The organism is Pseudomonas sp. DWP3-1-3b3, from assembly GCF_049896305.1.
GTDB lineage: Bacteria > Pseudomonadota > Gammaproteobacteria > Pseudomonadales > Pseudomonadaceae > Aquipseudomonas > Aquipseudomonas azotoformans_A.
In genome coordinates this window covers 1-57282 of sequence record NZ_JAFCUA010000004.1, presented here as the reverse complement: position 1 = coordinate 57282, position 57282 = coordinate 1, and the positions used below count along the sequence as shown (strand labels likewise).

The window sequence follows — 57282 nt, the reverse complement described above, 5'->3', positions numbered from 1 at the left end:
GAGATGGCTGAATTGATCCTCGAAAACCATCGCCATCAGGCACAGGCGCCAACTATGTTCCGCTGTGCTTTCGGTGCGCCCTGAGGTGGTGTGGGCGCTGCGGAGTACGTCCTTGAGTTTTTCCGCCTCGCGAATGAAGGCGAGGCGCGCTTTGATCTCTTCGGTGTCCATGGTGTTCTCTGGCTCGGTCGACTGACAGGCTGCGCGACTGCACAGGCGGCCAGACTAGGTCCAGGGCTATCCGGCGTCCACGCATAAGATATGCGTGCGCCCGTGTCAGAGTGTCTCGACCAGGCGCGCGGCCGTTCCGTCCGAGAGGGGGATACGGGTCCAGCGGCACACACCCTGCGTGATGGGCACGAGCAGCGAGTCATTGGCGCCCGTGGAAAACTCTACGGCAGGCGGTGCCAGGGTTTCGCGCCATCCGGATGCGTTGAGTGCCAGCTCCTTGCGCATGATCTCGGGGGTGGCGAAACGCCAAAGAGAGCAGCCCATCAACTCACTGATCGGGCGCGTGAACTCTGCCGCTCGGCTTGGAGAGCACGCCAGCAGACGGTGGGTCAGGTCGCAGACAAGGTGCATGGGCCGTGGGCTCTCGCTGACCAGCCGGGCCAGAACGTGATCGGCGGCGGCGTCGAGGCGAGCGGCCAGCAGTTGCTCAAGCTGTTTGTGCGCCACCGGGTCCATGGCCTGCACGCCGCTTTCCCAGCGGGAAATGGTCGATTGGGTCACACCGAACACCTGCGCGGCATGGGATTGCTTGACGCGGTGCAGCAGGCGCCAGCGCCTCAGCGCAACGCCAGGCAAGGCCAGCGGTAACAATGTGTCAGACATGTCGAGATCCTCGAGAGGCGACGGGGGGTCAGTTTGATGGATGTGCGCCCACGCCTGCAAATCAACTCTCGGGATTGACCCCGCTTTTGCGCGGCACACCGGCCTCGTCCGTGCCCACTCGCAACCCTGCGACCTGCTCCTGCACCGCCCGTCCCTCTGCCCGATTGCGGATGAACCCAGCGCGGGTAAATCGCTCCAGAAACGGCACCGGCACGGTCTTGTCCGGTGTCACTGCCGGCTGCTCGGCCATATCTGCGAACAATGTATACGCGGCACTTGGCAAGTGCCGGGTATTGAGGTCACTGGTCAGCCGTCCTTCCTGCAACACAATCGCGCGGTTGGTGACCCGTTGCAGGTCGGACAAGCGCTGGGAAATGTAGAGGATCGCCACACCCCGTGCGCGCTGGCTGTCGATCAGGCCAAGCAGGCGTTCGGCGTCGGTTTCCGACAGGGCGGCAGTGGGTTCGTCGAGGATCAGGAATCGGGGTTGCTGGGCAAAGGCGCGGGCCAGCACCAGCAGTTGGCGGTCCGCCTGGCCGAGGCGTTCGACCGGGTGTTGCAGCGGCAGGTCCAGGCCCAGCCCGGCGGCGATGGCTTCGGCGCGTTGCAGCAGGTTTTTACGGTTGAGCAAGAAGTCGGCGTCGGGTTGGCCCAGCTCATCGAGCAACAAGTTCTCGGCCACACTCAGGCCGGGGGCGATCCCATCGTCGGGGCGTTGGTGCACAGCCACGATGCCGACCCGGCGCGCCGACAACGGTGAGGTGAAACGTTGGCGCTGACCATCGACCCACAGCTCACCCGCGTCCGGCGCCAGGCTGCCGCTGAGGATCTTTACCAAAGTCGATTTGCCCGCCCCCGTGGAGCCGAGCAACGCCACGCCCTCGCCCGGATAAATATCCAGGCTGACCTGATCCAGCGCCCGTTGGGCATCAAAGGTTTTGCACAGGTCAATCAAGCGAATCAGGGGCGCGGGGGCAACGAGGTTGCTCATGGCTCATCTCTAAGGCGGAACGGTGACTCATTACAACGCTTTACGGCGCTGATTTATTCCGAACAACAATGAGTTAGGTCCCGAATTAAATGCATTACCTCATTAACAATCCAATAGCTGAATCGCATAGCCGAATTTTTTTGAGTTATAAGGCGATTGTCGGCAGTTTGATGAAAGCATTCAGCTTGGCATCCGGCAATGCTCAGCGAAGGTACAAACCGGGGACATCGTTTACCTATCTGACCGCGCTGTCTGGTTTTGGGTCTGCTGCGCAGCCCAACGCGGGCGGTGCGACGATTCGACAAGCCCGCTCGCCACACGAAATCGCGTACCCACGATGCAAAGCGAGTCGCTCTTGCTCTTGATTTTGATCTCAGGCGCCCCGTTAAACACGCTGGCCGAACGCAGGCTTGAATCCGTGGGTAACCCGGCAGGACGCCGGGTTAGCCGCGCTGGGCCAAGGATGGCCCATCGCGGCGGCCCACGGATTCAAGCCGGAGTGAGGGCACACCGAGCCTAAGCGAGGTGCCGAGTGTTGGGGCAAGAGCGCTTTGTTACTTTCGCGCTTTTCGAAAGTGACCCGCCGTAAGGGCGGAACCAATACCCGCCATCACCCAAATAACGGATATGTACTCCGTCTGATCCAACATCCAGGTCGGCTGTCAGGCCGCCTTCGCAGGCAAGCCAGCTCCCACACTATCCGCATTACCAACCTTAGATCCTGCGCCGCCGGTTAAGTTGAGGAATGGCCGCCTGAGGAACCTCCACCCGCTCCACCTGCGTCGCCGTCTGCGCCGCCAATTGCGCCAACGTCGGATGACTGAACAACGTCCGCGCATCCACCTCCAACCCCGCCTTGCGCATCCGCGCCACCAGGTTCACCGCCAGCAACGAATGCCCACCCAATTCAAAGAAATGGTCATGCCGCCCCACCCGCTCAAGCTTCAACACCTCGGCCCAAATCCCAGCCATCAAGGTCTCCACTTCCCCCAACGGCGCTTCATAAGCCCGACTCACCACCGACTCCAACCCCGGCTCCGGCAACGCCTTGCGGTCAAGCTTACCGGCAGGGTTGAGCGGTAACTCATCCAACTGCACAAACGCCGCCGGCACCATGTACTCCGGCAACTGCTCCAGCACATGCACGCGCAAGGCTTCCAGGATCGGTGCCTCCCCACGCATAGTGAAATAGGCGACCAACCGCTCATCCCGAATCAAAACCGCCACTTCGCGCAACGCCGGATGCGCCATCAGCCGTGATTCAATTTCCCCCAACTCCAAGCGCACACCACGCAGTTTGACCTGGAAGTCATTGCGCCCCAGGAACTCAAGGTTGCCGTCCGGCAGGTAACGCACCAGGTCGCCCGTGCGGTACAGCCGGTCGCCGTCAACAAACGGGCTGTCGATAAACCGTTCGGCGGTCATCTGCTCCAGCCCCAGGTAACCACGGGCCACGCCGACCCCGCCGATATGCAACTGCCCACTAACCCCCATCGGCACCGGCGCATCGTGCTCATCCAATACATAGAGGCGTGTGTTGTTGATCGCCCGGCCAATCGGCAATTGCAGCGCAGGCACCGGCGCGCCGGGTTCCAGGGTCCAGGCGCTGCTGTCCACCGTGGCCTCGGTGGGCCCGTAGACGTTATGCAAACGCACCTTGGGCAAGCGCGCCTGCACGCCACGGGCCAGGGCTTCGGTGAGTTCGCCGCCGCCACACAGCACGTCGGTCAGGCTGGTGCACAGAGCAGACTCTTCCAGTTCCAGAAACTGCTGGAGCATGACCGGCACGAACTTGATCACGCTGATCTGTTGCTCGCGAATCACCTGCGCCAGGTACGCAGGCTCACGATGCCCATCAGGCCGGGCGAGCACCAACCGCATGCCGTTGGTGAGCGGCCAGAACAGCTCCCACACCGAGCCGTCGAAACTGAAAGGCGCCCGTTGCAACAGCGCGCCGCCCTCGGCGTTGGGGCACAACTGCGAGCCCCAGTGCATCAGGTTACCGAGGCCACGGTGCTCGATCATCACGCCCTTGGGTGTGCCGGTGGAGCCCGAGGTGTACATCACGTAGGCCAGGTTGGCGATGCTCAAGCCCGGCACCAACGGGTTGCCGATGGGGGCCTGGCTCCAGGCGCAGTGGTCGAAGTCGATCACCGGAATCGACACCTCACCGGGCAAGTCGCGGGTCGCCCCGTGCACCAACAGTGCAACCGGTTGGCTGTCGTGGAGCATGTAGGCCAGGCGCTCGCGCGGGTAGCCTGGGTCCAGCGGCACATAGGCGCCGCCGGCCTTGAGGATCGCCAGCAAGCCCACCACCAGGTCCAGCCCGCGCTCGACGCACAGCGCTACGCGGGAATCCGGTTGCACCCCGCGCTCGCGCAGGTGGAAGGCCAGTTGATTGGCGCGCTCGTTGAGCTCGCGGTAGGTCAGTTGCACCTCGCCGGCCTGCACCGCCACCGCATGGGGGATGTGCCGCGCGTGGGCTTCGAACAGGGCCTGCACGGTGAGGGTTTCGGGGTATGCGGTTTCAGTGGCGTTGAAGTCCACCAGCAAGGTGTTCAACTCGCTGGCGGGCAGAACCTGAACTTCACGCAGTGGCGTTTGCGGTGCCTGCTCCAGCGTGTCCGTCAGGTTGACCAGCACGGTTTCAAGGTAATCCAACAAGCGTTCGGCGCCGACCTGACGTGGGGCCTTAGCCTTGATCTGGAAACCACTGGCGGTGTCATCCACGGTCAACATCAGCGGGTAGCTGAGAATGTCTTCACTGCTGAGTAAGGCGATGCCCGGCACCAACGTAAGGTCGCGTTCGGCGTCGGTGTGGCGGTAGTTGAGCAGGCTGTTGAAAAGTGGTGATGCACTGCTGCAACGCTGGGCCAACGCCAGCGAGGCCTGCTCATGGGCGAGCAACGCGCTGAGCTGGGCGTGGGTATCGCGCAGGGCATCGGCGACGGTTTTCCCGGCCAGGCGCACCCGCAGCGGCAAGGTGTTGATGAACATGCCCAGGGCCCGGTCAGCGCCCTCGCCCGCTTGCAAACGGCCGAGCAACACGGTGCCGAATACCACGTCATCGCGCCCGGCGACGCGGCTGAGCACTTGGGCCCAGGCCAAGTGGAACAGGCTCGCGGCACTCACGCCCAACCCTCGCGCCTGGGCACGCAGGCGCTGATGGAGGCGGTCGCTCAGCACGCGTTCGGCTTCATCCGTGCGCGCCCGGTCCGCCTGGCGTTCCTGTAGACCGAAGGCCAGCGTCGGCTCGTCGACATCGCCCAGTTGCTCACGAAAGAACGCCTCATGCCCAGCCTGCCGTGCCGGCGAACGGGCTTGCGTCACCACAGTGCGATACGGCACCGGCACCGGCAGTTGCGCCTGCTGGCCGAGCAAATGGGCGCGGAGTTCCTGCATCAGGATCGTGGTGGACGTAGCGTCGTTGACCAGGTGATGAAAGCGCAGGCGTGCAACCCAGCGCTGGTGCTGCGGTTCTTCGGCATAGTCCAGGGCCATCAGCGGAGCCTGGCGCAAATCCAGCGGTTCACACGCCTCGCGCAAGGGTTCAACGCGCAACAGCGCCTCACGCCACACCACTTGCATCGGCTGCTCAAGCGCATCCCACACCAGGCTGGTGCGCAGGATGTCGTGGCGGTCGATCACCTGTTGCAGGGCCTGGGCAAACGCGTCCACCTGCTCACGCCGGGCAAAACTGAACAGCGCCTGTTGCTGGTATGGATCGCGCTCGTCGGTGATGTGGTGGTAGAGCAAGCCTTCCTGCAACGGCGCCAGTGGGTAGACGTCCTGCACGTTGGCCGCGCCGCCGGGAATGCTCGCGACGATGCGCGCCAGGTTCTCAGGATCCAGGGCGGCCAGATCAGGTTCGTCCACCTCAGCGTACTCACTCGCCGCCGCCAAGGCCGCCAGGGTCGGCTGGCCGAACAGCACCTGCACATCGGCACGCAGCCCGACCTGGCGCATGCGTTGCACCAATTGCACGGCCAGCAACGAATGCCCGCCGAGTTCGAAAAAGTGGTCGTGACGCCCGATCTGTTGCACCTGCAACAGCTCGGCCCAGAGTTGCGCCAACAGGGACTCCACCCCGGCGTGCGGGGCTTCGTACAGGCGTGTGACAAAGGCGTCCTGGGTCGGCGCGGGCAATGCCTTGCGGTCGAGCTTGCCGTTGGCGGTCAGGGGCAGCGCGTCCAGTTGCGTGTAGGCGGCGGGCAGCATGTAGTCGGGCAGCGAGGCCTGCAGGTGGGTACGCAAGGCTTCGATCTGCAGCGCTTCGCGGGGGACAAACCAGGCGAGCAATTGCCCATCGCGTGACTGCACCACTGCTTCCTGCACCTGCGGATGGGCGGCAAGTGCGGATTCGATTTCGCCCAGTTCGATGCGCATGCCACGGATTTTCACCTGATCGTCATTGCGCCCCAGGTATTCCAGGTTGCCCTCCGGCAGCCAGCGCGCGAGGTCGCCGGTGCGGTACATGCGGCCTTCGATAAATGGGTCGTCGAGGAAACGTTCGGCGCTCAGCTCGGGGCGATTGAGGTAGCCCCGCGCGACGCCTTTGCCGCCGACGTACAGTTCCCCCGCGATACCGATGGGCACCGGGCGTTGATGTTCATCCAGCAAATACACCGTGGCATTGGCGATGGGCGCGCCGATGTGCAACGGCTGGCCCACTTCCATGCGGCCGGAGGTGGCGACCACCGTGGCTTCGGTAGGGCCGTAGTTGTTGATCACCGCAAAGGACTGCGCCTGGGTAAAGGACCGCAGCCGGTCGCCGCCGATCAGCAGGGTGCGCAGGGTCGGGTGTTGCAGGCTTTGGCTGAAGGCGTACTCGGCCACGGGCGTTGGCAGGAAGCACACCTGCAGCGGCTGCGCCTGCCACCAACGGAGCAGCGCGTCGATATCTTCGGCGCCGTCATGCGCCGGCGGCAGGTGCACGGTGGCGCCCACGCACAACGCAGGCCAGATTTCCCAGGCCATCGCGTCAAACCCGAAGCCGGCGACGCTGGCGGTGTGGCTGCCGGCGTGCAGGTCGAAGGCCTGGCAATGCCAGTCCACCAGGTTCGCGACGGTGTGATGCTCGACCATCACGCCCTTGGGCAGGCCGGTGGAGCCTGAGGTGTAGATCACATAGGCGAGGTTGGCGGCGCTGACCGGCACGCGGGGGTTGGTGCCCAGGTGGAAGGTCGGGCGATCCAACTGGATCACCGGCACCTCCAGCGCAGGCAAACGCGACAGCAGATCGTGCTGGGTGAGCACCACCACCGGGTCGCTGTCTTGCAGTAAATAGTTCAGGCGCTCGGCCGGATGGGCCGGGTCGACCGGCACGTAGCAGGCGCCGGATTTGAGGATCGCCAGCAACCCCACCAGCGTCTCCAACCCGCGCCGCGCCAGGATCACCACGCGATCGTCCGGCTGTACACCACGCTCCAGCAGTTGATGGGCCAGGGCATTGGCCTGCTGGTTGAGTTGGGCGTAACTCAGTTGCCGACCTTGGTACACCGCCGCCACGGCGTCTGGCGTACGGGCGGCCTGGGCTTCGATGCGGCCGTGCAGGGTTTGCAGCGGTGCGTTGGGCTGGGCGGTGGCGTTCCAGTGTTGCAGCTGCGCCTGTTCGGCGGGCGTCACCAGGGAAAAGTCACTGATCTTCAGCGCCACGTCTTCCAAGCCTTGTTCCAGCAGCCAGGTAAAGCGCTGCGCCAGGGCGAGCACGTCGTCGTGCTGGAAGTACGCTTCGTTGTAGACGCAATGCAGGCACGCGGTGTCCTGGTAACGGTTGCTGCGCAGGTGGATCGCCAGCGGCAACGGCTCATGGTGGTTGGACACCTTGACCGCGCGGGCCTCGGTGGTGCCGTAGCGCAGTTCGTGGTCGTCCTGCTCGAAGGACACCGACAGGTCGAACAACTGACCGCGATCGGTGCGGCGCAAGCCCAGCTCACGGTTCATCTCGCTGAGGGGGAAACGCTGGTGGCGGAAGTCCTGCTTGAGCTGGTCACGAACCCCACGCACCACGGCGCTGAACGGCAACTGCTCATCGAACTGCAAACGGACCGCGCTGACCTGGGTGAACAGCCCGACGGTGGAACGAAAACGCGCATTGGAACGGTTGAGAATCGGCAGCCCCACCACCCAGTCCGTGCGCTGGGCGGTGCGAGTGAAATACACATACATCGCCGCCAGCAGTACATGAAATGCCGAAGCCTGGTAACGGTTCGCCACTTGCTCCATGCGGTTGAGCAGCGCCACCGGAAACGCTTGGGCCAGGGTATTGCTGGACGCCTTGGCGGTATGCCGGGGCGTCAGTAAGGGCTCCGGCAACACGCGGTATTTGCCCAGCCAATACCCACGGTCGCGGGCATAGCGGGCCGAGGCGTGGTAGCGCTCATCCGCGTCGATGAAGTCGATATAGGACGGCGCCAACGGCTCCGGCTGCCGGCCTTGTTGCAGGTCGGTGTACAGCCGGGCCAGGGATTGCAGCATCTGGCCAAAACCCCAGCCATCGAGGATCAGGTGGTGGGCCTGGGTGCCAAGGCGGTAGTGATCGTCGTCGAGCTTGACCAGAAAAAATCGAAACAAAGGCGCGCCCTGCAGGGTGAATGGCAAGGCCATTTGCGCCTGCATCAACGCCTGACTGGCAGCCTGAGGATCAGCCTCCCCGGCAACATCATGCAGGGCCAGGTCGACGGGCAACGTGGCGGCGAAGGTCTGCCGGGGTAAACCGTTGGCGTCGGTGTGCAGCTGCGTGCGCAACGCATCGTGCTTGATCACCAATAACTCGATGGCGCGCAGCATCAGGTCTGGCGCGATGGGACCGGCGAAATCCACATAGCCGCCGATGTTGTACAGCGGTGAATCGCCTACGCGCAGTTGGTCGAGCCAGATGTCCTGTTGGGCGGCAGTAAGGGGGAAGCTGGAGGATTGCTTCATAAGATCCTTCTCATGGGGTTCAGGCACTGGCCGCGCAGGGAGGCCCATTACGACGAATAGGCAGGATTGGAGCATGGGCATAGGGGAGTGTCTGTCACCCTAAACCCGGACATCCAAATGGATAGATTGAGCTTGGCTGATGGTTCACTGCTGAAACGATTAAAGCTGTGTAGGAAATTGGCTATACCTGCCCGCTGTCAGTATTCATTGACTGTTTTTAAAATTAACTATTCTTATTATTTATCAAATAGTTAATTAACTCTAAAAGCCTCTTCTGATTTTTATCGACCGGAATTACCTCTCAGAAACGTCGAATTAATGACGTGGTTTTTATGGCACGTTGTGTCCCTCGTTTCTGCTACATACGTAGGACAAATCCCCTGGCTAAATACACTCTCGACTACCGACTCTGGTGTGTGAGCAACGGATCGCCCCCGCAGAGGCCCAGAGAGTCTGTTGACGGTTTTCGACATCAAGGATGAGATGGCTATGAGTTTGACCAGCAGTATTGCCAACGCGCAGAGCCCGAATTTCTATGCCGAAATGGGCGAGTTGATTGCCAACAGTGGCCACGCGGATTTCGCCGCACACATGCTGCACCTGGTGGACAAGTGGGTGCCGATCCACCTGGTGGACCTCAGCGAATGGACCCTCGACGAGCTGCGCGACCGTGTGCTCGATATCAAGCTGCTCGGCAGCGCCGGCCAGACCCAGGACCTGCCGCCCCTGGCCCTGAACTCGATGGACGACCACCCGTTGCTGCGGGAAATGCTCGGCATGCAGGACCCGCTGCTGATCCAGCTAAAGGCCAAGGCCAAGAGCGCGTTCCCGCGCGGCACCTCGCACCAGTGCAACCTGGTGTCGCGCCAGGGCAACCGGCGCTGTGTGATTTCGTTTTATCGCCCGCCCAACCATCGTGGGTTTTCACTGGCCGAATTGTCGTTTCTCAAGTGCCTGTCGGACACCCTGCTGCCATTGATCGAGTGTCACGCCCAGAGCCTGCGCCAGGCGCCCCACCCCGAGGCCGAACCGGCCCACACTTTGCTGGAGCAATCCCAATTGCAGCGTGAGTTCTACAAGCGCCTGTCCCTCGGTGAAATCACCCTGTCGGCCCGCGAACAAGAGGTGTGCCTGGGCCTGCTGACCGGCGGCACCGTGCCGCAGATGGCGGAAAAGCTCAGCGTGAAGAACAGCTCCATCGAAACCTACCTCAAGCGCGCCGCCGCCAAGTTGGGCGTGAGCGGTCGGCATGGCCTGGCCAAATGGATGGTTGGCGCCTGATGAATAAATTGAGTGCATTCGCACTGGCAGGGCTGCTCGGCGGCTGCTCGCTGATCCCCGATTACCATCGGCCGGAGGCGCCCGTGCCGGCGCAGTATCCTCAGCAAGGGGTGTACACGCTGGCACAGTCCGGCACGTCGGACTGGCAGCAGTTGTTTCATGAGCCGGCGTTGCAACGGTTGATTGGCGAAGCCCTGCTCAACAACCGCGACCTGCGGGTGGCGGCGCTGAACGTCGAGGCGTTCCAGGCGCAGTACCGCATCCAGCGGGCGGATCTGTTCCCGGCCGTCTCTGCCACCGGCGCCGGTCAGCGTCGGCGTTTGCCGGGGGATGTGACCGGCACCGGCAAGCCTGCCATTACCTCAAGCTATTCCGCGACCCTGGGCATCAGTGCCTATGAATTGGATTTATTCGGCCGCATCCGCAGTCTCAGCGAACAGGCGATGCTCACCTACCTCGGCACCGAAGAGGCGCGGCGCAGCGCGCAGTTGAGCCTGGTGGCCAACGTCGCCAATGCCTACCTGACCTGGCGTGCCGACCAGGAGCTGCTGGCCCTGGCCCGCCAAACCCTGGTGGCCAACGAACACAGCCTGCGCCTCACCCGCGGCAGCAAAACCGCCGGCAAGGCCTCGGCACTGGACGTGGTGCAAGCCAGTACCAGCGTCGAAAGCACCCGCGCCAGCGTGGCCCGTTATGAGCGCCAGGTCGCCCAGGACCTCAACAGCCTCGCCCTGCTGGTGGGTGGTCCGGTGGATGAACACTTGCCGTCGCGCCCACTGGCGGATGACTGGGTAGCGCGGGTGCCGGCCGGCCTGCCTTCGGACCTGCTGCAACGTCGCCCGGACATCCTCCAGGCCGAGTACCAACTGCGCGCCGCCAATGCCAATATTGGCGCCGCACGCGCGGCGTTTTTCCCTTCCGTGAGCCTCACTGCCAACGCCGGCAGCGCCAGTACGGAACTGTCGGGGCTGTTCAAGGGCGGCTCCGGCAGTTGGACGTTCCAGCCGCAGATCAACTTGCCGATCTTCAACGCCGGCAGCCTGCGCGCCAGCCTCGACTACGCCAAGCTGCAAAAGGACATCACGGTGGCGCAGTACGAAAAATCCATCCAGACCGCCTTCCAGGAAGTCGCCGATGGTCTCGCGGCGCGGCAGACCTACACCGATCAACTGGAGGCGCAACGGGATTTCGTCGCGGCCAACCAGCAGTATTACAACCTGGCCGAACACCGCTACCGCAGCGGCGTGGACAGCAACCTCACCTTCCTCGATGCGCAACGTGCGCTGTTCAGCTCACAACAGGCGTTGATCATCGACCGCTTGGCGCAGTTGGTGGCCGAGGTGAAGTTGTACACCGCACTGGGCGGCGCGTGGCAGGTCAACGCAAGCCCGACTGCCGCAGCCGATACTCCCCCGGCGTCACCTGCGCATAACGAAGGAAAAACCGGCTGAAATACGCCGGGTCCTTGAAGCCCAGCTGGTAGCAGATTTCGTTGGCGGAGCTGCCGGTGAACAACAGCAGGCGCTTGGCTTCCTGCATCACCCGTTCCAGGATCAGGCGCTTGGACGGCAGGTCGGCCAGGCGCCGGCACACCTCATTCAGGCGTGCTTCGGTCACGCCAATCCCCTCGGCATAACGCGCCAGCGGCCAGTGTTCCCGGTAGTGCGCCTCGATCAACTCGTTGAAGCGATGGAAGATGCGCAGGTCTTCATGGCGGGTCGGGCGCGCCGGTAAGGAGTGCGCGCACAGCCGCAGCAGGCGAATCATGATCAGCCGCGTCAGGCTGTCCAGGGCCGCCGCACGCCCTGCCCGCTCAGCGTTGATCTCGTCGTTCAACTCTTCGAACAATCGATCCAGGCCCTGGTCACCCGCCGTCAACGCCACACAGGCGGCGCCGGAGGCCAAGCTGGGATCGGCGTCGATCAAGCCCCACACCAACTGCTGGCGCACGGTCAGCACATGCCCGTCGGCATCCGCCTCGGTGACAAAGGCGTGGGGCACCGTGGGCGGCGTGAGGAAAAACATCGGCCCGGACTCCACATACTGGCGGTCATCCAGGTACACCCGCACCGCGCCACTTTTTACGTAATGCACCTGAAAAAACCGGTCATGTCGGTGCACGGGCATGTTGCGCCCGAAAAAACCCGCCAGGTTACCGAGCTGGTCGTAATGCACCTCGGCATCACTGTAACGCTGGTCGTAGACCTGCCCGATATTGATGTTGGGAATCGGCTGCACGCTGCCCCCTTGTTGTTATTTGAATGCCACAGGATTTTGCCACGCTTGACGGTAGTTAACATATTAATTATAACGTTAACAACTTAACGAACTGCCTATGCAGCAGTCGCCACCGCCAGGAGAAACGCATGAGCCGTACCCTGCATGATGTTGCCAGCGGCACCCTGTTTGGCGTTGCGCTGAACTACCAGGGCCTGCTGGACCAGCATCTCGCCGCCTTCCAGCAGGCGCCCTATCAGAAGCCGCCGACCCAGCCGGTGCTGTTTATCAAGACCCCGAACACGCGCAACCAGCACGACGCGGTGGTGCTGCATCCCCAGGGTGAACGCCTGCAACCCGGCCCTGCGTTAGGCGTGGTGATCGGCCAGCGCGCCAGCCGCGTCAGCCTGGACAATGCCATGGCCCATGTGGCCGGTTATGTGGTGGTCAACGAATTCAGCCTGCCGGAAGACAGCTACTACCGCCCCGCCGTCAAAGCCAAATGCCGCGATGGGTTCTGCGCGCTGGGGCCGGCGTTGGTGCCACGGGATCAGGTGTCTAACCCTAATCAACTGAGCCTAAAGCTGTGGGTCAATGGTGAACTGCGCCAGGAAAACTCCACCGCGAACTGGGTGCGGGACATCCCGCAATTGATCGCCGAGATCAGCGAGTTCATGACCCTGCACCCCGGCGACGTGCTGATCACCGGCACGCCCGAAGGCCGTGTCGATGTGCTGCCCGGCGACAAGGTTGAGGTCGAAATCAGCGGCGTGGGCCGCCTGGTCAGTCATATTCAAGCGGAGACCCCGGCATGAAACGCGCGCGCATTCGTTTTGAAAATGAAATCCACGCGGTGCAGGTCGAAGCCGACAATGCCGTGCGCCTGAACGACGGTCGCCTGCTCGCCGAAGATCAGGTCGAATGGCTGCCCCCAGCCACCGGCAACATGTTCGCCCTCGGCTTGAACTACGCCGATCACGCCGCCGAATTGGCCTTCACGCCACCGACCGAGCCGCTGGCCTTCATCAAGTCCGTCGGCACCTACACCGGCCACCGCCAGGTCACCTGGCGCCCGGACAACGTCGCCTACATGCACTACGAGTGCGAGCTGGTGGCGGTGATCGGCAAGGCCGCGCGCAACGTCAAGCGTGCCGATGCACTCGACTACCTGGCCGGCTACACGGTGTGCAACGACTACGCGATCCGCGACTACCTGGAAAACTACTACCGCCCCAACCTGCGCGTGAAAAACCGCGACGCCACCACTCCGGTCGGCCCGTGGATCGTCGATGTGGCCGACGTGCCCGACCCCGGCAACCTGACCCTGCGCACCTGGATCAACGGCGAACTGCGACAGGAGGGCAGCACCCGCGACATGATTTTCGACATCCCCTACCTCATCGAATACCTGTCCAGCTTCATGACCCTGCAACCCGGCGACATGATCGCCACCGGCACGCCCGAAGGCCTGGCCGATGTGGTGCCCGGCGATGAAGTGGTGGTGGAAGTCGAAGGCGTGGGCCGCCTGGTCAACCGAATTGTCAGCGAGGCGGAGTTCTTCTCTGCCCGGAAAGAGGCGTAAGCAGCATGATCAAACACTGGATCAACGGCCGCGAGGTCGAAAGCAAAGACACCTTCATCAACTACAATCCGGCCACCGGCGAAGCGATTGGTGAGGTTGCCAGCGGCGGTGCGCAAGAAGTCGCCCAAGCCGTGGCAGCCGCCAAAGAGGCCTTCCCCAAATGGGCCAACACCCCGGCCAAGGAGCGCGCACGCCTGATGCGCAAGCTCGGTGAATTGATCGAACAGAACGTGCCGCACCTGGCCGAGCTGGAAACCCTCGACACCGGCCTGCCGATCCACCAGACCAAGAACGTGTTGATCCCAAGGGCTTCGCACAACTTCGACTTCTTCGCCGAAGTCTGCACACGCATGGACGGCCACAGCTACCCGGTGGACGACCAGATGCTCAACTACACGCTCTACCAACCGGTGGGAGTGTGCGGGTTGGTGTCGCCGTGGAACGTGCCGTTCATGACCGCCACCTGGAAGACCGCGCCATGCCTGGCCCTGGGCAACACGGCGGTGTTGAAGATGTCGGAACTGTCGCCGCTGACCGCCAATGAACTGGGGCGCCTGGCGGTGGAGGCCGGCATCCCCAACGGCGTGCTCAACGTGATCCAGGGCTATGGCGCCACGGCCGGCGACGCGCTGGTGCGCCATCCGGACGTGCGGGCGATTTCCTTTACCGGCGGCACCGCCACCGGCAAGAAGATCATGCAGACCGCCGGCCTGAAAAAGTACTCCATGGAGCTGGGCGGCAAGTCGCCGGTGCTGATCTTTGAAGACGCCGACCTGGAGCGCGCCCTCGACGCGGCGCTGTTCACCATCTTCTCCCTGAACGGTGAGCGCTGCACCGCTGGCAGCCGCATCTTTATCCAGGAAAGCGTGTACCCGCAGTTCATCGCAGAGTTCGCGGCGCGCGCCAAACGCCTGATCGTCGGTGACCCGCAGGATCCAAAGACCCAAGTCGGTTCGATGATCACCCAGGCGCATTACGACAAGGTCACCGGCTACATCAGGATTGGTCTCGAGGAAGGCGCCACCCTGCTTGCCGGCGGCCTGGAACGCCCGGCCAACCTGCCGGCGCATTTGAGCAAAGGCCAGTTCATCCAGCCGACCGTATTTGCCGATGTGAACAACAAAATGCGCATCGCCCAGGAAGAAATCTTCGGCCCGGTGGTGTGCCTGATCCCGTTCAAGGACGAAGCCGAGGCCCTGCAACTGGCCAATGACACCGAGTACGGCCTGGCCTCCTACATCTGGACCCAGGACATCGGCAAGGCCCATCGCCTGGCGCGCGGGATTGAAGCGGGCATGGTATTTATCAACAGCCAGAACGTACGCGACCTGCGCCAGCCGTTCGGCGGGGTCAAGGGCTCCGGCACCGGGCGTGAAGGCGGCCAGTACAGCTTCGAAGTGTTTGCCGAGATCAAGAACGTGTGTATTTCCATGGGCAGCCATCACATCCCGCGTTGGGGTGTGTAACACCGGGTCATGCACTCCAACAAAAATAATGAATCTGGAGAATCATCATGGGCGAAGTGGTCCTGGCGGCGAAGATCTGCCACGTACCGTCGATGTACCTGTCGGAACTGCCCGGCAAGCATCACGGCTGTCGCGAAGCGGCAATTGCCGGGCACAAGGAAATCGGCCGTCGCGCCCGCGAACTGGGCGCCGACACGGCGGTGGTGTTCGACGTGCACTGGCTGGTCAACAGTGGTTACCACGTCAACTGCGGCGAGCAGTTCCAGGGCACCTACACCAGTAACGAGCTGCCGCACTTCATCAAGAACATGGACTACGCCTACCCCGGCTGCCCCGCGCTGGGCGAGTTGATCGCCGCCGAGGCCAATGCGGCCGGCGTGCGCAGCATGGCCCATAACATCCCGAGCCTGGAGCTGGAATACGGCACGCTGGTGCCCATGCGCTACATGCACATGGGGGTGCCGGAGGATGAGAAATTCAAAGTCATTTCCATCGCCGCCTGGTGCGCGTGGCATCGCCTGGAAGACAGCTTTGCATTCGGTGCCGCTGTGCGCCGGGCCATCGAAAAGAGCGACCGCAAGGTGCTGGTGCTGGCCTCCGGCTCGCTGTCCCACCGTTTTTCGGATGACCGCCAAGCCGAAGCGAATATCCACAACTGGACCCGCGAGTTCGACAAGCAGGTAGACCTGCATGTGGTGGAGATGTGGCAGCAAGGCCGCTTCAAGGAGTTCTGCGCGATGCTGCCGGACTACGCCGAACACTGCTTCGGCGAAGGCAAGATGCACGACACCGCCATGCTTTTGGGGCTGCTTGGTGGGCCGGACTATGCAAAGCCGGCGGAGATCATCACGCCGCCGTTCGGCAGTTCGGGTACCGGTCAGATCAACGCGATTTTCCCGCTGTAAACCTGGGAGAAACCCATGCCGCACTTTATCGCCGAGTACACCGACAACATCGAACAACAGGCCGACCTGGCCGGCCTGTTTGAACAGGTCCACCGCGTGCTGGGAGACAGTGGCGTGTTCCCCCTCGGCGGTATCCGCAGCCGTGGCGTGCGCCTGGACACCTGGCGCATGGCCGATGGCAAGCACGACTATGCCTTTGTGCACATGACCCTCAAGGTCGGCCACGGTCGCGACCTGGCCACGCGCCAGGCCGTGGCCGAGGCGTTGTTTGCGGTGATCACCACGCACTTCGCCGAGCTGCAGGCGCAACGTTTGCTGGCGCTGTCGTTCGAGATGCTCGAGCTGCACCCGCAGCTGAATTTCAAGCAGAACAATGTGCATGCGTTCCTGAACAACCCGACGGGCTAGATCCCGTCGCTCCCCTCACGGCCTCTCAGACAAAAAGTACAACATCATGAGCACAGCCCAATCGACTGCCAGCCGCGTGCTGGCCGAGCACGACCGCACCCATCGTTCAGTGACCTGGCGCCTGATGCCGCTGTTGCTGGTGTGTTACCTGTTCGCCCACCTGGACCGCATCAACATCGGCTTCGCCAAGATGCAGATGAGCAGCGACCTGCACTTCAGCGACACGGTGTACGGCTTCGGCGCCGGGTTGTTCTTTATCGCCTACGCGTTGTTTGGTGTGCCGAGCAACCTGGCGCTGGACCGCGTCGGCCCCCGGCGCTGGATCGCCAGCCTGATGGTGGTGTGGGGTTTGCTGTCCACCGGCATGCTGTGGGTGGAGAGCGCCCGGGGTTTCTATGTACTGCGCTTTTTGCTGGGGGTAGCCGAGGCCGGTTTTTTCCCAGGCATCCTGGTGTTTCTCAACCGTTGGTACCCGGCACGCCGCCGCGCCCAGGTCACGGCGTTGTTTGCCATTGCGGTGCCCATGGCCGGCGTGCTGGGCGGGCCGTTGTCCGGGGCGATCCTTGAACATTTCCATGATGTAGGCGGCCTGCGCGGCTGGCAGTGGATGTTCCTGATCGAGGGCCTGCCGGTGGTGCTGCTCGGGCTGGTGGTACTCAAGTGGTTGCCGGACAGTTTCGACTCGGTGCACTGGCTGACGGCTGAGCAAAAACTTCAGCTGCACACCCAACTGCGCAGTGAAGAACAGCGCAAGTCCATCACCTCGTTCGGCGGCATCCTGCGCGACCCGCAGGTGTGGTTGCTGGTGGCGGTGTATTTCGCGGTGATGCTGGCGGTGAACACCCTGGCGTTCTGGATGCCCACGCTGATCCACGGCGCCGGTATCGGCCGCGACAGCCAGGTCGGCCTGCTCAGCGCCGTGCCGTACCTGGCCGGGTGTTTCTTCATGATCGGCTGCGGGCGTTCGTCCGACCGCCACCGCGAACGGCGCTGGCACCTGTGCGTGCCGCTGCTGATGGCGGCCGTCGGCATCGCCGTGGCGGGCCTGGCGCCGGACAACCCGCTGCTGGTGATGGGCGGGTTGGTGGTCGCTGGCATGGGCGCCAGCGCGGCCTTACCGATGTTCTGGCAGCTGCCGCCAGCGTTTCTCTCCAACACCACCCAGGCGGCCGGCATTGCCATGATCAGCTCGTTCGGCAGCGTCGCCGCGTTTCTCGCGCCGTACCTGATCGGCTGGATGCGCGACGCGACCCAGAGCGCCAGCCTGGCGCTGTACGTACTCGCTGTATTTATCGCCCTCGGCGGCCTGCTGGTGCTGCGCACCCACGCCGCCATCGTCAATCCCCGTTAAGGACCGTTGCCATGCTCGACTCCCAACAAATTCTTGCGGCCGCTGCCCACCTGGACCGCGCCGAACGCAGCCGCGAACAGGTGCGCCAGTTTTCCCTCGACTACCCCGACATCACCCTTGAAGACGCCTACGCCATCCAGCGCGCCTGGGTTGCGCAAAAGATCCAGGACGGCCGTACGCTGAAGGGCCACAAAATCGGCCTCACCTCGCGGGCCATGCAGGTCTCGTCGAATATCACCGAACCGGACTACGGCGCCCTGCTCGATGACATGTTCTTCGACGAAGGCAGCGACATTCCCTTCGAACGCTTCATCGTGCCGCGAGTGGAAGTGGAGCTGGCGTTTATCCTCGGCAAACCCCTCAAGGGCCCGACCTGCACGGTGTTCGATGTGCTCGACGCCACCGAATGGGTGATCCCCGCGCTGGAGATCATCGACGCACGTATCCAGCAGGTCGACCCGCACACCCACGCGACGCGCAAGGTGTTTGACACCATCTCCGATAACGCAGCGAATGCCGGCGTGGTGCTGGGCGGCCGTGCCGTGCGCCCCACCGAGATCGACCTGCGCAAAGTGCCCGCGGTGCTGTACCGCAACGGCGTGATCGAGGAGTCCGGCGTTTCCGCCGCCGTGCTCAACCACCCGGCCAAGGGCGTGGCCTGGCTGGCAAACAAACTGGCGCCCTATGACGTGACCCTGCTGCCGGGACAGATCATCCTCGGCGGCTCGTTTACGCGCCCGGTCGCGGCCCGCCCTGGCGACACCTTCCACGTCGACTACGACCTGCTCGGCTCGATTGCCTGCCGCTTTGTCTGAACCCTGGAGGATTGTCATGGACATGCCCATCAACCGCTTCAAACAACGCCTGCGCAACGGCGAGGTACAGATCGGCTTGTGGCTCGGCCTGGCCGACGCCTATTGCGCGGAACTGGCCGCCAACGCCGGTTTCGACTGGCTGCTGATCGACGGCGAACACGCGCCCAACCACCTGCACGGCATGCTCGCCCAATTGCAGGCCGTAGCGCCCTACCCCAGCCAGGCACTGATCCGCCCGGTGATCGGCGACAGTGCGTTGATCAAGCAACTACTGGACATCGGCGCCCAGACCCTGCTGGTGCCCATGGTCGAAAGTGCCGCCCAGGCCCGCGAACTGGTGCGTGCGATGCGTTATCCGCCCCAAGGGATCCGGGGTGTGGGCAGTGCACTGGCGCGGGCTTCACGTTGGAACAGCATCCCTGGCTACCTCGATCTGGCGGATGAACAGATGTGCCTGCTGGTGCAGATCGAAAACCTTGAAGGCCTGGCGAACCTGGACGAGATTGCTGCCGTCGAGGGCGTAGACGGCGTGTTTATCGGCCCGGCGGATTTGAGTGCGTCGATGGGGCATCGCGGCAATCCTGGGCATCCCGAGGTGCAGGCGGCGATTGAGCACGCCATCGGGCGCATCGTGCAGTCGGGCAAAGCGGCGGGGATTCTGAGTGCCGATGAAAATCTGGCGCGGCGCTATATCGAATTGGGCGCGACGTTTGTCGCGGTCGGTGTGGACACCACGGTATTGATGCGCGGGTTGCAGGCACTGGCCGGGACATTCAAAGGCATTCCCGAGGCCGACCACAGCGGTGGAGTCTACTGAATTCTCATGTGGGAGTGGGCTTGCTCGCGAATGCAGTGGTTCAGCCAGCCTATTCTTTGACTGACCCACCGCATTCGCGAGCAAGCCCGCTCCCACATTTTGATCCTCAGTGTTCGAAGAATTGCTTCAGCGCTTGATATTGATGTTCTTCAAGTCATCCAGCAGACCCAACAGGGTCTGCAACTTCTCTTCGCCCAACTGATCCTGCAAACGCTGGTAGTTGGCCTCCATGCATTGGCTCATGGACTCGAAACTCGCCTTGCCCTTGTCGGCCAATGTCACCAGCACCCGGCGCTGGTCCTGCTCGGCTTTGCGCCGGTGCACCATGCCGGCGGTTTCCATGCGTACCAGCACGCCGGTCATGCTCGGCTTGAGGATGCAGGCCAATTCCGCCAACTGGTAGATCTCCAGCTCACCGTACTGTTCAAGGATGCGGATGATCCGCCATTGCTGTTCGGTCAGGCCGTGTTCGTTCAAGGACGGACGGAAAAAACTCATCGCGGCTTCGCGGGCTTGCAGCAGGGTCAAGGTCAGGGACTGGCGAGGTTTGAGCATAGGATCAGGGTCACGAAGTATTTAGTTAATAATTTAACGAAACTCTAGCATTCCCGGCCGGCGAGCGCGCTATAACTTGTCTAGCGCACCGCCCATGGCGCGCAGAATCAAAAGCCTGGGCACGCAGGATCAAGACTTCCACCCCGCCAGGGCCCCTAATGGAGGCATCCGCTTTAGAGCCTTCCTTCACCTTTTCAGGCTGCGCCATGATCAACATCGAAACCCCCACGTATTACACCGCCACCAAGAAATACAACCTCAGCTTCCCGACCCTGGAACAGGACATCGACGCCGATGTGGTGGTGATCGGCGGCGGTTTCTCCGGCATCAACACGGCCTTGGAACTGGCGGAAAAAGGCATCACCAATATCGTCGTGCTTGAAGCGCGTTACCTGGGCTTCGGTGGCACCGGCCGCAATGGCGGGCAGATCATGGCGGGCATCGGCCATGACCTGGAGAAGATCAAGAAAGACGTCGGTGAGGACGGCCTGCGCCAGGTGTTCGAGATCAGCGACCTGGGCGCCGACATCATCAAGAGCCGCATCGCCAAGTACAACATCGACGCGGACTTCTGCCATGGCTACGGCTACATGGGCTTCAACGCCCGCCAGGAAAAAACCCTGCGCGCCTGGGAAAAGGACTTCAAGTCAATCAACAGCCAGCACGAGATCCGCTTTCTCGGCGGTTCCGACGTGCAGCAGATCATCGGCTCCAAGGCCTACAGCAGCGCCTTGCTGCACATGGGCGGCGGGCACGTGCATTCGCTGAACCTGTTGCTGGGCGAAGCCACCGCCCTGGCCAGCCATGGCGTGCGGATTTTCGAGAACAGCCCGGCGTTGGAGGTCAGCTACGGCGAGCGCATCACCGTGCGCACCGGTCGCGGTTCGGTGCGCGCCAGCAAGTTGCTGTGGGCCTGCGACAGTTTCCTCAACAAGCTGGAGCCGGAACTGCACCGTTCGACCATCAACACCTACGCGTTCCAGATGATGACCGAGCCGTTGTCCGAGGAACTGATCCAGCGCATCAGCCCGATTCGCGGGGCCTACAGCGACATCCGCCCGGTGATCGACTACTACCGCGTCACCAACGAGAACCGCCTGCTGTTCGGTGCCGCTACGCCGCTGGTGGAGCATATTCCCGGCGACCTCAAGGCGTGGAACCGCAACCTCATGCTGAAGATCTTCCCCTACCTCAAGGACGTGAAGATCGACCTGGCTTGGGGCGGTCCCATGGCGTGCAGCCCCAACCTGTTCCCGCAGATCGGCACCCTGCCGGGGCGCAGCAACGCGTTTTTCGTGCAGGGCTATTCCGGCTTCGGCGTAACCCCCAGCCACATCATTTGCAAGGTCCTGGCCGAAGGCATGAGCGAAGGCTCGGCGCGCTATGACCTGGTCAGCTCGATTCATCGCCCGACCATCCTCGGCAAGGACGCGATCCGGCCCTTGCTGCTGACGGCGGGCAAATCCTGGCACCAACTGTCCGGTTATTGGAACGGCCGCCGCTAACCCCCTTTTTTCCTCATCAGGAGCAACTGCCATGACCCTCACTACGCTCAAACACAACATCCAGCTGTCGGAACTCGACCCCTGGGGCACCGTGGCCGACCTCGGCTCGCAGATTCTCGAAGGTGAAGTGCGCGCCTTCGGCAAGATGACCTTCGGCGCGCCCACCGACCCGGTCAGCAGCGCCTATTTCGGCACCACCCAGGGCAAGTTCCGCATGGTCTACCCGTTCACCGAACAAGCCACGGTGGTGACCGGCGAAGTACTGCTCACCGACGAGTCCACTGGCCAAACCACGCGCTACAAAAGCGGTGATAGCTGGTTCGTGACCAAGGGCACGCCGGTGCTATGGGAAGTGGTCAGCGAAAGCTTCGTCAAACACTACTTTGCCGTCGTGTAAGGGAGACGTGGCCATGACGAGTTCTTCTGACTGGATCACCGTCGGCGCGCTGGCCGACGGTTTCGCTCCGGACGCGTTCATCCTGCCCAACCTCGCCGAATTGGCAGGCCAGACCTTCACCCTGCACTTCGCCAACGGCTGGCAGATCGAGCACCGCTTCGAGCACGACCGCCTGGCCTGGCACGCTGCCGACGGCCACTCCAGCGGCAGCGCGGCGTACCGCGCCACTTCAATCCGCCCAGGCCTCTACCTGGTCGATTTCATCAAGCATGAGGCCGGGCAGAGTTGGTCGATCAGCCTGGTGCTGGACACGCCGAACGCCTCATTCACGGCAGTGATCGGACGCCTGCCGGACCCGGCCGAGACCCACGAAGGTCTTTATCACCGCGCCCTCGCCGGTAAACCGCTGACCTCGGTCGAAGTCGACTTCCTCCATGGCAGCCTCGACCGCCCCTGGCAGGCCGGCCTCTGCCTGCATGTACCGACCGACGAACTGGTGGGCCTGCGCAACCGATACCGCTACAGCCCCAGCGAAGTCTACGAACACATCTACCTCAACGAGCGCTTCTACGCCTGGCAGTGCCTCAAGGGCGTGGAGCAAGGCCTGTGCGACACCGACCGCTGCCATTACTACAAGATCGCCGAGCAGCTGTACCTGTTCGTGTGGCAGGAGAAGATCGTACCCACCCTCGGCCTGGTGCTGATCGACCTGCAGCAGCACCGCAGCGACGGCAAGATCTTCGGTTATGCGGGCGCGTCCTTCGATGCGCTGTCGAACTTCCCGATCAGCTCGTACTGCCAGGTACTCAACCGCACGGAGTATCCCGATGACTGAGCCGCGCACGGTGGTGATCACCGGCGCCGGTACGGGCATCGGCGCCGCGTGTGCCCGCCTGTACGCCCAGGAAGGTTCACGCCTGGTGCTGATCGGCCGGCGGCGTGAGCCACTGGAACAGGTGGCGCAGGACACTGGCGGCCTGATCCTGGTGGGCGATGCCGCCTGCCCGCAGACCTGGGACGGGTTTATCCAACAGATCCGCGAGCGTTATGGACGCCTCGATGTGCTGCTGGCCTGTGCCGGCGGGCATGGCCTGGGCAGCGCGACCCAGACCAGCCCCGCCACCTGGGAAAGCGCCCTGCGCAGCAACCTGGACAGCGCGTTCTATAGCGCCCGCGCCTGCTTGCCACTGCTGCAGGAAAGCGCGGGGAATATCGTGCTGATCGGCTCCATCGCCTCCCTGGCGGCGGGGCCCGAGGTGTGTGGCTACACCACGGCCAAGCATGCGTTGCTCGGGCTCAATCGCTCGCTGGCGCGGGACTATGGGCCGCACGGTGTGCGAGTGAACGCGGTGTGCCCCGGCTGGGTGCACACGCCCATGGCCGATGCGGAGATGCAGCCGTTGATGGACGCTTATGGCGACACCTTGCAGCAGGCCTATGACCGGGTCTGCGCCGACGTGCCGCTGCGCCGTGCCGCCAGTGCCGAAGAGATCGCCACGGTGTGTCGCTTCCTGGCGTCCAGTGATGCATCGATCATCACCGGGGCAACGTTGGTGGCCGATGGCGGTTCCAGCATTGTCGATGTGCCAACGCTGGCGTTCGCGCACTTGGAGAATGCCCATGCATGACCTGGACTTCAGCGGGCAAGGGGTGCTGGTCACGGGCGGCGCCCAGGGCATTGGCCGAGGTATCGTCGAGGCATTTGCCAGGCGTGGCGCGCAGGTGGTGATTGCCGACCGACAGCGGGAACAGGCTGAGGCGGTGGCGACTGAGTTGTCCGCGCAGGGCTATCGGGTTTCAGCGGTCGGCGTCGACCTGGCCGAATCAACGGCGGTATTTGAGTGCGTTCAACGGCTGCCACGCCTGGATATCCTGGTGCACAACGCCGGGTATTTTCCGCTGACGGCCTTTGAAGACATTACCCCGGACATCCTGCATCGCACATTGGCGGTCAACCTGTCGGCACTGTTCTGGCTGACCCAGGCTGCGTTGCCGGCGTTTCGCGAACAAGGCCGAGGCTGCGTGCTGGTGACCTCTTCGGTGACCGGCAACCGCGTCGGTTATCCGGGCCTCAGTCACTACGCGGCGTCCAAGGCCGGGGTCAACGGGTTTATCCGCAATGCCGCGCTGGAACTGGCGCCGTTGAAGGTGCGGGTCAATGGCGTGGAACCGGGCATGATCGCCACGCCGGCGATGGGTAACCTGGGTGATACGACGCTGAATGACAGCATCGCCAGCCGCGTGCCACTTGGGCGCCTGGGCGAGGCGGCGGATATCGCCGGGGCCATGCTGTTCCTCGCCTCAGACCTCGCCAGCTACATCACCGGGCAGACCCTGGTGGTGGACGGTGGGTCCACCCTGCCAGAAGTCTGACCCGCCTACGCCCCCACCGCCTGCATCCGGCTCGAACGGAAATCCTTGGGCGACACCTCGAATTGCTTCTTGAACGACCGGCTGAAATGCGCCGAATCGGTAAAGCCCCACTTGTAGGCAATCGAGGTGATCGACTCGCTGCGCAGGAACGGGTTGGTCAAGTCATCCGCACTGCGTTTGAGCCGCGCGCGCTGGATATAGCGGCAGACGCTGTCGTCCTGCTCTTCGAACAGACGGTACAGGTGGCGTACCGAAATATTCAGCCGATTCGCCAGGCCGATCGGGCTGAGGCCGGGCTGGCTCAGGGACTCATCGATGACCTTCTGCACATAGCTGCGCAGGTTGTTGCCCTGCAACAATGCCAAGCCTTCGCGGCATTCGTCGCCCTGCTCCAGCGCCGAGCCGAGCAGCGACACGAAAGCGCTTTGCAGCGCCTCCACTTCACCGGCGCCGTCTTCGGTGTCGTCCTTGCAGAGTTGGTCCATCAGCACATGCAGCATGCGCCCACAGGCCTTGGTCGAGGAGATCTTGCCGAAGGCACGCGCGTCGCCGCCCAGGTGCTTGCACACCTGCGGGCGTGACAGTGACAGCGAGGCGTGCTCGATGAGGCCGAAGGGGGTGATTTCGATGGAGCCTACCGAGTCCATCAGCAACATCTCGCCGGGGGCCAGTTGCAGGGTCTGGCCGTTCTGTACGATCTGTGAGTAGCCGCTGCGCTGGCTGACGAGGAAGCAATCCTGGTCGTTGTCGTGGTCGGCGTGGTGCGCCGGGCGTTTGATCAGCCCGGCATTGGTGCGCAGGAGGGCGACGCCGCGTGGCAGGTCTTTGATCTCGCCGATGAACAGTGAGCGGTTGAATGCCAGTTCGGTGTCGAAGTAACCGCACGCGGCGCGTAGGTCGCGGGTCCAGGTGTCCAGCCCGTCGTGGGCATGCTGTGGGATGCTCATGGGGTGTCTCCGCAATGGATTCTTTTTGTTGTTCTGGTGCAATAGTTAACATGTTATCTATATGCACGCAACAACAACCTGTTTGCCCTTTGCAGAAGCACTAATGATGCCAATCAGAGGTTCGACAGCACTCGATTCAATCCGGCCAGCGCCACGAGCAAATGACTGCGTTGCACGGGGCTTAATGCGATGTAGCGTCGAAAGGCCGGTAAACGATTGACCACCTCACTGCCGCCCATATGCTCCAGGCGCGCGCACCATTGCTGACCTTGCAGCTCGATGCGCAGGCGCTTGAAATCCAGTGGCATCATTGCCTGGAACAGCGCGGTGTCCGCCAGTAATCGCGCCTGTAATTCACGGCACAGGGTCTGGTTTCCGGAACGGCGCCGTACACGAATGCCAGTGCGTCGAATCGCGCCGCCATGGTGCACCTCGAAGCTCGCGGTGCCTCCTGTCGCCGCAGGGACGCGCAGGACGAACTCTGTCAGCACCAGGTGCATCAACAATTGCGACTCGGTGCGCTCGACTATCTCGAACGCTACGCCGTCCACTTCAAGTGTCGCCAACCCGAGGTTGCGCCGCAGGTGCGCCAGGGTCACTCCTGGTCGATAGCCTGCCGGCGCGCGCTCGGCGCGAAACAGTTCAAACAGTCTTTGCCGCAAAGTCGCCATAACGCTCATCGGCCAGCTCCGGTTGATGACTGAATTCCTTTGCCAATACGTCCTCCACGCAAGCTGGCTTGAAGGGGTTGACCTTCTGCACCACCAGGGTCCAGAACAGCGCGTACACGGCGGTGCCGCCCAGCATCACGCCAAAGGGTACGTAGATGTCCGCCGGGTTCATGCCCGGTGGCGTGATGAACCACATGCCGAGCAGGATGCCGATGCTCGACACGATCTGTGGCAGTGGGAACCACGGCGAGCGATACGCCCGTGGCAGGTCCGGCCGACGGATGCGCAGGCTCACCACCGAGATCGTCACCAGCAGGTAGGCAAAGCTCCACGCACACACCGCCGCCAGCACCAAGTGCATGATGTTGTCGGTGTTGCCGCCCAGGTACAGCGCGTGCAGGCAAGGAATCAGCATCGCCACCAGGATGCACAGCAGCGGCGTCTTGAAGCGTGGGTGCAGGTAGGTGAAGACTTTGGGCAACGCCCCATCCACCGCCATGCCGTAGAGAATGCGTGGCACGCCGGCCATCAAGGTGTTGATGGTGGCCGCGCCGGCAAACAAGAAGCCGATGCCCAGCCACAGTGGGCCGATTTGGCCCATCACCTGCTCGGCGAATTTGGGGATGGCCATGGGTGTGTCCAGCAGGTGCACGCCGGAGGCGGCATCGAGTACCACGTTTTCGACTTGGCGTTTCATCGCTGCGCCGTAGATGAACATGCACGTGGCCACGCCCATCAGTCCAAGCATCATGGCGCGCGGCATGACCTTGGCCGATTGGCGCAGGTCTGGCGCCAGCGGTGTGACGAACTCGCAGCCGACAAACATGAACATCGCCATGCCCACCAGCGATAGCACGGTGATCAGGTCGGTGCCCACCAGCGACTCACCGAACCAGCCGTCCAGCTGCACGGCGGGTGCGGCGATCAGGCCCAGCACGCCGAACACCATCAAGGTCGTCCACATGCCGAAGGTGAGGATGATTTCCGCGCGGCCAAACGCGCTGACGCCAAACGCGTTCAGCACACCAAAAACGATCACGAAGCCGACGCCGAGCAACCACGAACCACCGGCCGATTCCGCCAAGGTGTTGAGGTGTTCGAAGTTCACCAGGGCCATGACCCCGGACAGGATGGTTTCGGCGGTGCCGGCGAACACATGCACGATCAGGTACGCCGACAAGGTGCCGGTGATCGCGAAAAACCGCCCCATGCCGCAGTTGATGTAGTCGTAGACCGAGCCGGTGGTGGGCAGGATCGAGGCGGCCTCGGCGAAGGTGGTGGCCTGGGCCAGCATCATCACCACCGCGATCAGCATCGCCAGGGCAAATGCACTGCCGCCGATGCCAAAGCCCATGGTGGCGGTGAGGATCACCGGGCTGGCCATGATCAGGCCAATGGTGCTGGCCAAGGCGGTGGGGAAACCTACCGTGCCTCGGTTGAGGTGCGCGGTGAGTCGGTCGTTGATCGACATGATGGGGTCCTCGAAAGCGGTTTTTTTTAATGTGTCAGCACTCTGCGCCCCACTCGCGTTGATCGTCTTGCCCCTGTCTGCCGCCGGTTTTGTTGCTCCCTGCCACAGCGTAGGGCGTGGCGGCCTGGGTCAATTCCCTGGCACGCAGAGAAAAGACATCGCCCCCCGCGCTCGCCCTAATGCGCCCTCACTCTTAACCAAGATGGGGACAATAACAATGGAGCACACACTGAAAAATCGTCGCCTGCGCCAGGCGGTCGGCCTGGGTATTGCGCTGCTGATGGGCCAGGCCCAGGCCATCGAGTTGTATGCCGATGCCGACACCACGGTCACCGGCAACTTCCTCGCCGTATACGGGATGTTCAACAGCCCGAAGAACTACGATGGGCGCAGCGGCGGTTCCACCTGGCGAGAGGCGTTTATCAAGTACGGCCTGAGCGTGGACCAGAGCTTCGGCGCCTTGGGCGGCGTGTACGGCACGGCCAACCTGGTGAGTTCCGGCACCTGGGGCGATGGCGATGCGTCCGGGGTCACCACCGGCAAGGAACGCACCACCAAGTTTGACGAAGCCTTTGCCGGCTGGCGCTCCGGCGATCTGTTCCCGGCCTTGGGCAAGGACGGCGTGGACCTGTCGTTCGGCCGCCAAATCATCATGCTGGGCGACGGTTTCCTGATCAACGATGACGGCCCCAACCTCGGCAAGGGCGTGGGTGACGGGGAATTCAACCGTGGCGGCGCCTACTACATCGCCGCACGCCATGCCTTCGACAAGACCGCCGTGATCCGCCTCGGTGGCAAGGACGGCGTGCATGGCAGCCTGATGTGGATCAAGTCCGACAACCCCGCCCAGGCCATGACCGAAATGGCCGCCGGCACCCTGGAATACAGCGCCGCACCGGGCACCCTCGGGCTCACTTACATTCACGGGATCGACGTGGACGAGCGCTTCGCCACCGACGTGCAGCGCCAACGCAAGGGCATGAACCTCTACAGCCTGCGCGGCGCCGGCAATGCCGGTATCGACAACGCGCACTTTGCCTTTGAACTGGCCCGCCAGGACCGCCGCGACAGCCAGCAGAACGCCGGTTACGCCGAAGCCGGCTACACCTTCGCCGACCTGCCCTGGTCGCCGGACTTGACCTACCGCTACGCACGCTATTCAAAGAACTGGGACGGGATGTTCGCAGGCTTCAACCGGGGCTACGGCACCTGGGTGCAGGGTGAAGTGGCCGGCAACTACTCGGGCCCCTACAACACCAACACCTCAGTGCAGCACGTGGGCTTCAAGGTCAAGCCGCTGGAAAACCTTACCCTCGGCGCGTTGTTCTTCGACTACAACACGGTCAGTACCCGTGGCCAACTCAACCTGGATGGCCGCGAGCTGGACCTGTACGCCGAGTGGGCGGTGAACGAGCACCTGATCATCACGCCGCTGCTGGGCCTCTACAAGCCCAACAAGGACGCCGAGACCGGCGGCAACCAGGTCGGTGGCAACGGCACCAACGTCTACAGTCAGTTGGTGGTTGCCGTGCCGTTCTGAACCGTCTCGGGCGCGCACGGACGCAGCGCCTGGACCTCGGCATAAGCGCCCTGGTGATACAGCAGCGGCGCACGCCCGAAGTCATCAAAGGCCACCACCTTGCCGATCATGATCCAGTGGTCGCCGCCGTCCACCTGCTGGTATTTCTCGCAGTGGAACCGCGCCGAGCAATCGGCGAATACCGGCGAGCCACCCTCCCCCGGTTCGTACTCGATCAGGGCGAAGCGGTCTTCACGGGGGCGCGCAAAGTTATTCGACAGGTGCACCTGGTCGGCCGCCAGCACGTTTACCGCAAAATGGCTGGCCTCTTCGAACACTTCATGGCTGTTGGAGCGTTTGTCGATGCTCCACAGCACCAGCGGCGGGTCGAGGGACACCGAGTTGAAACTGTTGGCGGTCACGCCCACCTTGCGCCCGGACGCGGTGGCGGCGGTGACCACGGTTACGCCGGTGGCGAAGTTGCCCAGGGCGCGGCGAAAGGCCCGTGGGTCGAAAAGGCGGCTGTCAGACATGCAAGACTCCCGGGCGCCATCGGATGGGCGCCCTGATTGTTGTGAGGGGAAGAACGCGCTACACCATGCTCGGGTCCGGCTCCAGGCCCATCAGCTCACGGCCGAGGATCTGCGCGCAGACGTCGTAGTCGGTATAGGCATGGGCGCCGGTCATGTGGGAATCGCGGAACAGGCGCTGCATTTCGTTGTGTTCGAACCAGGCGTTACCGCCGGCGGCGGCGAACAGCCGGTCCACGGCGTCGATGCACATTTTCGTCGCGTAGGCCTGGTTGGTGCGCCAGAACGCCAGAGTTTCGCGGCTCGGGTAGCGGTGCGCGGCGCTGTGTTCGGCGTGGTCCTGCCAGGTCTTTTCGAGAAATGCGCGGGCGGCGGCCACTTGGTGGGTGGATTCAGCCAGGCGCATCAACGCAGGCGTCGCAGCGCCGACGGCGGCACCGGTATAGGCACGCACGCGGTTTTTGGTTTTTTCGCGGAACACCTCCAGCATGCGCTCGGCCACGCCGAGGCTGACGGTGGAAAACCCGCTGGCGAAATACGGGCGGTACGGCGCGTAGAAAATCTGGCTGTCGGGATAAAGGCCGAAACCTGCGGACTTGCCTTCCATCATGTCCTTGGCTTTCTGGATCCGGTGTTCGGGCACCCAGGCATTGTCGATGACCAGGGTCTTGGTGCCGCTGCCCTTCATGCCGGCGGCGAACCAATCGTCACGGATCTGGTAGTCACTGCGCGGCAGCACAGCGAAGCAGTAATCCTGGCCGCCCTCGGCGTTCTGCCGACGGCAGCCGACAATCGCCCAATCGCCATGGTCACAGCCGCTGCTCCAGCCCATTTCACCGCTGAAGTGCACACCGCCCTCGCCCTCCACCACCCGGCCAAACGGCGCAATACTGCTGCTGGCGGTGGCGTGCGGGTTTTCGCCCCAGATCTCCTGCTGTAACTGCGCCGAAAACAGCGCCAGTTGGTGGCTGTGGGTGCACAGCAAGCTCATGGCCCAGGCGGTGCTGGCGCAACTACCGGCAAGCAAGGCGATGCAGTCGGCGAACTCGGGCAGCGAGAGTTCCAGCCCGCCAAAGGCCTTGGGTTGAAAGGCGCGGTGCAGGCCGATGCTTTTGAGCAAGGCGATGTTTTCATCCGGCACCTGGCGCTGCTGCTCGGCCCGCGTGGCATTCGCGGCAATCAGCGGCAGGAGGGGCTTGAGGTCTTCAAGGAGCGGGTTTGGCTTTTTCATGGACGGCCCTGCTTATTATTGGAAGTCCGGCGGGCGCTCCGGGTTGAGGAACGACGCCTGATGCAGGGCCAGTATCGATGGGCGCACGCAGGTGGAAAATGCACGTTCCACAGGCAAGGTTGTACTTTTCATAGGGGTGGCAGCCACAGACATCTCGCGCGGCAGGCAGAGTCAAGCCATGACTCGATGCCTTGGTTACCCTCGGGCTTTCCTTTGTGAACTGCCAGGAACCCGCCATGAGTGATATCCCGCTGCTGCCCCAAGTCGAAGCCTTTCTGCGTCGGTCCCATGGGCTGTTCATCGACGGCGTCAACGTGCGCAGCCATTCCAGCCAGACCCTGGCCGTGACCAACCCGGCCACCGGCGAGGTGATCGCCCAGGTGGCCGATGCGGACCTGACGGATATCGACGCAGCGGTGGACTCCGCCAACCGTGGCTTCCAGTTGTGGTCCCAGGCCTTACCCGCGACACGCGGCAACGTACTGCTCAAGCTCGCGGACTTGCTGGAACGCAACCGCGAAGAACTGGCGCAGATCGAGACCTGCCAGTCCGGCAAGATCATCCAGATTGCCCGCGCGTTCGAAGTCGACCAGGCCGCGCATTTCCTGCGTTACTACGCAGGCTGGGCGACCAAGCTCAGCGGCCAGACCCTCACCCCGTCACTGCCCTCGTTCAACGGCGAACGCTACACCGCGTTCACCTTGCGTGAACCGGTGGGCGTCGTGGTGGGCATCGTGCCGTGGAACTTCTCCACCATGATCGCCATCTGGAAACTCGCCTCGGCACTGGTGACCGGCTGCAGCATCATCATCAAGCCCAGCGAGTTCACGCCGCTGACCCTTCTGCGCATCGCTGAACTGGCCGTCGAAGCCGGGTTGCCAGCCGGTGTGCTTAACGTACTCACCGGCGGCGGGCATGTCGGCAAAGGCCTGGTGGAACACCCTGGCACCCACAAAGTATCCTTCACCGGCTCCGTGTCGACGGGCATCGCCGTCGGCCGCAGCGCCATGGGCGCCGGCCTCACCCGTGCGACGTTGGAACTGGGCGGCAAGAATGCCGCTGGCTTCCTGCGCGATGTGGACGTGGACAAGGCGGTGGACGGCATCATCGAGGCGGGCTTTTTGCACTCGGGACAAATCTGCGCGGCGGCCGAGCGGTTCTTTGTGCATCGTTCGCAAATGGACGCTGTGTTGGAGAGGCTCAGCCAGCGCCTCAGTCGCCTCAACATTGGCTCGCCACTCGATGAACGCACCGAATTCGGCCCGGTCACCCACCGCCAGCACCAACTCAAATTGCTCGGTTACTTCAGCCAGGCCCGCGCCGAAAACAACACGATCATCCACGGTGGCACCCTGATTGACCGTCCCGGCTGCTACGTCGAACCCACGGTGATCCTCGCCAACAGCCTCAACGACACCCTGCTCAACGAAGAAACCTTCGGCCCCATCGCCACCTTCCTGCCCTACGACAGCGAAGACGAACTGCTCGCCCTGATGAACAACGGCCCCTACGGCCTCAGCGCCAGCCTGTGGACCAACGACCTGGGCAAGGCCCTGCGCATGGTGCCGGCGATCCAGGCCGGCACCGTCTGGGTGAACATGCACACACTGCTCGACCCGGCGGTGCCGTTTGGGGGCAGCAGGTCATCGGGGGTGGGACGGGAGTTTGGCAGTGCGTTTATCGAGGATTACACCGAGCTGAAGTCGGTGATGATTCGGTACTGAGGGGGCGGATAACGATCCAGCGCTTTTTTGGTGAGGGGCTTTCTGTGGCGAGCGGGCTTGTTGTGGCGAGCGGGCTTGCTCCGCGTTGGGCTGCGAAGCAGCCCCAAAACCAGGCACAGAGGATTACCTGATACACCGCATTCTTCCGACCCAGGGGCCGCTTCGCGCCCCAACGCGGGGCAAGCCCGCTCGCCACAGAAAGCGCGCTCGCCACAACAAGCCCCCTCACCACAACAAGCTCGCTAGCCACAGAATACCCACCTGCCCCACCGTCTGTTTTGTACTCACGCCTGCGCAATCACTGCCTCCGCCTCGATCTCGATCAACCACTCCGGCAACGACAACCCGCTGACGATAATCCACGAAGACGGCGGTGGGTTGTGCGGGAAGCGCTGGCGCAGGGCCTGCACGATGGGTTCCTGCTGGTCGCGGGCAGACTCGGCGATATACAGCCGCAGCATGATCACATGGGACAGATCCCCGCCGACTTCGGCCAGCACCTTGTGGATATTGTCCAGCGCAGTGGCAGTCTGCTCGGCCATGCCTGGGCCGACCGTGCGCTCGTCCGCATCCACCCCCACCTGGCCGGACAGCATGATGCGCCGACCCTGTGGCACCTCAAGGGCCTGGCTGAAGCCGTATTGCAGGGAGTTGAATACCGTCGTGGGATTGATGACCTTTCGTTGCATGACGCTTCCTTGTTGTCGGTAGGAGAACAAGGCTAACCCAACGGCATCATTCAATCTGGCGGTTCAACATCCCGCAACATATCGAGGTCAGGGTTTGCTCTGTGTCACTCGCCACACTTTGTTCCCCACATCATCCGCCACCAGCAACGCGCCCTGCTCGTCCAAGGTCACACCCACCGGCCGGCCTTGCGCTTCGCCTTCGGCATTGAGAAAACCGGTGAGAAAGTCGACCGGGGTACCCGACGGCTTGCCGTCCTTGAAAGGGATAAACACCACCTTGTAGCCCGCTTGCGGGTTGCGGTTCCAAGAGCCGTGTTCACCGACAAACACCCCATCGGCAAAGGCGGCCGGCATGCCGCGCGCATCGGAAAAGGTCAGGCCCAGCGGCGCGACGTGGGTGCCGAGGGCGTAGTCCGGCGCGATAGCCTGGGCCACCTTGTCCGGGCGTGGAGGTTGCACACGTACATCGACGTGACCGCCGTAGTAGCTCCACGGCCAGCCGTAGAACGCGCCGTCCTGCACCGACGTGAGGTAGTCGGGCACCAGGTCGCTGCCGATTTCGTCGCGTTCGTTGACCACCGTCCACAGCTGGCTAGAACCCGGTTTCCACGCCAGGCCGTTGGGGTTGCGCAAACCGCTGGCGAACAGGCGTTTCTCACCGCTGGCCACGTCCAGCTCCCAGATCGCCGCACGCCCCTCTTCAGCGTCGAGGCCGTTTTCGCCGACGTTGCTGTTGGACCCCACCGTCACATACAGCCGGGTCCCTTCAGGGTTGGCCAGCAGGTTTTTGGTCCAGTGGTGGTTGATGCCGGCCGGCAGGTCGGTGACCTTGACCGGAGTAGCGTCGATGTGGGTCTGGCCTGGGGTGTAAGGCACCTTGACCACCGCGTCGGCATTGGCGATATACAAGTCGTTGCCCACCAGCGCCATGCCGAACGGCGACATCAGGCCGCTCAAGAACTCGGTCCGTACTTCGGCATGCCCATCGTGATCGGCATCGCGCAGCAAGGTGATGCGATTGGCGCTCGGTGTATCCGCGCCGACACGCCCCATCACCACACCCATCGCCGTGCGCCGTGCCCAGGCGATCACACCCGTGCCGCCGTCGGTGGCACCTTCGGGCATGGGCGGGTGATTGCTTTCAGCGACCAGCACATCACCGTTGGGCAAGGTGTAGACCCAGCGCGGGTGATCGAGGTTGTCGGCCAGGGCTGTGACGGTGAAACCCTGCGGCGCAGTGGGTTGCACGCCATCAGGCCAGCCCACGGCCTTGGAGACCTTGAGCGTGGGGATCAAGGAAGTACTGGGTTCGGGCAGTTGCGGCGAAGGGCCGACACCGGCTTGGAACGGTAATTTGGACGCTTCGCCACAGGCGCTGAGAACAGCGGCGGCGGCAATCAGGAGCGCAAGGCGGCTCGGTACATTCATGTTTGGAACCTCAGGGCAGAAACCTGAGGGAGTATTGCCTCATATAGCGTGGGTCACCACCGGGCATGGCGCAATTGAGTGTTAACCAAGGGGCACGAATACCCCCGCTACCAACGCCCCATCGCCAGACTGAACGGCGAAAACTCCGCGAACTGCCACCGCAACGCCAAGGCCGCCGGGCGGCGCACCACCTGTTCCACCGTCACCGTCCACAGCCGTTGCGCACCCTCGAACAGCGCCACTTCCGGGCCGTCGAGGATCAACGTGGTACGCCCGGCCACTTGCAGCACATCCCCCGATGCAAAGTCGATGAACAACAGCCCGGCCACCGGGTTGGCTTGCAGGTTGCCCAGGGTGGCGAAAAACAGGTTGCCGGCAAAGTCGGGGATGGTCAGTACGTTGCCTTCGACCCGCACAAACCCCGTGTTGCCGCCTCGATGAGAAACATCCACCGAACGCTGGCCGTCCACCTCGACGTAGCTGGCGACGAACAGCGTGTCGGCGTTGCGGATCAGGGTTTGGGCGGCTACGTCCAGGTCGTTGAAGCGTTCGATCACCGTGCCGGGTTTACGGGCGATGCCATCGACCGGGCGCAGTTGGATGTACTTGGGGCAATTGCCGAAGGTGTGCACCACGTCGACCGAAAAGCCGTCGTGATCGAGTGCGCCGACACGGCCGTTCATGCGATTGCGGCGTCGGGTGTTGAGGTCGATGCCCAGCAGGCCGACGGCTGCCCCCTCACGCAGGGCGTTACGGGCCGGGTCGGTCGCGGACGGCAGGCTGTCGATCTGCAGGGTCTGCGGGTCCGGCGAGTGGGCAAAGCCGGGGGCGCCTTCGATCATCGTCGCCCAAGGGAGGCCCTGCTCGTCCACCGCACCCAGTATCAGGTAAGGCAACAAGGGGTAGAAATCCCGGTGCTGTTCCGGCAGGTGATCACGGATCACCTTCGGCCCGACCACCGCCATGCGGTCGGCCACGCCCACCGCCTCTTGTATCTGCCGTTCGCCGGCATGCCAGGGAGATTGTTCGATCAGGTTCATGGCGAGCACCTCAGGTTGTATGTGTCGATGCTGCACCCTGCCAGCCTGTGTGAGAATCACCACGCCAGGCAATCCACTATTACGCCAGCTGAAATGCCGGGTGTTCGCGCAGCGCCATGACGCAGTGGTCGACAAAACTGCGCACGCGCATTGGCGCATTGCGGCCTTCGCGGTACACCACCTGCACAGGCAGTGGCGGCGGTTCAAAATCCGGCAAGACGCGACGCAGTTGCCCACTTTGCAAGTGTTCGTGCAGCGGATAACTCAGGCAGCGGATCAACCCCGCACCCTGCACCGCCGCATTGATCGCACCCTGCACCGTGGCGCAACCCAGCCGGGCACGGGCCTTGAGTTGATAGCCGTGGAAATCCCAGTGCACCTGATTGGCGCTGGCGATCAGCCGGTGCTGCTTGAGGTAGTCCGGGTGTTGGGGCTCGCCGTGAGCTGCAAGATAGTCGGGGCTGGCGCAGAGGATATGCCGCACCTGCCCCAGCGGCCGGGCGATCAATGACGAGTCGGGCAGTTCACCGACGAGGATGGCGACGTCGAGCCCTTCTTCATGCAGGTTCGGGTAATAGTCGTGGTAGCTGACGACCAGGTTCACCGCGGGATAGCGGTCCAAGTAGTCGGCCAGGACCGGCGCCATCACATAACGGCTGAACAGGAACGGCAAAAATACCCGCAGATTGCCCTGGGCCTGCACATGCAGCCCCTTGGCCGAGGCTTCGGCGGCGTCCACCGCAGCGAGCAGGCGTACGCAGTCCGCCAGGTAGGCGCTGCCGGCGTCGGTAAGGCTCACGCCGCGCGTGCTGCGCGCCAGCAACGGCACGTGCAAACGCGCCTCCAGGCGGGCAATCGCGCGTACCAGGGTCGGACCCGAGACCTGAGCGTCACGCGCCGCCGAGGCCAGGCTCGGCTGCCCGGCCAGCGCGGCGAACAATTGCATATCGCGATAACGCTCCATCAGCTGCGCCGTTTCATCGCCGGGTTCAGGGCGGCGTCCTGCCCAAGGCGATGGGTGAGGAAATCGACAAAGGTGTTGATCTTGGCCGGCACCCGGCCATTTTTCTGGAACACTACCTGGATCGGCAGCGGCGCCGACTCATAGGCTTGGAGGACAATCTCCAGTTCACCCGCCGCCACCGCCGCGGCGATTTGATAGGACAACACCCGCGTCATGCCCCAGCCTTGGCGCGCCAGGTTGATCGCGGCATTGTTCGCCGTGACCACCAGACGCGGTTCGATGGAGACGGTCACGGGTTGGCCGCCGTCGACGAACTCCCAGCCACTTACCAGGGAGCTGGACGACGACGTGGCGATCTTGGCCTCACGCAACTGCGACGGATGCGTAGGCCGCCCGTGCTGTTCAAGATAGGCCGGCGCTGCGCAGACCACCCGGCGCACTTCGCCGACCTTGATCGCCTGCTGCCCCGGTTCATGCAAGTGACCGATACGCACCGCCACGTCCACCCCTTCGTCGGTCATGTTGACCACACGATCGACCAGCAAGGCGTTGATGTTTACCAAGGGGAACCGATCCAGATACTCCCCCAGCACCGGCGCCACATACAGCTCGCCAAACAGCACCGGCGCGGTCACCGTCAAATGGCCGCAGGGGATGGAATAACTGCCCGCCGCCGCTTCCTCGGCTTCATCGAGCTCGGCCAGGATGCGCCGGCAATCTTCCAGGTAACGCTGGCCGGCTTCGGTGAGATGCAAGCTGCGGGTGGTGCGCGCCAGCAATTGAGTGCCGATGCGTTCCTCCATGGCGGCGATGGCGCGGGTCACGCTGGGTGGCGAGGTTTTCAGGCGGCGCGCGGCAGCGGCGAAGCCCTCCTCCTCGGCCACCGCCAGGAACACCTGCATTTCATGAAATCGGTCCATCGGCGCGCCTCTAGAAAGTTATTGCGACTGCAACCCCACCGCCGTACGCGGCATGCCCACGAACCCCGGCAGCGCCTCGATACTGGCGAGCCAGGCGCGTACATGAGGGTAGTCGGCCAGCGAAACATTTCCTTCCGGCGCGTGAGCGGTGTAGGTGTAGAACGCCACATCGGCAATGGTGGGTTGCTCGCCGGCCAGGAAACGGCTCTGGCTCAGTTGCGCTTCCACCAGTTTCAGCAACGCATGGGAACGGGTAATCGCGTTGACGGTGTCGACTTCGGCACCAAACACCGTGGCCAGTCGTGCAGAGGCAGGCCCCGCATGCAGCTGGCCGGCAGCGGTCGACAGCCAGCGCTGCACACGGGCCTGGCCCACCGGGTCGCTCGGCAGCCATTGGCCTTTGCCGTAGGTGTTCGCCAGGTAAATCAGGATCGCGTTGGAGTCCGCCAGCACGACACCGTTGTCATCGATGGCTGGCACCTGGCCGAACGGGTTGATGGCCGCAATGAATTCGGGCGTTTTGTGGGCGGCTTGCTTGAGGTCCACCAGCACAAAGTCCGTGGGCAGGCCGAGCAGGGACAGCATCAGCTCGACCCGGTGGGAGTGGCCGGACAAGGGGAAACCGTAGAGTTTGATCATGAGAGGCTCCAATAAAGTGGGGTATCAACGCCCCGCATGTTCCACCGCTGCCCCGGCCGTTGGAATCACCAGGATTTGCAATCCAGCATTTCATCCAGTGAAACAATCTCGCTCAGCGTTCCTGAAGCCTGTCCCGCAAAAACCGATGGCTCACCGAAAACAACCGCCGGTAAGTCAGCAACACTGCCCCCACGGTACCCAACGCCGACGAAGCGGCAATCAGAAACATGATCACAATCTGATACCGCACCGCGTCCACCGGGCTCTCCCCCGCCAACACCTGCCCGGTCATCATGCCGGGCAGGCTGACGATGCCCACCACGGTCATCTGGTTCAGCGTCGGGATCATCCCGGCGCGTACAGCCTGGCGGATGGCTTCCTGCGCGGCTTCCCAGCGCGAGCCGCCGAGGGCGAGGATCATTTCGATGGTGTTGCGTCCCGACGTCAGTTCCTGGGTCATGCGTTCGATCCCCAGGGACACGCCGGTCAGGGTGTTGCCCAGGATCATGCCGAGGATCGGGATCGCATACTGCGGTTCGTACCACGGGTGGATGCGGATCACCGCAAACAAACCCACCGCCGTCACCAGCCACGAACTGCCCCACACCGAGAGGATGCTGTCCACGCGCTGCCCCCGGTACGTCCGCCGCCCGCGCCCCGCCGCCGAGATGCCGGCGATCAGGGTCATGGCGCACATCAACGGCAGCACCACGTACCAGTAAGCGAACTCGAACACCCAGCCCAGCAGGTAACCGATGGCCAGCAGCTGCACCACCGTGCGCACCGCCGCCCACAACAACTGGCGCTCCAGGCCCAGGCGCAGCAGCAGGGAGAGCGCGCCGTTGACCAGGATCAGCGAGGCGGCGATGCCCATGTCGAGTGCGGTGAGGTTCTGATAGTTCATGGCTGGGTCGCTCCACTCAATACACCGGCGCTCATCTGCAAATGGATGTTGCTCATGCGCCGGGCCTGGTCCAGGTCGTGAGAGACCCAGATACAGGCCCGGGCGCGATCAGCCGCAAACCAGGCGTCGATCAGCGCTTCCACTTCGCGGGATGAGGTGGGGTCGAGGGCGGCGGTGGGTTCGTCGAGCAACAGCACTTCGGGGTTGAGTTGCAGGGTGCGGATCAACGAAACCACTTGGGATTCACCGCCCGACAGGTCGGCGGCGCGCTTGGCCAGAAAGTCCGGGGTCTTGCCGGCGTGGCCCAGCAGCGTGGTCACCGTGGCAAGGTCAAAGCGGCGTTTGCGCGACGTCTTGAGGCTGAACGGGAAACGCAGGTTGTCTTCCACCGTGCCGTCGAGGAGCGCCGGACGTTGCGACAGGTAGCTGATGTGGCAGCGGTAATGGGGAATCTGCGCGTTGCCGATCGGCTGGCCATTCCACAGGATCTGCCCGGAACTGGGCGCGTCCAAAAGCGCCAGTGCACGCAGGAACACACTTTTGCCGGAGCCGGACGCGCCGGTGATCGACACGCGGTCGGCGGCATTCAAGGTGAAATCGGTGGGCTGGAGCAAGGCCACGTGGCGGCGCTCGTCCATGCGCGTGAGGGCGCGGGTTTCGATCAGTGCGCTCATGGACGCGGTGTTCCTCTCAATCTGGATGAGGCAATGGTGAGGCACACTCGCCGGGATTTCATTCAAAAAATTCAAACTATCGCAGCCGGTGTGGCTCAGAACTCTAGGTTCAGCATTACCGAGGAGGCAACATGCAATACCGACAACTGGGCCATTCCGGCCTGCTGGTATCCGAAATCATCCTGGGCACCGTGCCCTTTGGCGGTCGCGCCGAGTTTGAGAAATGCGGATCGGTGGATGTGCCCCTGGCCAAACGCATGTTCGATATCGCGTTCGACGCGGGGGTGAACATGGTCGACACCGCCGACCTCTACTCCCACGGCCTGGCCGAAGAAGTGGTCGGCAAAGCCTTGGGTGACAAACGCAACGATATCCTGCTGGCCACCAAGGGCCGCAGTCCAGTGGACGACAACCCCAACAACTCAGGTTCTTCACGCTACCATCTGATTCGCGCGTGCGAAGCCAGTTTGAAACGCTTGGGCACCGACCATATCGACCTCTACCAACTGCACAACTGGGACGGCATGACCCCCATTGAGGAAACCCTTGAAGCGCTGCGGCTGCTGGTGGGTTCGGGGAAAATCCGCTACTTCGGCACCAGCAACTTCACCGCCTGGCAAATGATGAAGACCCTGGGCAAGGCCGAACTGCACGGCATGCTCAAACCCATCACCCAGCAGATCTACTACACACCAGAATCCCGCGAAGCCGAGTACGAACTGCTGCCGCTGGCACTGGACCAGTCGGTGGGCACACTGGTGTGGGGGCCAATGGGCGAAGGCCTGTTGACCGGGTCCACCCGTCGTGGCCACAAGCCGCCCGCCAACACCCGTCAGGGTAGCGGTTGGCCAGAACCCTATGTGCATGACCAAGAGCGTGCACTCGACATCATCGAAACCCTTGCCGCCGTCGGTGATGAGCACGGCGTCTCGGTCGCCCGCACGTGCCTGGCATGGCTCAAGGATCGACCGGGGATCACTTCGCTGATCGTCGGCGCCCGCACCGAAGAGCACTTGCGCGACAACTTGGCCGCCACTGAATTGAAGCTCACCCAGGAACAGTCCTCACGCATCGAAGCCGTGACGCGTCGCCAGCCGTTGTACCCCTACTGGCATCGCTTTACCGCCGGGATCGACCGCTTTGATCCGGCGGAGCAGCCGTTTCTGGCAGAGCATCAGAAGACCCTGGATGCGCGCAAGGATAAGTAATGCCTTGGCAGCCTTGCGCAATAAGGCTGCTTTTTCCCCTTCCAGGAGTCGCCCGTGGTTGCCCAAATCATGATCGCCGCCCTCGGCGTCGTCGCCATCTGGTTCAGCCAGAGCAAACGCTTGAAAGTGCGCCGCTACGCTTGCCTGTTCGGCATGGCGGGCCAGCCGTTCTGGTTCTGGTCATCAATCAATGCCGAGCAGTGGGGGATCGTGCTGCTGAGCTGTTTCTACACGGTGGCATGGGCGAAGGGGATCAAAACCCACTGGATTGATCACAAGCCGGACACACAACACTGATTTGCAATCGGGCGCAGCACTGCCTATATTTCCCGCCTGGCGCTCTCTACGCCACCTTCCGCGGAAAGGGCTGCGCCCAAGACACTGCAACATCCTCTTTTTCTACGACTCCCCACCTTGAAGCGGAAAAGGTTTGTGCAAGGAGATCGTATGTCCCGCCACTTCAATACCGATGGCCGCCTCAACCTTGAGCAACAGCGCAAGCGCGCCAAGGAACTGCTGCCACGCCTCAAAGCCGCAGACCCGAACGCGACCTTGTCCCAGGCCCAATGGGAAATCGCCAAGCAGCTGGGTTTCAGCAGTTGGCCCAAGCTCAAGGCGCATGTCGACGCCATCGACTTCGCCGCCCGCCACCCCGACTTTGCCGCCAGCGACGAAGCCCGTACCACCCATTGGCGCTGCGGCAATGACATTGCCCACAACCTCCAACTGGCCGGGTTCAAAGGGCAGTTCCGGATGCTCACCGACCCGCTGTGCATGGGCCCGGTCCGCGATTTCCCCAGCCAAGCCTTCCGTGCGATACGCAGCGCTTTTATCAGCCAGGCCTTTGCCATCGATGAAGCAGACGCCGCACGCCGTGTCGACGCCGAATACGACCACCTCGAAGCCTTGGCCAGCGCCGAACACAGTGTGCTGTGGTGCGAAGCGGATGCCTATGACCAGCTGTTCCTGATCCGCGCACTGGCGGGTCTTGAGCAAGCACCGCGCAAGCTGGAACTGATCGAGGTGGACCGCATTCCTGGCGTGCAACGCTTTATCGGCATCGGCCAACTGGCGCCGGATGTGTTGGCGTGGCTGTGGCCGCAACGGCGCTTGATCGATGATGACGCCGTGCAACTGGCCAAGCAGGCGTGGTCGGCTTATTGCGACAGCTCGCCCGTCAATTGGTCGGAACTGGCCCACCGCAAGCATCCCGCCCTGCCCTTGTTGGCCCCGGCGCTGTTACGCCAGTTACAGGAACTGCCGGGCGTGCGCGATGGCTTATCCCTGACCGAACGCCTGGCCCTGACGTACCTGGCCGACGTCGGGCCAACACCCTTCGGTCGGGTATTTGCCGAATTGATGGCCAAGCGCGAGCCACTGCCGTTTCTGGGGGACATGATGTTTCATGCGCTGTTGCGGCCGTTGATTGACGGTGACGCCCCCTTGCTCACAGAGTCCGACACGCACAAGGACTGGCCGCAACGCGAGTTGAGGCTGACGCCCCTGGCGCATCAGGTGCTGAGCGGTGACGCGTATTGGCTTGACCATGCCAGCCATGAGCGTTGGGTCGGCGGCGTGTCCTTGAGGCCCGGTCAGCCCCATTGGTCGATAGACCAAGACGCCGTCCCCCACTGGCGTGGCTGACGCCTCACCGCTTGGGTGACAAGCCGATGGCACACGCAACCACCGCTGGGTCTCCCTGGAAGGGGGTTCGCGTGGCAATCGACAGCTTGCTCGTACGCGGCGCCGCGCCGTCCGTATCCACGGCTCGCAACGTCGGCCGCTCCACCGACGGCACGGCATGCGCCGGGTCGACGATTTCCATGCAGCGGCGCAACGAGTTGAAGTCCGGTGACTGTGACAGCGCCAAATGCAGGGTCTGGCTCACGGACACGGAGACCAGCGAACTCTGCGCGCATTGCCCGTCATAGATCAGCGTATGGCGAATCAGCCGGTTGTCGTGGCAGTACTTCAGCAGGTTCACCTGTCGCGAGCGCACCAGCGCAGTGTCGATGATCAACAGGTCGAATGCCACGCCTTCCGAGCGCGTCAACGCTTGCAGCTCATCGAAGGAACTCAGCGGGGCGATGCGGTAATAGCCCAGCTGGTTGAGCATTTTCTCGATCTTGATTCGCTGCAGTAGGTCCGCATCGGCAATCAGCAGGCGTAACGCTTTATTGGGCATAGGGTAAACCTGACAGTTGGGCATCAGCGTCGATCATTCAACGGTGATCACGGTAACCGTCCGGAACGAGGCCTGACTTTAAGGCGAATCTGAAACGGTTACCCTGGGCATGCCGGTTCTTTTAAGAATCGCCTCAAAGCCTTTCCCCTCACGCCTGCCTACCATGGCCCGCGTCTCGAACGCCGCCATGGAATTTCTCTGTGTTCATGTTTTTACTGCGCCTACTGCTGCTGACCGGCGTACTGCTGACCCTCGCACCGCCGGCCCGGGCGGCACTGAAAATCGAAGGTACGCGCCTGATCTACCTGGGCCAGGACAGGGGCGCCACCATCGGTGTGGTCAACCAGGCTGCCCGCGAAGTGGTGGTGCAAACCTGGATCAGTGGCGAAGACACGCCGCCCAATGGCGACGTCCCTTTTGTCGCCACCGAACCCCTGGTTCGGCTAGGGCCCGGCGAGCATCACCAACTGCGCATCCTGTACGCCGGCGAGGGGTTGCCGACAAATCGTGAATCGCTGTTCTGGCTCAACATCCTGGAAATCCCGCTCAAGCCCGACAGCCCCAACAGCGTGCAGTTCGCGATCCGCCAACGCCTCAAGCTGTTCTATCGCCCGCCGACGCTGGTCGGCGGTTCGGCGCAAGCGGTGCAGCAGTTGGTCTGGAGCACCGACGGGCGCCGTGTCACGGTCAGCAATCCCAGTGCGTTTCACGTGTCGCTGGTCAACCTGCACGCCGACACCTGGGCCCTGAGTGATTACCTGCTGCTCAAGCCCAACGAGAGCAAAACCCTGGACGCACCGGGCGCGATCATCAAAGGCGCCCCCCTCCACTTCACCGAAATCACCGATATCGGCTTGCAGGCCCGCCACAGTGCGGTGCTCAAGTGATAGACCGCGAGGTATTTGCACCTATGTCACTCACCCGACGACTTCTGCCGATGCTGCTCTGGGCCTGCGCGGCCCTACCGGCCACCAGTCACGCGCTGGCCTGTCGCGAAGACGGCAGCGGTTCGATCATCACCCAGGAAGCGCTGGGGACCGCGCTGGCGGTGGCCGCCGATGCGCCCAACGGCACCATCATCTGGGAGTCCGGCCCGCGCACGACAAATGTGATCTGCAAGGACGACTACAATCATGGCCGTGAAGAGGTGTATTTCTACGTCAACCCGGCCAACGTGAGTATCGGCACCGGTATCCGCGTGGGCATCCGCTACAACAACCAGCCGATCACCCAGAGCACCGGCAAGGTCGGCACCGGGTTCTTTTCCGACCGGGGCTGCACCGCCAACTGCGTGGGCTGGGACAAGGCGCGCTTTACCCTCAACTTCAGTGTCTTCATCGAGAAATACGACCCTACGCCACCCAGTGGCCAGGCCAGTACGCTCACCTCCTATCGCGTGTTCCAGCTGGACGGCGTGCGCGGCCTCAACTCACGGCCCAACAGCAATTTCAACTACGTGGTGACGGGCATGAACGGCATCCGCTTCGTGCCCTGTACGCCGGAGCTGACCATCACCCCCAGCGTGGTCAACTTCCCGACGCCTTCGCGCAAAGCGGCGGTCGGTGAAGTCGCCAGCACCGCGAACTTCAGCCTGAACCTGCGCAAGGGTTGCGACACGCCCTACACCGTCAGTGCGCGCTTTGCGACCACGCCGGGCGGTGGCGCGGTGGTCAATGGCCTGCTGGTACCGGACAACAACAGCTCGGTGGGCATCGCATTATCCCGCGCGGAGAGCCAGCAACAGCTGCCTTTCAACAACTGGTTCACGTTGCAGGAACTGATGGGGCTGGGCCAGAGCCACGATGAATTCCGTGCCGACCTGAAATGGCGCACCCTGCCGATTCCCGGCGCGTTTGACGCCGCCGTGGTGGTCGATATGTATTACAAATAGCTGACTTTTAAGGATCGTCTTATGCCATCGGTGTCGGCCGGCAACTAAAGTCTGCCGATGCGATTGAAAAGTTATCTGCTCCAGATCAACCCCGTCCTCTCCCGACCCGAAGCTGCCAGAAGGCTGCTGCGTATTTTTGCGACTGTGCTGCTGATCGGCATATTGAGCGGGGTGTACACTTTTCTGCTGTCCACCTTCAACAATGATATTTCCCAGCGACGCGGCTACATGAGCAGTGCCATCGCCGAGGCCCACACCTTTTTCACCAACCGCGAGGCCTTGCTCGAAAGCCTTAGCCTGTCGGCGGTACGGCGGCCCTCGAAAACCCCGGTCTACACCTTCTCTCCGGAAGAACAGCACCTGCAACTCGGCGATTCGCCGGACAACCAGTGGAGCATCTGGCTGACCACGCGGATGCGTGAGTACCTCAAGGCCAAACAACTCAACTTGTTGTACGTGAACGCGGGGCCCACGCCGCAGGTGACGCGGCTGTACGATGCCACCACCCAGGTGCTGCCGATCTCCAAGTGCCTGCTCAACCGCCTCAAGGCCGTGCAACACGGCGATCCCAGCACACTCAATGAGTTATGGCTGAGTGACAGGACCGAGGGCCATTCGCACCTGTACATCTTTATCCGCCTGGATGAACGCGACCCTGAATCCGGCTGGCTCGGCATGGAGATGGAAAGCCGCGAAGTGTCCTCCGCTCTCAGCGACAAAAGTGCCGGCGAGTTCATGATGCTCAGTTCCCAAGGCATGCTGGTGTTCACCAACAGCGACAATGCGCAGCTCAGCCAACAACGCCTGAGGCCGGGAGAGGACAGCTTTTTCGGGTTTGTCGGCAACGGCTGGTTGCCCGATCACCTGGTGATCCGCAAGCACCTGAAATCCTCGGACTGGCAATTGATGTACTCCATCGACCTGCGCGCGGTGGTCAGTGGCCTGTGGAAGCAGTTGCTCGGCTCGCTGCTGTTCTGCTTGTTCAGCGTGACGCTGATTTGGCTGGTGATGCGTCGGGTTGACCAACGCTTCATCATCCCCTCGATCCATCGCATCCAGGCCTTGATCGAAAGCGAAGCGTTCGGCCGCGATGTGATCCAGACCGCGCCTGTCGCGCTGTGTGTCTTGCGCCGTACCGACGGCCAGGTGGTGTTGGAAAACACCTTGGCACAGCAATGGCTGGGGGCCGGTCCGGAGCGCGAAGCCTTGCGCGACGGCTGGATCGAGCAAGCCTTCGCGAACGGTCCGTCCGAACGCAGCGACTACTTTGAAACCATCGACGGTCGTCACCTCTACCTCAGCAGTGCGCCCACTCGCTACAAAGGCGAAGACGTGTTGTTTTGCGCCTTCAGCGACATCAGCGCACGTAAGCAGGTCGAAGCGGCGCTGGAAGAAGCCCGGCAATCGGCCGATGCCGCCAACGCGGCGAAAACCCTGTTTCTGGCGACCATGAGCCACGAGATCCGCACGCCGTTGTATGGCGTGCTCGGCACCCTCGAACTGCTGGCGCGCACCCAACTGGACACCCAGCAAAAAGACTACCTGCACGCAATCGAAGGCTCCTCCTCGACCTTGTTGCAACTGATCTGCGATGTGCTGGATGTGTCGAAGATCGAAGCCGGGCAACTGGCCCTGGAGTTGAGCGAATTCTCGCCGCTGGACCTGGTACACGAAATCATCCAGGGCTACGCGGCAGCTGCCCAGGGCAAAGGCCTGCAACTCTATGCCTGCTTCGACCCCAAGCTACCGGAACGCTTGATCGGCGACGTGACCCGCATCCGCCAGATCCTCAACAACCTGCTCAATAACGCCGTGAAGTTCACCGACTACGGGCGCGTGGTGCTGCGGGTCAAAGTCCTGGGGCGCGACGGCGAGCGTTCCAGCCTGCTGTGGCAGGTCTCGGACACCGGCAAAGGCATCGCCCAGGAAGACCAGGCGCTGATTTTCGAGCCGTTCTACCAGAGTGAAGGCAATACCAACGTGGTCGCTGGCACCGGCCTGGGCCTGCCGATCTGCCAGCGCCTCACCGAGTTGATGAACGGCAATATCCGCATGGTCAGCGAATTGGGCCTGGGCAGCAGCTTCAGCCTGACCTTGCCCCTGGAAGAAGCCCCCACCCCACCCTTGCCAGCCCTGCTGGCCGAAACCATTTACATCGCCTCGCCCATCCCGGAACTGGCGAATGCGATCAGCGGCTGGCTACGCCGCTGGGGCGCACGCGCGCAGACCGCCCTGCCGGCGCAGACTGACGGGCACCTGCTGTTGCAACTACACCCCGGCAACGTTGACCCGTTGCTGGTCGCCGACTGGGCGGGCCCGGTCATCCATGCCAGCAGCAACGCCAGCAGCCCCCCGCCGGATGAGGCCGGTGCATGGCACGTCAACCTCAACCACCTGAGTGCGATCCATCAAGCGGTCAGCCAGGCACAGGGATTGTGGGTGGCACGCGCCGACGAACAGACACGCCAGCGCGACCTGAAAAAACTCAACCTGCACCTGCTGGTGGCCGAAGACAACATCATCAACCAGCTGATACTGCGCGACCAACTGGAAGAACTCGGCTGCACCGTGGAGTTGGCCGCCGATGGTCATGAAGCGTTGCAGCTCTACACCGCCGGCACCTTCGACGTGGTGCTGACCGATGTGAACATGCCCCACATCAACGGCTACGAACTGGCGCGGGAACTGCGGCGCCAGGGCTGCCCGTTGCCGATTATCGGGGCCACCGCCAACGCGATGCGCGGCGAGGCCGACCTGTGCCTGGCCGCCGGCATGAACCACTGCCTGGTCAAGCCTTTCGCGTTGCGGGCGCTCTTCAATTCCCTGGCGCCTTATGCACGGATCATTCATGAAGCCCCTTAGTATTTTGATCGTCGAGGACCATCCTCTGCAGCACATCTACTTGCAGCACCTGCTCAGTGAGTTGGGGGATTTCATGCTCGAAGCCGCCCAGGATGGCAAAGAAGCGCTGGAACGTCTTCGCCAACGGGACTTCGACCTGGTGCTCACCGACCTGCTGATGCCCGGCATGGACGGTGTGCAATTCATTCAAAGCCTGGCCAGCCTGCGCTGCAAGCCGGCATTGGCGATCATGAGCGTAGCGTCGCGGCGCATGTTGATGGCCGCCAGCCTGGTGGCCAAGAACCTGGACGTGGAAGTGATCGGGCTTATCTCCAAACCGGTGGCTGCCGACGCCCTGCGTAGCCTGGTCGAGCAACTCAGGCACAAGATGCGCACGCCCTCTCCTCTGCCGACCAAACACCTCGACATCGACCGTCACACGCTGATCCAGGCCATGGGCAACGGCCAGTTGCAAGCCTGGTTCCAACCCAAGAAGTCCCTGGCCAACGGTCGCATCGTCGCTGCCGAAGCACTGGTGCGCTGGATGCACCCCGAGCAAGGCGTGATGTTGCCCGGCGCCTTTCTGGAGGCGATCAAAGCCTTCGAACTGGAAGAGCGCCTGTTGTGGCTGGTACTCAAGCAGGCAATCTATGCGCAAAAACAATGGTGCCTGCGCGGCTATGACATCCCGGTGTCGATCAACCTGCCGACCCATTTGCTCAACAGCCATGATCTGGCCGACCGTTTGCTGGAGTTCGTGCTGTTGCACGACGGCATCCCCGGCATGATCTGTTTCGAGCTGATGGAGTGCTCGGTGCCCCAGGACATCAGCAACTTCTACGCCGGTGCCTGCCGCCTGCGGATCAAGGGGTTTGGCTTGTCCCAGGATGATTTCGGCAAAGGCTACAGCTCGTACCTCAACCTGGTCTCCACGCCGTTTACCGAACTCAAGATCGACCAGGCGCTGGTCCAGGGCTGCCACGACAACGAAGGCATGGCATCGGCCCTGGCGAGCATCATCAGCCTGGGCCGCAAGCTGGGCCTGACCGTGGTCGCCGAAGGGGTGGAAACCCCACAACAACTGGCCCTGCTGCGCAAGATCGACTGCAACCAGGTGCAGGGGTTCTTGATCTCCCACGCGGTATCTTCCGAACAATTTCAACAACTTCTGAACAATGATGGCCCCGCGACATCTCATTAGGCGCCAGGCACGGATCTTTTGTTGCAGAGAGGGGCTAAGCTCCATCCAGTGCCGATTTTTTCTCCGCCTGCGGACGTCCTTGATGAAGCACAACAACGCGATCCTCGAAGCCTTCACCCGAAGCTCATTGCGCTTGAACAAAGGCCTGATGCTGATGTTCGGGGTCGCGTTGCTGCTGGCCCTCACCAACTACTGGTCGCTGCAACGCGGCGTCGATATCCGCTATGGCGCCATGCGGTTTCACTTCGCCCGACTGATGGAAAACCTGGCGCAGCAGGAAGCGTTCCTCAAGAACTTGGCGCATCCCGGCATCCAGGCCGAATTATTGCGCGCCACCAACGTCCAGATCAGCCTCAAAAGCCGTATGGTCGACACTCGTCGCACCTTGTACGAGGGCCAGAAGTACTCATTCTCGGTGCCATTCAGCGTGGCGTTCGATGAGCAGCGCGTAGGTGTCAGCGCCCGTCCGCGGATATTCGCGTTGGGCGCTCATCTCACCAGTTACTACAGTGCCTTTTGGTCCTCCTCGCCGTACGGGGCGCCGCAGACGTTCGTGTTCAACCGCCAGGCGAATTACGCCATTGATATCCCTGCCGTGGACACGCCGCCGGGGCGGGTCAACGCGGTGCAGGATGCCCTGGCGCAGACGCCGCCGGGCCTGGAACCCGAGCGTGTGTACTGGCAGGCCGGGCCCGCGCCTGAGCATTTGCTGGCCTATATGGGTATTGCGCTCGACGGCCCGGACTCGGCTGTGGTCGGCACGCTGCTGGACCTGGCCCAGGCCGACGACGTACAGCGCGCGCTGGAGCGCTCTGCGTTTGATCGCATCACGTTGATTGCCCCTGACGGTCATCGGCTGATCGGACCGGAAGTCGTTGGCGCGCCGATCAGCGACGGCGTGCACTTCACCTCGAACGGTTTCGTATTCAAGATTTCCCAGGCCGGTGACCAGCCCTGGAGCGCGATCTATGGCTTGAGTTACGCACGTTATTTCCACTACGCCGTGTGGCCGCTGAGCAGCCTGGTCTTGTTCCTGGGCAGCCTGCTGGCGCTGGGATGGGCCGGCAGCCGCTGGTATCGGCGCCAAGTGATTGCACCGGCACGCCTGGCCCACGAGCACATTGCCGAGAGCGTGGCGTTCAGCCGCGTGATCATCGACACCGCCCCCACCGGGTTATGCGTGGTGCGCCGCAGCGACGGCGAAGTGTTGATCGAGAACCAGCGCGCCCAGCAGTGGCCGGGCACCGCACGCCTGGTCGCGGCCATGGCCGGCGCCCACGACAGCGCCGAAAGCGGCGAGACGCACCTGGAGATCGAAGGCCGTCACCTGCAGATCGGTTTCGTGTCCACGCGTTATCAGGCGCAGGACGTGCGCCTGTATGCGTTCAATGACATCACCCGGCACATCGAGGATGCTTCGGCGCTGGAAGACGCACGCCGCGTCGCCGACGCAGCCAACGAAGCCAAGACCCTGTTCCTGGCGACCATGAGCCATGAAATCCGCACGCCTCTGTACGGCGTGCTTGGCACCTTGGAGTTGTTGGGCCTGACCGACCTGGACCCGCATCAGAAAACCTACCTGCACACCATCCAGCGCTCGTCCGCCACGCTGTTCCAGCTGATCAGCGATGTGTTGGATGTGTCGAAAATCGAGTCCGGGCAAATGGCGATCGAGGCCGTGGAATTCTGCCCGCTGGACATGCTCGAAGACACCCTGCACACCTACGCCGCCTTCGCGCAGCGCAAGGGCCTGCAACTCTACAGTTGCATCGACCCGCAGTTGCCGGACAGCGTCATGGGCGACCCGCTGCGTATCCGCCAGATCCTCAACAATCTGGTGAGTAATGCGATCAAGTTCACCGACATCGGCCGCGTGGTGATCCGTGCCAGGGTGCGCGCACACGACGCTGACCAGGTGGAGCTGGAATGGCAGGTCACCGACTCCGGCGTGGGCATCGCGCAGGCACAGCAGGCCAAACTGTTCGATCTCTTTTACCAGGCTCCGGACACCGCAGGTGAAGGCGGTGCGGGCTTGGGGCTGCCCATCTGCCGGTGGCTGGCGCAAATGATGGACGGCCAGATCAAGGTCGTCAGCGAGCCCGGACTGGGCAGCAGCTTTACCTTGAAAATCCGCTTGCCGGTGTGTGCCGCTGCGCTGACGAATCTGCCCCTGGTGGAACCCAGCACGACGCCGGTGTATGTGCAGGCGCCGGTGCGTGAATTGGCGCAATCGATGTGCGACTGGCTCAACCGCCTGGGCATTGCAGCCGCCGTGGCTGCGCCGACCCAGGAACCGGGGGCCCATCGCGCCGTGCTGGTGGATATGTTGCCCGATCAACCTGCGCGACCCTGGATCGGCCAGCGCGTCATCTGCCTGCCGGGCGCCCACAGCCCACCCTTGCCGACTGAGCAGGGCTGGGTGGTCGACATGCACGATGTGCGGGCCATTGCCGCCACCGTATCCCTGGCGCAGCACGGCAAGCACGAACCACCACCGGCGGCCCAGCCACAGAGCGCCGGACGCTTGGGGCTGCGCATCCTTGTGGCCGAAGACAACCCGATCAACCAGGCCATCATCAAGGAGCAACTGGAGGCACTCGGCTGCTCGGTGAGCCTTGCCTCAAACGGCGAACAGGCCTTGCACCTGTGGCAACCGCAGGCCTTCGACCTGGTGCTGACCGACGTGAACATGCCCTTGATGAACGGCTACGAACTGGCCAGGACCCTGCGCGAACACGCGCCCCGCTTGCCGATCATCGGCGTCACGGCCAATGCCATGCGCGAAGAAGGCGTGCGCTGCCTGGCCGTCGGCATGAATGCCTGGCTGGTCAAGCCCCTGAGCCTGCAAACCCTGCGCGCGCAGTTGATCAAGCTGTGCAAGGTAGCACCGCCCACCGAAACCTTTGACGACACCGTGCACCTCTCGGACAAGATGCGCCCGCTGTTTATCAGCAGTGTGCAACAGGACCTGCTGCATATTGGCGAAGCGCTGGAACAGCGCGATGCCCACCGCCTCGGCCAACGCCTGCATTCAGCCGCCGGTGCCCTGGGCGCGGTGCAGGCCAACAGCCTGGCCCAGGCCTGCATCGAACTGGAAAGCGCACTTAACCGTGGCAGCCTCGACACAGCGCTGACGCTCAAGGTGAAGACGGTCATGCAACGCCTCTCGGCCGTCCTGGATACGCTCCAGCCCGGGCCCACTCCCCTCACTTGAACTGGCACTACGGACGGCCCCTTATGAAAACATTCAACGTGGTTATCGCGGACGATCACCCGATCGTGCTGCTCGGGGTGCGCGAACTGGTAGAGCGCGACACGCGCTTCCAGGTCGTGGGCGAAGCCGTCTGTTCGGCCGGCCTGATCGAGTTGCTGCAGCGCCAGGGCGCCGACATCGTGATCACCGACTACAACATGCCGGGCGACTCGCCCTACGGCGATGGCCTGAAGCTGGTGGAGTACCTGAAACGGCATTTCCCACAGGTGCAGATCCTGATCCTGACGATGATCTCCAACCACCTGATCCTCACCCGTCTGCAGGAACTGGGGGTGGTCGGCATCATCCAGAAAAGCCAGCTGCACACCGAGATCCAGCTGGCACTCAAGGCCATCGCCCAGCAAAGCGCCTATCGCAGCCTGGAACCGCCCAAGACGTCGGTGATCGAGACCCTCACCGCCATCGACGAACGCTTCTCGACGTTGTCACCCAAGGAGTTCGAAATCCTGCGTTTATTTATCTCGGGCATGAGTGTCAGTGATATTGCGCGCAGCCAGAACCGAAGTTCCAAGACTATCAGCGCACAAAAAATATCGGCCATGCGCAAACTTGAAGTCAGCAGCGATCAAGACCTTCTGGCGTATTGCCTGGCGCGCAATATCTTCAACTAAGCAATCACTTGAAAGCCATTCAAGGACAATGGCTTCCCCCTTTATCTACTGCCCTTGAACTCTCCATAAGTGCAACTAACCCTGCCTCTTCGACGCTTATAAGAATCGTCTTATTTGCCCGCCCGCCCTCGCCTCTTACTATTTCCCGGCAGTTCAGAAACCGCACTTTCCCACTCACACTTATGGACATCATCATGAAGAAGTTCTCCCTGGCTGTTATCGCTTCGGCCATTCTTTGCGCCTCCGGCAGTGCCTTTGCCGAAGAGCCGGTGGTACCGAAGCCAACCCTCGGCGGCAGCGGCAAAATCACCTTCACCGGCGTGATCAACAACGACGCTTGCTCGGTAGACGGCGCCAACTCCGACCGCACCATTTCGGTAGACATGGGCAACGTCTCGATCAAGGACATGGGCACTGCCGAGAACCCAACTGCCGGCCGTGTGACTGCCAAAGACTTCAACCTGAACGTCAACTGCAACCAGGGCACCAAAGTCGCGATGATTTTTGATGCCAACAACGGTGGTTCGGGCCTGGTGACGGGCAAGAACGTACTGGCGCTGAACCCAGGTTCGGCCACCGCGCAAAACGTCGGCATCGCCCTGCTCGACAGCAAGGGCACGTTGATCGACCTCAGCTCGCCGGCCACCGCACGTATCGAAAGCACCATGCATGGCCAGGGCACCGAAGGCGGCGACGCCACCCTGAGCTTTGCCGCCGCCTACGTCACCACCGGTGCCGCCGGCGCATCGACGGCCGGTCGCGGTGACGCCACCCTGCCGTTCATCCTGCAATACGAATAACCCCGGCGCCCGAGCACCGAACGCGCGAGGCCCTGCGGCCTCGCCCTTCTTTTTCTGATGACACCGGATAACCCTCATGCTGCCTCGTTCTCTCGCCGTGGGCCTCGGGCTGCTGGGCATGCTCATGGCTGCCCAGGCCGCCGCCAGCATTTCATTGAATGCCACCCGTATCGTGTTCGATGGCGACCACAAAGAAGCCAACATCACCGTGCGCAACGGTAACCAGGATGTGTTGATCCAGTCCTGGGTCGACCGCAACGATGCCAGCGGCAGCCGCGCGCCGTTCGCCGTTACCCCGCCGTTGGCACGGGTGTTTGCCAAGGAACAGCAACTGCTGCGCATCTTGTATGAAGGCGCGGGCATGCCCACCGACCGCGAGTCGGTGGTCTGGCTCAACGTGCAGGAAATCCCCAAGGCCAGCGCCGCCGAAAACACCTTGCAGTTGGCCATCCGCCAACGCATCAAGATTTTTTTCCGCCCTGCCGGCTTGCCTGGCAGTGCGTTGCAAGCCCCTGCCCAGCTGGAGTGGGCGCTGACCAAACGCGGCGCGCAAACGCTGCTGACCGTGAAAAACCCGACGCTGTATCACGTGTCCATGGCCGACATAAAGGTGCAGGCGCAACTGGCCAGTGACTCCACCATGGTCGCCCCAGGCGAGGAAAAACAGTTCCCGCTGAACGCTCCGGTGGCCGCTGGCACGGTGCAGTTGTCGTTCTCCAGCATCAATGACTACGGCGCGCAGAACCATTACACCGCCGCCCTGGCGGGTGGTGTTGCCCACGCCACCGAGTCACGCCTCAAACCCTGAGCACTTCGCCTCACGCTTGCTCGCCCACCCGGGATGCCACAGGTCTTCGCATGTCTTTTCTTTCCAGCAACAGGTCCGCATGTGACGCACTGAAATTGAAGACGCTGTGGCTGGCGATTGCCGCCTGCCTGCCCGCCTGGGCCCTGGCCGACGAGGCTGCGCAGACCTTCAACACCACCTTCCTGCAGGGCTCGCAGTCACCCGTCGACCTGCAACAGTTGCTGTCGGCCAACAGCGTGTTGCCGGGCACTTACCGTGTCGATCTGTACAGCAACGAAGTGCTGGTGGGCCGCCGCGATATCGACTTCAAGCGCAACCCGCAAAACGACCAAGTGCAAGCCTGCCTGACCCTCGACCTGCTCAAGCAACTGGGGATCGACATGGCCCGTTTGCAAGCCCAAGGCAAAATCGACCCGCAGCAGCCGCAGGACTGCTACCCCCTGGCAGCACTGATCGAAGACGCCACGGTGCGCTACGACAGCAGCCGCCTGCGCCTGCTCGCAAGCATTCCGCAAGTGGCCATGCAGCGCGGGCTGCGCGGGTATGTCGATCCGCAGCTGTGGGACGACGGCGTACCGGCCGCGTTCATCAACTATCAGCTCAACAGCAGCCGCACAGCCGGCGACTACGCCACGCGCATCGCCAATAACCTGGGCCTGCGCAACGGCCTCAACCTGGGCGCCTGGCGCTTGCGCAACGAATCGAACCTGAGCGGCGGCACCGGGCGCAAGAACACCTACACCAGCAACCGTACCTACGTGCAGCACGACGTGACGGCGATCAAGGGCCAGTTCAGTGCCGGTGAGATTTTTTCCGACACCGACCTGTTCGACAGTGTGCGTTATCGCGGGGTCAAACTGGCCTCCGACGAAGGCATGCGTGCCGACAGCGAACGTGGCTACGCCCCGGTGATCCGTGGTGTGGCGCAGACCAACGCGACGGTGGAGATCCGCCAGAACGACTACATCCTCTACACCGCCAACGTCGCACCGGGGCCGTTCGAGATCAACGATATCTACCCAAGTGGCTCCAACGGCGACTTGCAGATCACCGTGATCGAAGCCGATGGCACCCGTCGTGTGACGATGCAGGCGTTTTCCAGCTTGCCAATCATGGTGCGTGAGGGGCAAGTCAAGTACAGCCTCTCGGCGGGCCGGTTCAATAGCAACACCGAGGGCTTGGCCACTCCGCGTTTCCTGAGCGGTACCCTGGCGTATGGCTTGACCAGCAACCTCAGCGGCATCGTCGGCTTGCAGGCCAGCGAGGACTACAACGCCCTGTCCCTCGGCGCCGGACGCAACACCGCGTTGGGCGCGGTGTCGCTGGATGTCACCCACTCTTCAAGCAAGGCCCAGGGGCAAACCACCCAGGGCAGCAGCGTGCGCGCGTTGTACGCCAAGACGTTTGCCGGCACTGACACCAACTTCACCCTGGCCGCCTACCGTTACTCCACCGAGGGTTATCGCAGCTTCAGCGACCATGTCGAAGACATCAGCGACAGCATCCGCGTGCGCAGCGGCCATTCGAAAACCCGCACCGACCTCACCATCAACCAGAGCCTGGGGCGCAACCGCGAATTTGGCAGCCTGTATGTGAACGCCAGCGACCAGCGCTACTGGAATCGTGGCGGCTCGCAGAGTTTTTCCGCCGGCTACACCAGCAACTGGGGCAACCTGAGCTACAACCTCGGCGTGACCCGGACCAAGCAGATTGTCACGTGGGGTGAGCCGAGCAGTGACACCCAGGTGAACCTGTCCATCTCGTTCCCACTGGGCAGCCAGGCCCGTGCACCCCGAGCGTTTGTCACCACCAGCAGCCAGCACGGCGACACCACCACCCAGGCGGGCATCAACGGCTACGTCGCCGACGCCAGCGACACGTTCTACTCGGTACAGGCCGGGCACAGCGACACCAGTGGCGATTCCGGCTCGGTGAACATCAACAGCCGCACCTCGGTGGCGGATGTGAGCCTGGGCTACAGCCAGGGCCAGGGCTATAACTCGCAGAACCTCAACCTTGCAGGTTCGGTGGTGGCCCATGGCGGTGGGATCAACCTGGGACAGACGGTCAGCGAGACCTTTGCACTGGCTGAGGTGCCGGGTATCTCCGGGGCGAAGATCAGCAGCTACAGCGGTGTGGAGACGGGTTACAACGGCTATGCGGTGATTCCGAACGCTCAGCCTTACCGGGTCAACTGGGTCAGCCTGGACACCCGAGACCTGGGCGGCGATGTGGAAATCACCAACGCCACCCAGCAAGTGGTGCCGCGTCGTGGTGCCATCGTGGTTGCACGCTACAGCGGCACCACGGGGCGACGGGTGTTGTTCGAGTTGTTGGACGCGCAGCATAAGCCGCTGGGGTTTGGGGCTTCGTTGGAGGACTCGACGGGCAAGCAGTTGGCGATTGCTGATCCGAATGGGAATGCGTTGGCGTTGGTGGGGGAGGATCAGGGGACGTTGGTGATCAAGTGGGGTGAGCGCAGTTGCAGTGCTTCGTATGCATTGGGAGTGCAGAACAAGGCGTTGAATTATGAGCGGCAGGTGTTGGTGTGTGGGCCTTGATGAGCACGGTTTTTTGCCGAGTACATATCCGTTTTTTGGGTAACGGCTGAGATGGGTTCCGCCCTTACGGCGGGTCACTTTCGAAAAGCGCGAAAGTAACCAAAGCGCTCTTGCCCCAACACTCGGCACC

At 62.8% G+C, this 57282-nt stretch carries 48 protein-coding genes and 1 pseudogene (1 of these 49 only partly in view); 29 read left to right on the top strand and 20 right to left on the bottom strand.

Translation table 11 applies throughout. The annotated features are described in order from the left end of the window. From ACP7BX_RS13460 to ACP7BX_RS13445, 4 genes are all read right to left on the bottom strand, one after another. A protein-coding gene (locus tag ACP7BX_RS13460) for an HD domain-containing protein (RefSeq protein WP_426160840.1) crosses the window boundary here: on the bottom strand, nt 1-171 show its 5' end (the start). 441 nt of this gene lie to the left of the window's left edge; the window shows 171 of its 612 coding nt (coding positions 1-171); it begins with the start codon at nt 169-171; its stop codon lies off the left edge, out of view. Nucleotides 172-276: 105 nt separating this feature from the next. Beyond that, nucleotides 277-834, bottom strand: a complete 558-nt coding sequence (locus tag ACP7BX_RS13455; RefSeq protein WP_061448991.1) for a helix-turn-helix domain-containing protein — start codon at nt 832-834, stop codon at nt 277-279. 61 nt (nt 835-895) lie between these two features. Further along, a complete protein-coding gene (locus ACP7BX_RS13450; protein WP_426160839.1) occupies nt 896-1825 on the bottom strand; it encodes an ATP-binding cassette domain-containing protein in 930 nt (309 codons plus the stop codon). A gap of 714 nt (nt 1826-2539) precedes the next feature. Further along, nucleotides 2540-8749 (bottom strand): amino acid adenylation domain-containing protein, encoded by a 6210-nt coding sequence (locus ACP7BX_RS13445; protein WP_426161336.1) that lies wholly within the window; start codon nt 8747-8749, stop codon nt 2540-2542. 489 nt (nt 8750-9238) lie between these two features. Here ACP7BX_RS13445 and ACP7BX_RS13440 point away from each other — a divergent pair, with 489 nt between their 5' ends. Continuing rightward, nucleotides 9239-10030, top strand: coding sequence for a helix-turn-helix transcriptional regulator (locus tag ACP7BX_RS13440; protein ID WP_038849089.1), 792 nt, complete (start codon nt 9239-9241; stop codon nt 10028-10030). Next, entirely contained in the window at nt 10030-11481 is a 1452-nt protein-coding gene (locus tag ACP7BX_RS13435; protein WP_426160974.1) for an efflux transporter outer membrane subunit, read from the top strand. Before ACP7BX_RS13440 ends, ACP7BX_RS13435 begins: the two co-directional genes overlap by 1 nt. On the opposite strand, the gene hpaA is transcribed toward ACP7BX_RS13435, so the two are convergent. Beyond that, nucleotides 11408-12268: a 4-hydroxyphenylacetate catabolism regulatory protein HpaA gene (gene hpaA / locus ACP7BX_RS13430; protein WP_426160973.1), complete on the bottom strand. Its 861-nt coding sequence runs from the start codon at nt 12266-12268 to the stop codon at nt 11408-11410. The genes ACP7BX_RS13435 and hpaA overlap by 74 nt on opposite strands. Before the next feature lie 128 nt (nt 12269-12396). On the opposite strand from hpaA, the gene ACP7BX_RS13425 reads away from it, so the two are divergent. The 8 genes from ACP7BX_RS13425 to hpaI are packed head-to-tail and all read left to right on the top strand — an operon-like array spanning nt 12397 to nt 19591. Next, the gene (locus ACP7BX_RS13425; protein WP_426160972.1) at nt 12397-13062 is read left to right on the top strand and encodes a fumarylacetoacetate hydrolase family protein; all 666 of its coding nucleotides are present in this window, start codon (nt 12397-12399) and stop codon (nt 13060-13062) included. Beyond that, a complete protein-coding gene (locus ACP7BX_RS13420) occupies nt 13059-13829 on the top strand; it encodes a fumarylacetoacetate hydrolase family protein (protein ID WP_269131257.1) in 771 nt (256 codons plus the stop codon). Before ACP7BX_RS13425 ends, ACP7BX_RS13420 begins: the two co-directional genes overlap by 4 nt. A 5-nt stretch (nt 13830-13834) precedes the next feature. Further along, the gene (gene hpaE / locus ACP7BX_RS13415) at nt 13835-15295 is read left to right on the top strand and encodes a 5-carboxymethyl-2-hydroxymuconate semialdehyde dehydrogenase (protein ID WP_426160971.1); all 1461 of its coding nucleotides are present in this window, start codon (nt 13835-13837) and stop codon (nt 15293-15295) included. A gap of 47 nt (nt 15296-15342) precedes the next feature. Further along, a complete protein-coding gene (gene hpaD / locus ACP7BX_RS13410) occupies nt 15343-16200 on the top strand; it encodes a 3,4-dihydroxyphenylacetate 2,3-dioxygenase (protein ID WP_314529911.1) in 858 nt (285 codons plus the stop codon). A gap of 15 nt (nt 16201-16215) precedes the next feature. Beyond that, the gene (locus ACP7BX_RS13405) at nt 16216-16608 is read left to right on the top strand and encodes a 5-carboxymethyl-2-hydroxymuconate isomerase (protein WP_426160970.1); all 393 of its coding nucleotides are present in this window, start codon (nt 16216-16218) and stop codon (nt 16606-16608) included. 46 nt (nt 16609-16654) lie between these two features. Continuing rightward, nucleotides 16655-17959, top strand: a complete 1305-nt coding sequence (locus ACP7BX_RS13400; protein ID WP_426160969.1) for an MFS transporter — start codon at nt 16655-16657, stop codon at nt 17957-17959. A gap of 11 nt (nt 17960-17970) precedes the next feature. Then, the gene (gene hpaH, locus ACP7BX_RS13395; RefSeq protein ID WP_314529907.1) at nt 17971-18774 is read left to right on the top strand and encodes a 2-oxo-hept-4-ene-1,7-dioate hydratase; all 804 of its coding nucleotides are present in this window, start codon (nt 17971-17973) and stop codon (nt 18772-18774) included. Nucleotides 18775-18790: 16 nt separating this feature from the next. After that, nucleotides 18791-19591, top strand: coding sequence for a 4-hydroxy-2-oxoheptanedioate aldolase (hpaI, locus tag ACP7BX_RS13390; protein WP_426160968.1), 801 nt, complete (start codon nt 18791-18793; stop codon nt 19589-19591). A gap of 126 nt (nt 19592-19717) precedes the next feature. Here the strand turns inward: hpaI and hpaR are convergent, their stop codons facing one another. Then, entirely contained in the window at nt 19718-20146 is a 429-nt protein-coding gene (hpaR, locus tag ACP7BX_RS13385) for a homoprotocatechuate degradation operon regulator HpaR (protein ID WP_010209251.1), read from the bottom strand. 206 nt (nt 20147-20352) lie between these two features. On the opposite strand from hpaR, the gene ACP7BX_RS13380 reads away from it, so the two are divergent. The 5 genes from ACP7BX_RS13380 to ACP7BX_RS13360 are packed head-to-tail and all read left to right on the top strand — an operon-like array spanning nt 20353 to nt 24421. Then, entirely contained in the window at nt 20353-21651 is a 1299-nt protein-coding gene (locus tag ACP7BX_RS13380) for an NAD(P)/FAD-dependent oxidoreductase (protein ID WP_016978428.1), read from the top strand. A gap of 31 nt (nt 21652-21682) precedes the next feature. After that, entirely contained in the window at nt 21683-22048 is a 366-nt protein-coding gene (locus ACP7BX_RS13375; RefSeq protein ID WP_314529902.1) for a cupin domain-containing protein, read from the top strand. A gap of 13 nt (nt 22049-22061) precedes the next feature. Beyond that, nucleotides 22062-22883 carry a molybdenum cofactor biosynthesis F family protein gene (locus ACP7BX_RS13370; protein WP_426160719.1) on the top strand — a complete coding sequence of 274 codons (822 nt, stop codon included), beginning with the start codon at nt 22062-22064 and terminating at the stop codon, nt 22881-22883. Beyond that, nucleotides 22876-23676, top strand: a complete 801-nt coding sequence (locus tag ACP7BX_RS13365; RefSeq protein WP_426160720.1) for an SDR family NAD(P)-dependent oxidoreductase — start codon at nt 22876-22878, stop codon at nt 23674-23676. The genes ACP7BX_RS13370 and ACP7BX_RS13365 overlap by 8 nt, the downstream gene beginning before the upstream one ends. Further along, nucleotides 23669-24421 (top strand): SDR family oxidoreductase, encoded by a 753-nt coding sequence (locus ACP7BX_RS13360; RefSeq protein ID WP_426160721.1) that lies wholly within the window; start codon nt 23669-23671, stop codon nt 24419-24421. Before ACP7BX_RS13365 ends, ACP7BX_RS13360 begins: the two co-directional genes overlap by 8 nt. A gap of 5 nt (nt 24422-24426) precedes the next feature. On the opposite strand, the gene feaR is transcribed toward ACP7BX_RS13360, so the two are convergent. The 3 genes from feaR to ACP7BX_RS13345 form a co-directional block, all read right to left on the bottom strand. Then, the gene (feaR, locus tag ACP7BX_RS13355; protein ID WP_177112959.1) at nt 24427-25368 is read right to left on the bottom strand and encodes a transcriptional regulator FeaR; all 942 of its coding nucleotides are present in this window, start codon (nt 25366-25368) and stop codon (nt 24427-24429) included. Between the two features lie 113 nt (nt 25369-25481). Beyond that, a complete protein-coding gene (locus tag ACP7BX_RS13350; RefSeq protein WP_426160722.1) occupies nt 25482-26048 on the bottom strand; it encodes a DUF3156 family protein in 567 nt (188 codons plus the stop codon). Further along, the gene (locus ACP7BX_RS13345) at nt 26011-27510 is read right to left on the bottom strand and encodes an APC family permease (RefSeq protein ID WP_177112963.1); all 1500 of its coding nucleotides are present in this window, start codon (nt 27508-27510) and stop codon (nt 26011-26013) included. The genes ACP7BX_RS13350 and ACP7BX_RS13345 overlap by 38 nt, the downstream gene beginning before the upstream one ends. Before the next feature lie 217 nt (nt 27511-27727). On the opposite strand from ACP7BX_RS13345, the gene ACP7BX_RS13340 reads away from it, so the two are divergent. Next, entirely contained in the window at nt 27728-29050 is a 1323-nt protein-coding gene (locus ACP7BX_RS13340) for a hypothetical protein (RefSeq protein WP_426160723.1), read from the top strand. 32 nt (nt 29051-29082) lie between these two features. Here ACP7BX_RS13340 and ACP7BX_RS13335 read toward each other — a convergent pair. Together ACP7BX_RS13335 and ACP7BX_RS13330 are read right to left on the bottom strand one after the other, a co-directional pair. Continuing rightward, nucleotides 29083-29562 (bottom strand): annotated as a pseudogene (locus ACP7BX_RS13335) (flavin reductase family protein); the annotation flags it as partial. 58 nt (nt 29563-29620) lie between these two features. Further along, nucleotides 29621-30790, bottom strand: a complete 1170-nt coding sequence (locus ACP7BX_RS13330) for a p-hydroxyphenylacetate 3-hydroxylase oxygenase component (protein WP_269131272.1) — start codon at nt 30788-30790, stop codon at nt 29621-29623. A 236-nt stretch (nt 30791-31026) separates the two neighbouring features. Between ACP7BX_RS13330 and ACP7BX_RS13325 the strand changes: the two genes are divergently transcribed. After that, nucleotides 31027-32514 carry an aldehyde dehydrogenase family protein gene (locus tag ACP7BX_RS13325; protein WP_426160724.1) on the top strand — a complete coding sequence of 496 codons (1488 nt, stop codon included), beginning with the start codon at nt 31027-31029 and terminating at the stop codon, nt 32512-32514. Between the two features lie 284 nt (nt 32515-32798). On the opposite strand, the gene ACP7BX_RS13320 is transcribed toward ACP7BX_RS13325, so the two are convergent. The 8 genes from ACP7BX_RS13320 to ACP7BX_RS13285 form a co-directional block, all read right to left on the bottom strand. Next, on the bottom strand, nt 32799-33203 hold the full coding sequence (locus ACP7BX_RS13320) for a RidA family protein (RefSeq protein WP_426160725.1): 405 nt from the start codon (nt 33201-33203) through the stop codon (nt 32799-32801). An 87-nt stretch (nt 33204-33290) separates the two neighbouring features. Further along, nucleotides 33291-34631, bottom strand: a complete 1341-nt coding sequence (locus tag ACP7BX_RS13315; protein WP_426160727.1) for a PQQ-dependent sugar dehydrogenase — start codon at nt 34629-34631, stop codon at nt 33291-33293. Nucleotides 34632-34738: 107 nt separating this feature from the next. Next, nucleotides 34739-35671: a pyridoxamine 5'-phosphate oxidase family protein gene (locus tag ACP7BX_RS13310; protein WP_426160728.1), complete on the bottom strand. Its 933-nt coding sequence runs from the start codon at nt 35669-35671 to the stop codon at nt 34739-34741. 79 nt (nt 35672-35750) lie between these two features. After that, entirely contained in the window at nt 35751-36635 is an 885-nt protein-coding gene (locus ACP7BX_RS13305; RefSeq protein WP_426160729.1) for a LysR family transcriptional regulator, read from the bottom strand. After that, complete coding sequence (locus tag ACP7BX_RS13300) at nt 36635-37555, bottom strand: LysR family transcriptional regulator (protein ID WP_177112750.1); 921 nt, start codon at nt 37553-37555, stop codon at nt 36635-36637. Before ACP7BX_RS13300 ends, ACP7BX_RS13305 begins: the two co-directional genes overlap by 1 nt. An 18-nt stretch (nt 37556-37573) precedes the next feature. Continuing rightward, nucleotides 37574-38194, bottom strand: a complete 621-nt coding sequence (locus ACP7BX_RS13295; RefSeq protein WP_426160730.1) for a glutathione S-transferase family protein — start codon at nt 38192-38194, stop codon at nt 37574-37576. Nucleotides 38195-38306: 112 nt separating this feature from the next. Then, on the bottom strand, nt 38307-39098 hold the full coding sequence (locus ACP7BX_RS13290; RefSeq protein WP_314529874.1) for an ABC transporter permease: 792 nt from the start codon (nt 39096-39098) through the stop codon (nt 38307-38309). Then, nucleotides 39095-39772: an ABC transporter ATP-binding protein gene (locus tag ACP7BX_RS13285; protein ID WP_426160731.1), complete on the bottom strand. Its 678-nt coding sequence runs from the start codon at nt 39770-39772 to the stop codon at nt 39095-39097. Before ACP7BX_RS13285 ends, ACP7BX_RS13290 begins: the two co-directional genes overlap by 4 nt. Nucleotides 39773-39903: 131 nt before the next feature. Here ACP7BX_RS13285 and ACP7BX_RS13280 point away from each other — a divergent pair, with 131 nt between their 5' ends. The 3 genes from ACP7BX_RS13280 (at nt 39904) to ACP7BX_RS13270 (ending at nt 42624) form a co-directional block, all read left to right on the top strand. Next, the gene (locus tag ACP7BX_RS13280) at nt 39904-40980 is read left to right on the top strand and encodes an aldo/keto reductase (RefSeq protein WP_038849115.1); all 1077 of its coding nucleotides are present in this window, start codon (nt 39904-39906) and stop codon (nt 40978-40980) included. 54 nt (nt 40981-41034) lie between these two features. Further along, entirely contained in the window at nt 41035-41277 is a 243-nt protein-coding gene (locus tag ACP7BX_RS13275) for a hypothetical protein (RefSeq protein ID WP_050572479.1), read from the top strand. Nucleotides 41278-41427: 150 nt separating this feature from the next. After that, nucleotides 41428-42624, top strand: a complete 1197-nt coding sequence (locus ACP7BX_RS13270) for a DUF1835 domain-containing protein (protein ID WP_426160732.1) — start codon at nt 41428-41430, stop codon at nt 42622-42624. A 4-nt stretch (nt 42625-42628) separates the two neighbouring features. Here ACP7BX_RS13270 and ACP7BX_RS13265 read toward each other — a convergent pair whose 3' ends face one another. Next, complete coding sequence (locus ACP7BX_RS13265) at nt 42629-43165, bottom strand: chemotaxis protein CheY (protein WP_314529870.1); 537 nt, start codon at nt 43163-43165, stop codon at nt 42629-42631. A 206-nt stretch (nt 43166-43371) separates the two neighbouring features. Here ACP7BX_RS13265 and ACP7BX_RS13260 point away from each other — a divergent pair, with 206 nt between their 5' ends. The 9 genes from ACP7BX_RS13260 to ACP7BX_RS13220 all read left to right on the top strand — a co-directional run bounded on the left by ACP7BX_RS13260 (nt 43372) and on the right by ACP7BX_RS13220 (nt 57152). Beyond that, nucleotides 43372-44052, top strand: coding sequence for a fimbrial biogenesis chaperone (locus ACP7BX_RS13260; RefSeq protein WP_426160738.1), 681 nt, complete (start codon nt 43372-43374; stop codon nt 44050-44052). A gap of 23 nt (nt 44053-44075) precedes the next feature. Beyond that, a complete protein-coding gene (locus tag ACP7BX_RS13255; RefSeq protein WP_426160734.1) occupies nt 44076-45056 on the top strand; it encodes a fimbrial protein in 981 nt (326 codons plus the stop codon). A gap of 57 nt (nt 45057-45113) precedes the next feature. Further along, nucleotides 45114-47918: an ATP-binding protein gene (locus tag ACP7BX_RS13250; protein ID WP_061449027.1), complete on the top strand. Its 2805-nt coding sequence runs from the start codon at nt 45114-45116 to the stop codon at nt 47916-47918. Next, nucleotides 47905-49098, top strand: a complete 1194-nt coding sequence (locus tag ACP7BX_RS13245; protein WP_061449028.1) for an EAL domain-containing response regulator — start codon at nt 47905-47907, stop codon at nt 49096-49098. The genes ACP7BX_RS13250 and ACP7BX_RS13245 overlap by 14 nt, the downstream gene beginning before the upstream one ends. Before the next feature lie 82 nt (nt 49099-49180). Next, the gene (locus tag ACP7BX_RS13240; RefSeq protein ID WP_426160735.1) at nt 49181-52312 is read left to right on the top strand and encodes a response regulator; all 3132 of its coding nucleotides are present in this window, start codon (nt 49181-49183) and stop codon (nt 52310-52312) included. A 23-nt stretch (nt 52313-52335) separates the two neighbouring features. Beyond that, nucleotides 52336-52983, top strand: coding sequence for a response regulator (locus ACP7BX_RS13235; protein WP_025854954.1), 648 nt, complete (start codon nt 52336-52338; stop codon nt 52981-52983). Between the two features lie 194 nt (nt 52984-53177). Further along, nucleotides 53178-53783, top strand: a complete 606-nt coding sequence (locus ACP7BX_RS13230) for a fimbrial protein (protein WP_038849147.1) — start codon at nt 53178-53180, stop codon at nt 53781-53783. A 76-nt stretch (nt 53784-53859) separates the two neighbouring features. Continuing rightward, the gene (locus tag ACP7BX_RS13225) at nt 53860-54591 is read left to right on the top strand and encodes a fimbrial biogenesis chaperone (RefSeq protein WP_426160736.1); all 732 of its coding nucleotides are present in this window, start codon (nt 53860-53862) and stop codon (nt 54589-54591) included. Nucleotides 54592-54641: 50 nt separating this feature from the next. After that, the gene (locus ACP7BX_RS13220; RefSeq protein ID WP_426160737.1) at nt 54642-57152 is read left to right on the top strand and encodes a fimbria/pilus outer membrane usher protein; all 2511 of its coding nucleotides are present in this window, start codon (nt 54642-54644) and stop codon (nt 57150-57152) included. Nucleotides 57153-57282: the final 130 nt, after the last annotated feature.

What these genes read in the sequence shown, in the direction of transcription:
- ACP7BX_RS13360 (WP_426160721.1), top strand. Translation starts at nt 23,669, where the DNA reads ATGCATGACCTGGACTTCAGCGGGCAAGGGGTGCTGGTCACGGGCGGC.
- ACP7BX_RS13425 (WP_426160972.1), top strand. Translation starts at nt 12,397, where the DNA reads ATGAGCCGTACCCTGCATGATGTTGCCAGCGGCACCCTGTTTGGCGTT.
- ACP7BX_RS13315 (WP_426160727.1), bottom strand. Translation starts at nt 34,631, where the DNA reads ATGAATGTACCGAGCCGCCTTGCGCTCCTGATTGCCGCCGCCGCTGTT.
- ACP7BX_RS13320 (WP_426160725.1), bottom strand. Translation starts at nt 33,203, where the DNA reads ATGCAACGAAAGGTCATCAATCCCACGACGGTATTCAACTCCCTGCAA.
- hpaD (WP_314529911.1), top strand. Translation starts at nt 15,343, where the DNA reads ATGGGCGAAGTGGTCCTGGCGGCGAAGATCTGCCACGTACCGTCGATG.
- ACP7BX_RS13375 (WP_314529902.1), top strand. Translation starts at nt 21,683, where the DNA reads ATGACCCTCACTACGCTCAAACACAACATCCAGCTGTCGGAACTCGAC.
- ACP7BX_RS13260 (WP_426160738.1), top strand. Translation starts at nt 43,372, where the DNA reads ATGTTTTTACTGCGCCTACTGCTGCTGACCGGCGTACTGCTGACCCTC.
- ACP7BX_RS13380 (WP_016978428.1), top strand. Translation starts at nt 20,353, where the DNA reads ATGATCAACATCGAAACCCCCACGTATTACACCGCCACCAAGAAATAC.
- ACP7BX_RS13230 (WP_038849147.1), top strand. Translation starts at nt 53,178, where the DNA reads ATGAAGAAGTTCTCCCTGGCTGTTATCGCTTCGGCCATTCTTTGCGCC.
- ACP7BX_RS13240 (WP_426160735.1), top strand. Translation starts at nt 49,181, where the DNA reads ATGAAGCACAACAACGCGATCCTCGAAGCCTTCACCCGAAGCTCATTG.
- ACP7BX_RS13245 (WP_061449028.1), top strand. Translation starts at nt 47,905, where the DNA reads ATGAAGCCCCTTAGTATTTTGATCGTCGAGGACCATCCTCTGCAGCAC.
- ACP7BX_RS13310 (WP_426160728.1), bottom strand. Translation starts at nt 35,671, where the DNA reads ATGAACCTGATCGAACAATCTCCCTGGCATGCCGGCGAACGGCAGATA.
- ACP7BX_RS13255 (WP_426160734.1), top strand. Translation starts at nt 44,076, where the DNA reads ATGTCACTCACCCGACGACTTCTGCCGATGCTGCTCTGGGCCTGCGCG.
- ACP7BX_RS13450 (WP_426160839.1), bottom strand. Translation starts at nt 1,825, where the DNA reads ATGAGCAACCTCGTTGCCCCCGCGCCCCTGATTCGCTTGATTGACCTG.
- ACP7BX_RS13225 (WP_426160736.1), top strand. Translation starts at nt 53,860, where the DNA reads ATGCTGCCTCGTTCTCTCGCCGTGGGCCTCGGGCTGCTGGGCATGCTC.
- ACP7BX_RS13300 (WP_177112750.1), bottom strand. Translation starts at nt 37,555, where the DNA reads ATGGACCGATTTCATGAAATGCAGGTGTTCCTGGCGGTGGCCGAGGAG.
- ACP7BX_RS13295 (WP_426160730.1), bottom strand. Translation starts at nt 38,194, where the DNA reads ATGATCAAACTCTACGGTTTCCCCTTGTCCGGCCACTCCCACCGGGTC.
- ACP7BX_RS13365 (WP_426160720.1), top strand. Translation starts at nt 22,876, where the DNA reads ATGACTGAGCCGCGCACGGTGGTGATCACCGGCGCCGGTACGGGCATC.
- ACP7BX_RS13420 (WP_269131257.1), top strand. Translation starts at nt 13,059, where the DNA reads ATGAAACGCGCGCGCATTCGTTTTGAAAATGAAATCCACGCGGTGCAG.
- ACP7BX_RS13235 (WP_025854954.1), top strand. Translation starts at nt 52,336, where the DNA reads ATGAAAACATTCAACGTGGTTATCGCGGACGATCACCCGATCGTGCTG.
- ACP7BX_RS13405 (WP_426160970.1), top strand. Translation starts at nt 16,216, where the DNA reads ATGCCGCACTTTATCGCCGAGTACACCGACAACATCGAACAACAGGCC.
- hpaH (WP_314529907.1), top strand. Translation starts at nt 17,971, where the DNA reads ATGCTCGACTCCCAACAAATTCTTGCGGCCGCTGCCCACCTGGACCGC.
- ACP7BX_RS13345 (WP_177112963.1), bottom strand. Translation starts at nt 27,510, where the DNA reads ATGTCGATCAACGACCGACTCACCGCGCACCTCAACCGAGGCACGGTA.
- ACP7BX_RS13455 (WP_061448991.1), bottom strand. Translation starts at nt 834, where the DNA reads ATGTCTGACACATTGTTACCGCTGGCCTTGCCTGGCGTTGCGCTGAGG.
- hpaR (WP_010209251.1), bottom strand. Translation starts at nt 20,146, where the DNA reads ATGCTCAAACCTCGCCAGTCCCTGACCTTGACCCTGCTGCAAGCCCGC.
- ACP7BX_RS13340 (WP_426160723.1), top strand. Translation starts at nt 27,728, where the DNA reads ATGGAGCACACACTGAAAAATCGTCGCCTGCGCCAGGCGGTCGGCCTG.
- ACP7BX_RS13280 (WP_038849115.1), top strand. Translation starts at nt 39,904, where the DNA reads ATGCAATACCGACAACTGGGCCATTCCGGCCTGCTGGTATCCGAAATC.
- ACP7BX_RS13270 (WP_426160732.1), top strand. Translation starts at nt 41,428, where the DNA reads ATGTCCCGCCACTTCAATACCGATGGCCGCCTCAACCTTGAGCAACAG.
- hpaE (WP_426160971.1), top strand. Translation starts at nt 13,835, where the DNA reads ATGATCAAACACTGGATCAACGGCCGCGAGGTCGAAAGCAAAGACACC.
- feaR (WP_177112959.1), bottom strand. Translation starts at nt 25,368, where the DNA reads ATGAGCATCCCACAGCATGCCCACGACGGGCTGGACACCTGGACCCGC.
- ACP7BX_RS13285 (WP_426160731.1), bottom strand. Translation starts at nt 39,772, where the DNA reads ATGAGCGCACTGATCGAAACCCGCGCCCTCACGCGCATGGACGAGCGC.
- ACP7BX_RS13325 (WP_426160724.1), top strand. Translation starts at nt 31,027, where the DNA reads ATGAGTGATATCCCGCTGCTGCCCCAAGTCGAAGCCTTTCTGCGTCGG.
- ACP7BX_RS13305 (WP_426160729.1), bottom strand. Translation starts at nt 36,635, where the DNA reads ATGGAGCGTTATCGCGATATGCAATTGTTCGCCGCGCTGGCCGGGCAG.
- ACP7BX_RS13370 (WP_426160719.1), top strand. Translation starts at nt 22,062, where the DNA reads ATGACGAGTTCTTCTGACTGGATCACCGTCGGCGCGCTGGCCGACGGT.
- ACP7BX_RS13265 (WP_314529870.1), bottom strand. Translation starts at nt 43,165, where the DNA reads ATGCCCAATAAAGCGTTACGCCTGCTGATTGCCGATGCGGACCTACTG.
- hpaI (WP_426160968.1), top strand. Translation starts at nt 18,791, where the DNA reads ATGGACATGCCCATCAACCGCTTCAAACAACGCCTGCGCAACGGCGAG.
- ACP7BX_RS13250 (WP_061449027.1), top strand. Translation starts at nt 45,114, where the DNA reads ATGCGATTGAAAAGTTATCTGCTCCAGATCAACCCCGTCCTCTCCCGA.
- ACP7BX_RS13440 (WP_038849089.1), top strand. Translation starts at nt 9,239, where the DNA reads ATGAGTTTGACCAGCAGTATTGCCAACGCGCAGAGCCCGAATTTCTAT.
- ACP7BX_RS13400 (WP_426160969.1), top strand. Translation starts at nt 16,655, where the DNA reads ATGAGCACAGCCCAATCGACTGCCAGCCGCGTGCTGGCCGAGCACGAC.
- ACP7BX_RS13290 (WP_314529874.1), bottom strand. Translation starts at nt 39,098, where the DNA reads ATGAACTATCAGAACCTCACCGCACTCGACATGGGCATCGCCGCCTCG.
- ACP7BX_RS13435 (WP_426160974.1), top strand. Translation starts at nt 10,030, where the DNA reads ATGAATAAATTGAGTGCATTCGCACTGGCAGGGCTGCTCGGCGGCTGC.
- ACP7BX_RS13445 (WP_426161336.1), bottom strand. Translation starts at nt 8,749, where the DNA reads ATGAAGCAATCCTCCAGCTTCCCCCTTACTGCCGCCCAACAGGACATC.
- ACP7BX_RS13330 (WP_269131272.1), bottom strand. Translation starts at nt 30,790, where the DNA reads ATGAAAAAGCCAAACCCGCTCCTTGAAGACCTCAAGCCCCTCCTGCCG.
- ACP7BX_RS13220 (WP_426160737.1), top strand. Translation starts at nt 54,642, where the DNA reads ATGTCTTTTCTTTCCAGCAACAGGTCCGCATGTGACGCACTGAAATTG.
- ACP7BX_RS13350 (WP_426160722.1), bottom strand. Translation starts at nt 26,048, where the DNA reads ATGAGCGTTATGGCGACTTTGCGGCAAAGACTGTTTGAACTGTTTCGC.